The 57,671-nt window shown below is 72.3% G+C and carries 48 protein-coding genes and 1 pseudogene (1 of these 49 only partly in view); 14 read left to right on the plus strand and 35 right to left on the minus strand.

Translation table 11 applies throughout. The features are described from left to right. Positions 1 to 749: 749 nt before the first annotated feature. The 6 genes and pseudogenes from IH00_RS0117165 to IH00_RS0117190 form a co-directional block, all read left to right on the plus strand. Complete coding sequence (locus tag IH00_RS0117165; RefSeq protein ID WP_234334870.1) at positions 750 to 1,970, plus strand: ABC transporter substrate-binding protein; 1,221 nt, start codon at positions 750 to 752, stop codon at positions 1,968 to 1,970. Positions 1,971 to 2,040: 70 nt separating this feature from the next. Further along, positions 2,041 to 3,000 (plus strand): carbohydrate ABC transporter permease, encoded by a 960-nt coding sequence (locus tag IH00_RS0117170; RefSeq protein WP_031074479.1) that lies wholly within the window; start codon positions 2,041 to 2,043, stop codon positions 2,998 to 3,000. Further along, positions 3,000 to 3,833, plus strand: a complete 834-nt coding sequence (locus IH00_RS0117175) for a carbohydrate ABC transporter permease (protein WP_031074482.1) — start codon at positions 3,000 to 3,002, stop codon at positions 3,831 to 3,833. The genes IH00_RS0117170 and IH00_RS0117175 overlap by 1 nt, the downstream gene beginning before the upstream one ends. Positions 3,834 to 3,923: 90 nt before the next feature. Next, positions 3,924 to 5,111: an ABC transporter ATP-binding protein gene (locus IH00_RS0117180; protein WP_031074484.1), complete on the plus strand. Its 1,188-nt coding sequence runs from the start codon at positions 3,924 to 3,926 to the stop codon at positions 5,109 to 5,111. A gap of 207 nt (positions 5,112 to 5,318) precedes the next feature. Beyond that, positions 5,319 to 6,827, plus strand: a complete 1,509-nt coding sequence (locus IH00_RS0117185; protein ID WP_031074486.1) for a DUF4246 domain-containing protein — start codon at positions 5,319 to 5,321, stop codon at positions 6,825 to 6,827. After that, positions 6,824 to 7,009: pseudogene (locus IH00_RS0117190) on the plus strand (VOC family protein); the annotation flags it as partial. The gene IH00_RS0117185 and the pseudogene IH00_RS0117190, both read left to right, overlap by 4 nt. Positions 7,010 to 7,070: 61 nt before the next feature. Here the strand turns inward: IH00_RS0117190 and IH00_RS0117195 are convergent. From IH00_RS0117195 to IH00_RS0117225, 7 genes are all read right to left on the minus strand, one after another. Then, on the minus strand, positions 7,071 to 9,311 hold the full coding sequence (locus tag IH00_RS0117195; protein WP_031074490.1) for an MMPL family transporter: 2,241 nt from the start codon (positions 9,309 to 9,311) through the stop codon (positions 7,071 to 7,073). Between the two features lie 500 nt (positions 9,312 to 9,811). Then, positions 9,812 to 10,027, minus strand: a complete 216-nt coding sequence (locus IH00_RS0117200) for a ferredoxin (protein WP_031074492.1) — start codon at positions 10,025 to 10,027, stop codon at positions 9,812 to 9,814. A 4-nt stretch (positions 10,028 to 10,031) separates the two neighbouring features. After that, a complete protein-coding gene (locus IH00_RS0117205) occupies positions 10,032 to 11,264 on the minus strand; it encodes a cytochrome P450 (protein ID WP_031074494.1) in 1,233 nt (410 codons plus the stop codon). A 64-nt stretch (positions 11,265 to 11,328) separates the two neighbouring features. Next, complete coding sequence (locus IH00_RS0117210) at positions 11,329 to 12,120, minus strand: ABC transporter permease (protein ID WP_031074496.1); 792 nt, start codon at positions 12,118 to 12,120, stop codon at positions 11,329 to 11,331. Continuing rightward, entirely contained in the window at positions 12,117 to 13,106 is a 990-nt protein-coding gene (locus IH00_RS0117215; protein ID WP_031074498.1) for an ATP-binding cassette domain-containing protein, read from the minus strand. Before IH00_RS0117215 ends, IH00_RS0117210 begins: the two co-directional genes overlap by 4 nt. 27 nt (positions 13,107 to 13,133) lie before the next feature. Further along, a complete protein-coding gene (locus tag IH00_RS0117220; protein WP_031074500.1) occupies positions 13,134 to 13,970 on the minus strand; it encodes a DUF4097 family beta strand repeat-containing protein in 837 nt (278 codons plus the stop codon). A 140-nt stretch (positions 13,971 to 14,110) separates the two neighbouring features. Beyond that, positions 14,111 to 14,641 carry a toxin-antitoxin system HicB family antitoxin gene (locus tag IH00_RS0117225; protein ID WP_031074501.1) on the minus strand — a complete coding sequence of 177 codons (531 nt, stop codon included), beginning with the start codon at positions 14,639 to 14,641 and terminating at the stop codon, positions 14,111 to 14,113. A 582-nt stretch (positions 14,642 to 15,223) separates the two neighbouring features. Here IH00_RS0117225 and IH00_RS0117230 point away from each other — a divergent pair. Next, positions 15,224 to 16,426 (plus strand): alpha/beta hydrolase family protein, encoded by a 1,203-nt coding sequence (locus IH00_RS0117230; protein WP_031074503.1) that lies wholly within the window; start codon positions 15,224 to 15,226, stop codon positions 16,424 to 16,426. Positions 16,427 to 16,519: 93 nt separating this feature from the next. On the opposite strand, the gene IH00_RS0117235 is transcribed toward IH00_RS0117230, so the two are convergent. From IH00_RS0117235 to IH00_RS0117340, 22 genes are all read right to left on the minus strand, one after another. Beyond that, the gene (locus tag IH00_RS0117235; RefSeq protein ID WP_031074504.1) at positions 16,520 to 18,676 is read right to left on the minus strand and encodes a radical SAM protein; all 2,157 of its coding nucleotides are present in this window, start codon (positions 18,674 to 18,676) and stop codon (positions 16,520 to 16,522) included. A gap of 49 nt (positions 18,677 to 18,725) precedes the next feature. After that, positions 18,726 to 19,694, minus strand: a complete 969-nt coding sequence (locus tag IH00_RS0117240; RefSeq protein ID WP_234334871.1) for an aldo/keto reductase — start codon at positions 19,692 to 19,694, stop codon at positions 18,726 to 18,728. A 5-nt stretch (positions 19,695 to 19,699) separates the two neighbouring features. Next, the gene (locus IH00_RS0117245) at positions 19,700 to 21,193 is read right to left on the minus strand and encodes a GMC family oxidoreductase (RefSeq protein ID WP_031074508.1); all 1,494 of its coding nucleotides are present in this window, start codon (positions 21,191 to 21,193) and stop codon (positions 19,700 to 19,702) included. Next, the gene (locus IH00_RS0117250) at positions 21,190 to 22,107 is read right to left on the minus strand and encodes an adenosine kinase (protein ID WP_031074510.1); all 918 of its coding nucleotides are present in this window, start codon (positions 22,105 to 22,107) and stop codon (positions 21,190 to 21,192) included. Before IH00_RS0117250 ends, IH00_RS0117245 begins: the two co-directional genes overlap by 4 nt. 67 nt (positions 22,108 to 22,174) lie before the next feature. After that, positions 22,175 to 23,050 (minus strand): HAD family hydrolase, encoded by an 876-nt coding sequence (locus IH00_RS0117255; RefSeq protein WP_052411433.1) that lies wholly within the window; start codon positions 23,048 to 23,050, stop codon positions 22,175 to 22,177. Continuing rightward, on the minus strand, positions 23,047 to 23,604 hold the full coding sequence (locus tag IH00_RS0117260) for an NUDIX domain-containing protein (RefSeq protein WP_234334872.1): 558 nt from the start codon (positions 23,602 to 23,604) through the stop codon (positions 23,047 to 23,049). Before IH00_RS0117260 ends, IH00_RS0117255 begins: the two co-directional genes overlap by 4 nt. Then, positions 23,601 to 24,500, minus strand: a complete 900-nt coding sequence (locus IH00_RS0117265; protein ID WP_052411434.1) for a sugar nucleotide-binding protein — start codon at positions 24,498 to 24,500, stop codon at positions 23,601 to 23,603. Before IH00_RS0117265 ends, IH00_RS0117260 begins: the two co-directional genes overlap by 4 nt. Further along, on the minus strand, positions 24,497 to 25,525 hold the full coding sequence (locus IH00_RS0117270; protein ID WP_031074517.1) for an ROK family protein: 1,029 nt from the start codon (positions 25,523 to 25,525) through the stop codon (positions 24,497 to 24,499). The genes IH00_RS0117265 and IH00_RS0117270 overlap by 4 nt, the downstream gene beginning before the upstream one ends. After that, positions 25,518 to 26,633: a sugar phosphate nucleotidyltransferase gene (locus tag IH00_RS0117275; protein WP_052411435.1), complete on the minus strand. Its 1,116-nt coding sequence runs from the start codon at positions 26,631 to 26,633 to the stop codon at positions 25,518 to 25,520. The genes IH00_RS0117270 and IH00_RS0117275 overlap by 8 nt, the downstream gene beginning before the upstream one ends. Next, entirely contained in the window at positions 26,626 to 28,761 is a 2,136-nt protein-coding gene (locus tag IH00_RS0117280) for a glycosyltransferase (RefSeq protein ID WP_031074523.1), read from the minus strand. Before IH00_RS0117280 ends, IH00_RS0117275 begins: the two co-directional genes overlap by 8 nt. An 11-nt stretch (positions 28,762 to 28,772) precedes the next feature. After that, positions 28,773 to 30,233 carry a phosphotransferase gene (locus IH00_RS0117285; RefSeq protein WP_031074525.1) on the minus strand — a complete coding sequence of 487 codons (1,461 nt, stop codon included), beginning with the start codon at positions 30,231 to 30,233 and terminating at the stop codon, positions 28,773 to 28,775. A 4-nt stretch (positions 30,234 to 30,237) separates the two neighbouring features. After that, positions 30,238 to 31,044 (minus strand): ABC transporter permease, encoded by an 807-nt coding sequence (locus IH00_RS0117290; RefSeq protein ID WP_031074526.1) that lies wholly within the window; start codon positions 31,042 to 31,044, stop codon positions 30,238 to 30,240. After that, complete coding sequence (locus tag IH00_RS0117295) at positions 31,041 to 31,865, minus strand: ABC transporter permease (protein ID WP_031074528.1); 825 nt, start codon at positions 31,863 to 31,865, stop codon at positions 31,041 to 31,043. The genes IH00_RS0117290 and IH00_RS0117295 overlap by 4 nt, the downstream gene beginning before the upstream one ends. Beyond that, positions 31,862 to 32,953, minus strand: coding sequence for an ATP-binding cassette domain-containing protein (locus IH00_RS37395; protein WP_063835392.1), 1,092 nt, complete (start codon positions 32,951 to 32,953; stop codon positions 31,862 to 31,864). Before IH00_RS37395 ends, IH00_RS0117295 begins: the two co-directional genes overlap by 4 nt. Continuing rightward, complete coding sequence (locus IH00_RS0117305; RefSeq protein WP_052411436.1) at positions 32,950 to 34,287, minus strand: aspartate aminotransferase family protein; 1,338 nt, start codon at positions 34,285 to 34,287, stop codon at positions 32,950 to 32,952. Before IH00_RS0117305 ends, IH00_RS37395 begins: the two co-directional genes overlap by 4 nt. Beyond that, complete coding sequence (locus tag IH00_RS0117310) at positions 34,284 to 34,673, minus strand: cupin domain-containing protein (RefSeq protein WP_052411437.1); 390 nt, start codon at positions 34,671 to 34,673, stop codon at positions 34,284 to 34,286. Before IH00_RS0117310 ends, IH00_RS0117305 begins: the two co-directional genes overlap by 4 nt. After that, entirely contained in the window at positions 34,670 to 35,914 is a 1,245-nt protein-coding gene (locus tag IH00_RS0117315; protein WP_078887797.1) for a sedoheptulose 7-phosphate cyclase, read from the minus strand. Before IH00_RS0117315 ends, IH00_RS0117310 begins: the two co-directional genes overlap by 4 nt. An 848-nt stretch (positions 35,915 to 36,762) precedes the next feature. Beyond that, a complete protein-coding gene (locus IH00_RS0117320) occupies positions 36,763 to 37,884 on the minus strand; it encodes a DegT/DnrJ/EryC1/StrS family aminotransferase (RefSeq protein WP_031074535.1) in 1,122 nt (373 codons plus the stop codon). Positions 37,885 to 37,891: 7 nt separating this feature from the next. Continuing rightward, positions 37,892 to 38,938, minus strand: a complete 1,047-nt coding sequence (locus IH00_RS0117325) for an NAD-dependent epimerase/dehydratase family protein (RefSeq protein ID WP_078887798.1) — start codon at positions 38,936 to 38,938, stop codon at positions 37,892 to 37,894. Beyond that, positions 38,932 to 40,179, minus strand: coding sequence for a cytochrome P450 (locus tag IH00_RS0117330; RefSeq protein WP_078887799.1), 1,248 nt, complete (start codon positions 40,177 to 40,179; stop codon positions 38,932 to 38,934). Before IH00_RS0117330 ends, IH00_RS0117325 begins: the two co-directional genes overlap by 7 nt. 55 nt (positions 40,180 to 40,234) lie before the next feature. Then, positions 40,235 to 40,852, minus strand: coding sequence for a dTDP-4-dehydrorhamnose 3,5-epimerase family protein (locus IH00_RS0117335; protein WP_031074541.1), 618 nt, complete (start codon positions 40,850 to 40,852; stop codon positions 40,235 to 40,237). A 13-nt stretch (positions 40,853 to 40,865) separates the two neighbouring features. Next, positions 40,866 to 41,636: a TylF/MycF family methyltransferase gene (locus IH00_RS0117340; RefSeq protein ID WP_031074544.1), complete on the minus strand. Its 771-nt coding sequence runs from the start codon at positions 41,634 to 41,636 to the stop codon at positions 40,866 to 40,868. Positions 41,637 to 41,914: 278 nt separating this feature from the next. Here IH00_RS0117340 and IH00_RS0117345 point away from each other — a divergent pair, with 278 nt between their 5' ends. Genes IH00_RS0117345 through IH00_RS0117365 form a run of 5 tightly spaced genes read left to right on the plus strand, consistent with a single transcriptional unit; the run spans position 41,915 to position 46,958 of the window. After that, the gene (locus IH00_RS0117345) at positions 41,915 to 43,129 is read left to right on the plus strand and encodes a cytochrome P450 (protein ID WP_031074547.1); all 1,215 of its coding nucleotides are present in this window, start codon (positions 41,915 to 41,917) and stop codon (positions 43,127 to 43,129) included. 39 nt (positions 43,130 to 43,168) lie between these two features. Beyond that, positions 43,169 to 43,396 (plus strand): ferredoxin, encoded by a 228-nt coding sequence (locus IH00_RS0117350; RefSeq protein WP_031074549.1) that lies wholly within the window; start codon positions 43,169 to 43,171, stop codon positions 43,394 to 43,396. Next, on the plus strand, positions 43,393 to 44,388 hold the full coding sequence (locus IH00_RS0117355) for an NAD-dependent epimerase/dehydratase family protein (RefSeq protein WP_031074551.1): 996 nt from the start codon (positions 43,393 to 43,395) through the stop codon (positions 44,386 to 44,388). The genes IH00_RS0117350 and IH00_RS0117355 overlap by 4 nt, the downstream gene beginning before the upstream one ends. 55 nt (positions 44,389 to 44,443) lie before the next feature. Next, positions 44,444 to 45,631 (plus strand): hypothetical protein, encoded by a 1,188-nt coding sequence (locus IH00_RS0117360; RefSeq protein ID WP_052411439.1) that lies wholly within the window; start codon positions 44,444 to 44,446, stop codon positions 45,629 to 45,631. Positions 45,632 to 45,689: 58 nt separating this feature from the next. After that, the gene (locus IH00_RS0117365) at positions 45,690 to 46,958 is read left to right on the plus strand and encodes a glycosyltransferase (RefSeq protein ID WP_031074555.1); all 1,269 of its coding nucleotides are present in this window, start codon (positions 45,690 to 45,692) and stop codon (positions 46,956 to 46,958) included. Positions 46,959 to 47,106: 148 nt separating this feature from the next. Here IH00_RS0117365 and IH00_RS0117370 read toward each other — a convergent pair whose 3' ends face one another. Both IH00_RS0117370 and IH00_RS37400 read right to left on the minus strand, forming a co-directional pair. After that, positions 47,107 to 47,958 (minus strand): putative RNA methyltransferase, encoded by an 852-nt coding sequence (locus IH00_RS0117370; RefSeq protein WP_031074557.1) that lies wholly within the window; start codon positions 47,956 to 47,958, stop codon positions 47,107 to 47,109. A 182-nt stretch (positions 47,959 to 48,140) separates the two neighbouring features. Next, entirely contained in the window at positions 48,141 to 48,644 is a 504-nt protein-coding gene (locus tag IH00_RS37400; RefSeq protein WP_107064473.1) for a MarR family transcriptional regulator, read from the minus strand. 64 nt (positions 48,645 to 48,708) lie between these two features. Here IH00_RS37400 and IH00_RS0117380 point away from each other — a divergent pair, with 64 nt between their 5' ends. Then, the gene (locus tag IH00_RS0117380) at positions 48,709 to 49,599 is read left to right on the plus strand and encodes an alpha/beta fold hydrolase (RefSeq protein WP_052411454.1); all 891 of its coding nucleotides are present in this window, start codon (positions 48,709 to 48,711) and stop codon (positions 49,597 to 49,599) included. 84 nt (positions 49,600 to 49,683) lie between these two features. Here the strand turns inward: IH00_RS0117380 and IH00_RS0117385 are convergent, their stop codons facing one another. The 4 genes from IH00_RS0117385 to IH00_RS0117400 all read right to left on the minus strand — a co-directional run bounded on the left by IH00_RS0117385 (position 49,684) and on the right by IH00_RS0117400 (position 55,534). Beyond that, positions 49,684 to 51,963: an NDP-hexose 2,3-dehydratase family protein gene (locus IH00_RS0117385; RefSeq protein ID WP_324615786.1), complete on the minus strand. Its 2,280-nt coding sequence runs from the start codon at positions 51,961 to 51,963 to the stop codon at positions 49,684 to 49,686. Between the two features lie 215 nt (positions 51,964 to 52,178). Then, positions 52,179 to 53,177 carry a dTDP-glucose 4,6-dehydratase gene (rfbB, locus tag IH00_RS0117390; protein WP_031074565.1) on the minus strand — a complete coding sequence of 333 codons (999 nt, stop codon included), beginning with the start codon at positions 53,175 to 53,177 and terminating at the stop codon, positions 52,179 to 52,181. 178 nt (positions 53,178 to 53,355) lie between these two features. Further along, positions 53,356 to 54,243 (minus strand): glucose-1-phosphate thymidylyltransferase RfbA, encoded by an 888-nt coding sequence (rfbA, locus tag IH00_RS0117395; RefSeq protein WP_031074567.1) that lies wholly within the window; start codon positions 54,241 to 54,243, stop codon positions 53,356 to 53,358. 46 nt (positions 54,244 to 54,289) lie between these two features. Then, positions 54,290 to 55,534: a cytochrome P450 gene (locus IH00_RS0117400; protein WP_031074571.1), complete on the minus strand. Its 1,245-nt coding sequence runs from the start codon at positions 55,532 to 55,534 to the stop codon at positions 54,290 to 54,292. A gap of 660 nt (positions 55,535 to 56,194) precedes the next feature. On the opposite strand from IH00_RS0117400, the gene IH00_RS0117405 reads away from it, so the two are divergent. Beyond that, the coding region annotated (locus IH00_RS0117405; RefSeq protein WP_039947034.1) for a beta-ketoacyl [acyl carrier protein] synthase domain-containing protein crosses the window boundary (this coding region is incomplete at its 3' end): on the plus strand, positions 56,195 to 57,671 show 1,477 of its 1,481 nt. The annotated region continues 4 nt past the right edge of the window.

The raw sequence follows: 57,671 nt of genomic DNA on the forward strand, positions 1-57,671 counted from the left end.
GTCAAGGGGTCGCAGGTTCAAATCCTGTCGTCCCGACTTGCGGAGTAGCAGGTCGGAGGTCATTTCCGGTTGGCCGGAAGTGGCCTCTTGGTCGTTCCGGGGAACCAGATGGGGACCGAGCACCATGGGGCGGTCAGGTAACGCACCTTGACTCGGGCAAGGTGCGTTACCGGGGCGATGGTCAAACGTTCCGGCCTGCGCAAACGATGCCCTTGATACCGCGTCCCGGCCGACAGCGCACAACTGGCTGCGGCGATCGGGGTCGGCGGACTCCTCCATCTGTTCCACCGGCGGCGCGGGCCGTGCCGCCGCCGGGCACCCCGAGCGACATCCCGCGACCCACCACCGCACGCACGGGGTCCTCCAGAAGGGTGCCGCAAACACCCTGGTCGCGCTGAAGGCGATGCCGACGCCTTGCGACAACTCCTGGGGTGGGTCGAAGAGATCGCGCATCCGGCCGCAGAACAGTAGGAAGCAGCCGAATTCATCCGTCCCCCTTCCGTGCCCGCAGGTTCGCCGAGTCGGTCCCTGCGGGCAGGTGGGCGATTCGATGTCATATGTGCTTGATGTTGCTTTATGTGGTCTTTAGTGTTTGCCGGGAGGGAAACGCTGCGAGGTCCGAGTCCCGTGCCACCGTCCGGAAGCGAGGTGTGGAGCGCGTGCACGCGAGGTGCGGCTGCCGGCCGGTTTCGGATCGGAAGGGACGTCCCGGAGGGACGCGAGGGCTGCGGGCGTTCGCCGTACTGCTGTTGCTGACGTCGGTGCTCGCCGCCTGTGGCAGTGACGAGGGCTCCGGCAGGCCCACCCTCAACTGGTACAACTTCCCCGACGACTCCGGTGCGCTCCAGAAGGCGGCCGACCGGTGCAGCCAGGCGTCGGGCGGCCGCTACAGGATCAGCTACAACAAGCTCCCGCGTGCCGCGGACGGCCAGCGCCAGCAGCTTGTCCGCAGACTCGCCGCCGAGGACGACTCGCTCGACATCCTGGGCCTGGACGTCACCTGGGCGGCGGAGTTCGCCGAGGCACGCTGGATCCGGGAATGGACGGGGGCGGCGAAGCGGCAGGCCGTCGAGGGCACCCTGCGCGTACCGCTGCAGACCTCGACCTGGAAAGGCAAGCTGTACGCCGTCCCGTACAACACCAACACCCAGCTCCTGTGGTACCGCAAGGACCTGGTGCCCACCCCACCCAGGACCTGGGCCGAGATGCTGGACATGGCCGGCGCCCTCGCCCGTCAGGACAAACCGCACTTCGTGGAGATCCAGGGTGCCCAGTACGAGGGCCTGACCGTCTGGTTCAACACGCTGATCAACAGTGCGGGCGGCTCCATCCTCAACGCGAGCGCGACCGGGCCTTCCCTCGGGCCTCCCGCTGTTCGGGCCGCTGCGATCATGCGTGATCTGGCGGAATCCCCGGCTGCGGACCCCTCCCTGCCCAACCAGATGGAGGACCAGAACCGCCTCGCCATGGAGTCGGGGGTGGCGGCGTTCGAGCTCAACTACCCGTTCGTCTATCCCTCGATGAAGGCGAACAACCCCGAGCTTTTCAAGAACTTCCGCTGGGCGCCGTACCCCCGGGTCGACGTGAACCGCCCCGCACGGCCCACCATCGGCGGCATCGACCTGGCTGTGAGCGCCTACTCGCGCCACCCCGACCTGGCCTTCGAGGCGGCGCTGTGCCTGCGCAACCGGGAGAACCAGCTCATCGCCGCGCTCGAGGGCGGTCTGCCGCCCACCCTGCGCGCCCTGTACGACGAGCCCGCGTTCATGAAGGAGTACCCCTTCTCCGGGGAGGTGCTGGCCGCCCTGGAATCGGCGAGCGTGCGCCCGCTCACTCCGGCCTACCAGAACGTGTCGATCGCGGTCTCCCACACGCTGTCTCCGCCGTCCGGGATCGAACCGGAGAGCTCCGTCGACACCATCAGGGACCAGATCGACGATGCCCTGCGATCCGAGGGTGTGATCCCGTGAACCACCTCCTCCCGCACCACTCCGTCAGCCGGCGCCGCAGCGCGCGGGCCTCGTCCTCGGACGGCTCGAGATGAGCACGCGGGCGCAACCGGCCGGAACCCCGCCGCCCCCCGAGGCGGAGACGGAGCAGACGGGGCCGGACCGGGCGGCACTCTCGGCGGGAGCCAGGCAGGAGCGGCGGCTCGGCTGGCTGCTCTGCGCGCCTGCGGTCGTCGTCATGATCGCCGTGACCGCCTACCCCATCGGGTACGCCGTCTATCTGTCCCTCCAGCGGTACGACCTGCGCTTTCCCGGACAGGCGGAGTTCGTGGGCCTGAGCAACTACGGGGCGGTGCTGTCCTCCCCGTTCTGGTGGGACGCCTTCTGGGTCACGCTGTTCATCACCGCCGTGTCCGTGACGATCGAACTGGTCCTCGGAATGGGGCTCGCCCTGGTCATGCACCGCACGATCTTCTGGCGCGGCGTCGTCCGCACGTCGGTCCTCATTCCGTATGGGATCGTCACCGTGGTCGCCGCCTTCTCCTGGCAGTACGCCTGGACCCCGGAGCTCGGATACCTCGCCGAGTTGTTGCCCAGCGGGGAGGCCCCGCTGACCGAGCAGTGGCCCGCCCTCTGGCTGATCATCCTCGCCGAGGTGTGGAAGACGACGCCGTTCATGGCCCTGCTGCTGCTCGCGGGCCTCGCGCTGGTCCCCGAGGAGACCCTGAAGGCGGCCATGGTGGACGGTGCCACCGCCTGGCAGCGCTTCACCAAGATCATGGTTCCGCTGATGAAGCCGGCCATCCTGGTGGCGCTGCTCTTCCGCACACTGGATGCGTTCCGGATCTTCGACAACATCTACGTCCTGACCGCGGGCGCCCAGGGGACCGGCTCTCTGTCGATCCTCGGGTACGACAACCTGTTCACCGCGCTGAACCTGGGCATCGGGTCGGCGATCTCGGTCCTGATCTTCATCTGTGTCGGGATCATCGCCTTCACCTTCGTCAAGCTGTTCGGCACCGCCGCACCCGGCGCGGAGGTGAAGCGCTGATGGCCGCGGTGGGAAGGACGCACGCCGCCCGATGGGGTGTCATGAACGTCGTGGTGGTGCTGTACGCCCTGTTCCCTGTGTGGTGGATCGCCGCGCTGTCGTTCAAGGACCCCACCACCCTGACGGACGGCAACTACATCCCCACGGACTGGACCTGGGAGAACTACCGGGGCATCTTCGAGACCGCCGAGTTCACCCGTGCGCTGATCAACTCGATCGGTATCGCCCTGATCGCCACGGTGATCGCGGTGGCGCTGGGCACCATGGCCGCCTATGCGGTGGCCAGGCTGCGCTTCCCCGGCAAGCGGGTGCTGATCGGCATGTCGCTGTTGATCGCCATGTTCCCGCCGATCTCCCTGGTGTCACCGCTGTTCGACATCGAGCGGATCCTCGGGATCTTCGACACCTGGGTCGGGCTGATCATCCCGTACATGACCTTCTCGCTGCCGCTGGCGATCTACACCCTGTCGGCGTTCTTCCGGGAGATCCCCTGGGATCTGGAGAAGGCAGCCAAGGTCGACGGGGCGACGCCCGCGCAGGCCTTCCGGATGGTCATCGTGCCGCTGGCCGCGCCGGGCGTGTTCACCACGGCCATTCTCGTGTTCATCTTCTGCTGGAACGACTTCCTGTTCGCGATCTCGCTGACTTCCACCGAGTCCGCGCGCACGGTGCCCGCCGCGATCGCGTTCTTCACCGGGAGCTCCCAGTTCCAGCAGCCCACAGGGTCGATCGCCGCCGCTGCTGTGGTCATCACCATCCCGATCATCGTGTTCGTCCTGTTCTTCCAGAGGCGGATCGTCGCCGGACTGACCTCCGGGGCAGTCAAGGGGTGAACGGGCCGACCGCGGCGGACAGGCCACCGGTCCGAGACACCGACCGCAGTACCCGGACCCGGAAGGCATGAAGGCAAGGAGGCACCATCCATGGCCGAGATCATCCTTGAGGGAGTCACCAAGCGCTTTCCCGACGGGGCCCTCGCCGTGAAGGACGTGGACCTCGAGATCGCCGACGGCGAGTTCGTGATCCTGGTCGGTCCGTCGGGATGCGGCAAGTCCACCACCCTGAACATGATCGCCGGACTTGAGGACATCACCGAGGGCACCCTGCGCATCGGAGGGCGAGTCGTCAATGACCTGGCTCCCAAGGAACGCGACGTCGCCATGGTGTTCCAGAGCTATGCCCTGTACCCGCACATGAACGTCCGGGAGAACATGGGCTTCCCGCTGCGCCTGGCCAAGATGGACAAGGACACGATCAACGCCAAGGTGACGGAAGCCGCCCGGATCCTTGACCTGACCGAGCACCTGGACCGCAGGCCCGCCAACCTCTCGGGCGGTCAGCGCCAGCGGGTGGCCATGGGGCGGGCGATCGTCCGTGACCCCAAGGCGTTCCTGATGGACGAGCCGCTGTCCAACCTGGACGCCAAACTCCGGGTACAGATGCGCACTCAGATCTCCCGGCTGCAGCGGCGTCTCGGCACGACCACCGTGTACGTCACCCACGACCAGACCGAGGCGATGACGCTCGGCGACCGGGTCGTGGTCATGAGACAGGGCCTGGTCCAGCAGATCGGCACACCTGCCGAGCTGTACGACCTGCCGCGCAACATCTTCGTCGCGGGCTTCATCGGCTCCCCGGCGATGAACTTCCTGAACGCCACTTCGGCGGGCGGTGCCCTGCGCTCGTCCCTGGGCGACCTGCCCCTCGACGATCGTACGAGGCAGGCGCTGGAACGGCAGAACGCTCCCCGCGAGGTCATCGTCGGGCTGCGACCGGAGGCATTCGAGGACGTGGCCCTGTCGCACGGCCGGGACCGGACGGGCCCGGTCTTCACCGCCACCGTGGAGGTACTGGAGTCGCTGGGATCCGATGTGTATGTCTACTTCACCGCGGAGGGCGGGCCCGCGACGACCACCGAACTGGAGGAGCTCGCCAAGGACTCCGGCCTGCGAGACACCGGCGCCGACACCCATCACATCGTGGCCCGCCTGGACGCCGCCACGCGTGCCCGCGAGGGCGAACCGGTGGAGCTGCGGGTCGACATGGCCAAGGCGCACGTTTTCGACCCGGCGACCGGAGCGAACCTCACGCATCCGGCGAGGGCCGAGTGACGATGCGCCGCCCAGGACACGATCCGCGTCCATGTACCGGCGACTCAGGAGACGGCTGGTCCGTGTCGCCGGTTGCGGCGGGCGGTCGGCGGCCCGTGCGGCAGATTCGTCCCCACCTGTGCCGAGGGAAGTCGCGGGCCGGCTGCGGTGTCAGTGCGCTGAGCTATCCTTCCCGCCACCGCACACCGACTGTAGGGACCACGAGAATTGTCCGGCCTGTCTGCCTTCCCCCTGCCCTTCCAAGCCTCCCGTTCCCTGTCGTTCGCGACACCCCGAACGCTGCGGGAACGGCAGATGATGCAGTGCAGCGCGCACATCCGGGCGAAGCCGGGGTGGTTCGACAAGATGCACGATGCGGACATCGTCGCCAGGTGGAAGCAGGAAGCGGTCGCCCAGGGCCTCACCGAAGCGCAGGTCCGGTACGTGCTTGCCGAACTCGAGCACTACGCGGCGCTGCGGGACGGACGAACCGGCATCGAGGTGTCCGCCGTCGACGGGGTGTGGCAGTCGGACACACTGATCGACGACAAGCTCGCATCCCGCCTGCGCGAGGCGGTGCGGGTTCTGGAAGAGGTCCCCGAAGCGGACCGGGACTGGCACCCCGGATCCGGCGGGCAGGTACTGGACCTGGTCCACCCCTCACTGTTCTGCCTGGTGAGAGGCGTGAGCGGCGCGCCCGAGCGGGCTTGGCAGAACCCGACGGACCGCTACTCGACGTACGAGTTCTCGGAGAAGTTCCAGTGGCTGCCCACGGACGTCGACGTCAGTGACGACGGCGATGTCGCCTTCCGTTCGTACGTGAACAACGTCCACCCCGAGACCCATCACGAACTGGCCGCCGTCCTCCCGGACTTGTTCGCGCGCATGCGCCCGCTGCTGGAGAACGTGCTCACCGATCTGCGCCATCCGCGTCCCCTGCGGATCGAGGCGGATCCCTACGGGTGGTACGACTCGGAACCGGAGTTTCCGGACAAGTCCTCGTACAGTGATGCTGCGGCCTACGCGGAAGCCCTGCGTGCATGGGAGGAGGCCCAGGACGACTGGTGGGAGAACCGCCGCCCGGTCGTCCCGGACGCCCCGGACTTCACCCCGCCCGAGGTGCCCGACGCATCCTCCCGGGTGGACCTGCGCGGCCGTCGTCTTCAGGTCATCGTCAAGCTCGCCACGGTTCACCTGACCCCGGACAAGCCCGAGTACCCAGGCGGTTCCTGGCATGTCGAGGGGATGCTGAACGAGCGGATCGTCTCGACCGGCATCTACTACTGGGACAGCGAGAACATCACCGAGAGCCGGCTGAGCTTCCGGGCGGCGCTCGACGACCCGCACTACGAACAGAACGACGACAACGGTCTGCGTGAGGTCTACGGCCTGGAGGACGAAGACGCACTGAACCAGATGCTGGGGTCGGCGTCGACGCCGGCGGGTCGCTGCCTGGCGTTCCCGAACATCCTGCAGCACCGGGTCGGCTCATTCCGCCTCGTGGACCCCACCCGCCCGGGACACCGCAAGATTCTTGCCTTCTTCCTGGTGGACCCGTCGGAGAAGATCGTCTCGACGTCCGATGTGCCACCGCAGCAACCATGGTCCGCCACCTCCACCATGACGCTCGAACAGGCCAAGGACTACCGCGAACAACTCATGCGGGAACGCAAGTTCTTCGTGGACGAACACAACGAGCAGCTCTATGAGCGGGAGTTCTCCCTCTGCGAGCACTGAACCTCGACGTGCGGGTCGGCACCGGACTCGTGGGTGAGGAGCGCTTGGCCGTCCTGGAGGCCGAGTGCGCACGGCCGGTCGCGCTCGGCGCGGTACGCGTGCGACTCATGCCCGCCGACGACGAGAACGAGTCCTGCATCGCGATGCAGGACGTCGAGGGCAACGAGTTCCGTCTCGACTGAGCATCCTCCGACACAGGGGCCGTTCCGGAGCGATCCGGAACGGCCCCTGATCATCAACAGGTCAGCCCACGAAGTGCTTCTCCCGTGACGTGAGCCCCGGCGACGTTCCGTGAGGCTTCGCAAGGGTGTCGCCCTCCACGTCGATGGCCGGCAGGAGCCGGTCGAGCCAGCCGGGCAGCCACCAGGCGGACCTGCCGAGGAGGGCGAACAGGGCCGGCACGATGGCCATACGGACGATGAAGGCGTCGAAGAGGACGGCGGCGGCGAGGCCGAAGCCGATCATCTTGACGAAGTCGTTGTCCTCCATGACGAAGCCGGAGAAGACGCTGGCCATGATGATCGCGGCGGCGCCGACGACCCGGCCGCCGTACCGGAACCCGGCGACGACCGCCTCGCCGGGGCGGGCGCCGTGGGCGTACGCCTCTCGCATCCGGGAGACCAGGAAGACCTCGTAGTCCATCGCGAGGCCGAAGACCACACCGATCATGAAGATCGGCAGGGTGCTCATGACCGGGCCGGGATGGTCGACGCCGAGGAGACCGGCCAGCCAGCCCCACTGGAAGACGGCCACGACCGCCCCGAGGGCCGCGGTCACCGAAAGGAGGAAGCCCAGGGCGGCCTTGAGGGGGACGAGCACCGACCGGAAGACCAGCATGAGCAGGAGGAAGGCCAGGCCGACGACCAGACCGAGGTAGGGGAGCAGAGCGTCGTCGAGCGTCCGGGAGAAGTCGATGAACATCGCGGTCTGGCCGGCGACCATGATCTCCGTGGCACCCGTCCGGGACTCGAGACCGTCCGCCAGGTCGCGCAGCGAGCGCACCAGGTCCTCGGTCCTGCTGTCGGTGGGTCCGGTGTCGGGGACGACGCCGACGAGGGCGGTGTCACCGGCCGGGTTGGCGGTCACGGGGGAGACGGCCGCGACTCCCGGGACCTGTTCCAGAGCCGTCCGCACCTGCTCCGCCGCCGTCCGCGCGCCCTTCGCCTCGACGGTGATCGTCAGCGGCCCGTTGAAGCCGGGACCGAAGGAGTCCGACAGCATGTCGTACGCCTTGCGCTGGGTGGTGTGCGGGGCCATGGTCCCCTCGCCGGGCAGGCCCAGTTCGAGGCTCGCGGCGGGCAGGGCGAGGGCCCCGAGGCCCAGCACGCCGAGCACCAGGACGGCGACGGGCCGGCGCAGCACGAGTCCGGCCCAGCGGGCCCCGAGGCCGGGCTTCCCGCGCGCCGCGCGCTCGTCGGCCTTGCGCTGCTGACGCTGCGACAGCGGCTTGCCGGTGTACCGCTTGCGGTCCCGGCGGGCGAGGACCCTCACGGGGGCGAAGCCCAGCAGCGCGGGCACGAAGGTGATCGCGACGAGCACGGCGACGGCGACGGTGCCGGCGGCGGCGAGGCCCATCTTGGTGAGCATCGGGACGTTCACCACCGCGAGCCCGGCCAGGGCGATGATCACGGTGAGCCCGGCGAAGACCACGGCCGAGCCCGCGGTGCCCACGGCGCGGGCGGCGGCGTCCGCGCGTTCGCGCCCCTCGGCCATCTCGGAGCGGTAGCGGGAGACGATGAACAGCGCGTAGTCGATCCCGACGGCGAGGCCGATCATCATCGCGAGCGTCGAGGTCGTGGACGACAGGCCGAGGGTGCTGCCGAGTGCGGTGACGGCGCTGATGCCGATGCCGACGCCGATCAAGGCCGTCAGCAGGGACATGCCGGCGGCGACCAGCGAGCCGAAGGTGAGCAGCAGAACGACGGCGGAGACGAGGATGCCGAGCTTCTCTCCCGTACCGTTCATCCCCTGGTCGATCGCGACGGCGTCACCGCCCGCCTCGATGACGAGACCCGTGTCCCGGGCCCGCTCCATGGCCCGGTTCAGACCGTCGTGCGCCGCCGCGGTGAGTTCGGTGGCCTTCGCCTCGTACGTGACGTAGGCGTACGCGGTCGTACGGTCGCCGCTGACGGTGTCCGCCGTGAACGGGTCGGCCACAGCCGCCACTTGCGGCGCCGTGGACAGGGCGGCGACGAGCGCCGCGACCTGCGCCTTGCGGCCGGGGGAGGTGATCTGCTCGGTGCCGGGGGCGCGGATGACGACGCGGGCGGTGGCGCCGTCCGCGCGGGCGTCGGGGAACTTCTCCTGGAGGAGGTCGAACGCCTTCTGCGACTCCGTACCCGGCATGGAGAACGTGTCGGCGGGAGGGGCCGGGGCCGTGGAGGCCGCGAAGCCCGCACCGACGAGGGCCAGGAGCCACAGGAGGACGACCAGGCCCCGCCGTCGGAAGGCGAAGCGGCCGAGGCCGGAAAGGAAGGTTGCCACAGTGGTGGAGTCCTGTCGGGTAGGAGTGGACGTTGTCGGGTGTGGGGTGCGCGGGCAGCGCCCTCGTCCCGGCGGCGCGCAGGAGGTGCCGCCGGTGCGGGTGTCCTGAGAGGGGGTGTCCGTCGGGCTCCTGAACGCCGGGGCAGCAGGGCGGACCCGGCGTCGGGGGAGCCGCGAGGGCGGCGGTGCGCAGGAGGTGCCGCGAGGGGAGCCGCATCCGCCGAGGGTGGCTACCGCCCCGGTGGCGGGGAGGTGATGTCTCCCCGGATGCGGCTCGACGGCGGGGGAGGTGCCCGGGTGACCGAGTGCGCCTTGGGGGTACCCCCGGACGGCCTGCCGGCGGGCGGCGGGGACCCGGGCAACGGGGTCCCGGGCGCCGAGTCGAGCGGCGACGGGGCGACGCGCCCGGCGCGTGCGGTCCCCTGCGACCGGGCCCCGCGGATGCGGTCCGAGGCCGGACGGCGCCTGCGTCGCGTTGATGTGGCGACGAGGCGGCGTGGCTACGAGGCGGCCGGCCGGCCCTGTTCCGTGACGGTGACGGCCGAGGCGGGGCACGCGCCGGCGGCCATGCGGACCGAGGGGTGCTGGTCCTGCGGCGGACTGGCGTCCAGCAGGAGGACCAGACCCTCCCTCTCGTCCTGGTCGAAGACCGCGGGAGCGGTCAGGGCGCACATGCCCGCGCCGAGGCAGCGGTCGCGGTGGACGCGGATGTCCATGGGATCAGACCTCGTCCCAGGTGACCGGCAGCCGGTGCACGCCGTAGATGTTCATGTCGGTGCGCAACGGGACGTCGCCGGCCGGGATGTCGAGGCGCAGCGTGGGGAACCGCCTCAGCAGCGCGGGCAGCGCCACCGTGAGCTCCACGCGGGCCAGTTGCTGGCCCAGGCACTGGTGGATGCCGTGTCCGAAGCCCAGGTGTCCCGCGGCCTTGCGGCGCAGGTCGAGGACGTCGGGGTCGGGGAACCTCTCCGGGTCCCGGTTGGCGGCCTCGAGCGAGAGGGTGACGCTCTCGCCGGCCGCGATCGTCCTGCCGTCCAGCTCGACGTCCTCCAGCGCCGTCTTCACGGTGGTGTGGGCGACCGTCAGGTACCGCAGGAGCTCTTCGACGGCCTGCGGCGCGAGGTCGGGCTCCGAGCGCAGGGCCGCGGCCTGGGCCGGGTTGCCGAGCAGGGCGAAGGTCCCGTGGGCGATCATGTTGGCGGTCGTGTCGAGCCCGGCGGCGAGCAGGAAGCCGCCGATCCCGACGAGTTCCTCGTCGGTGAGGTCGGAGTCCTGAGCCAGGTCGCCGAGGAGGTCGTCGGAGGGTGCGGAGCGCTTGGCGGCGACCAGCTCGGCCATGTACTCCTGGAGGCCGACGAACGCGGCGTACCGTTCCTCCGGTGTCGGGTCCATGGCCATGAGCGTGTGGGCGTGGTGCTGGAAGCGTTCCCGGTCGGCGTAGGGCACGCCGAGGAGCTCGCAGATCATCAGCGCCGGGATCGGCCGGGCGAACGCCTCGACCAGGTCGGTGCCCGGCCCACGGCGCTCCATCACGTCCAGGCGCTCGGCCGTGATCTCCTCTAACCGCTCGGTGAGCCGGCGCATCCGGCGGACGGTGAATTTGCCGGCCAGGAGCCGCCGGAAGCGGGTGTGCTCGGGAGCGTCCATGCCGGTCATGTCCCCGACGGGCGCGGGCGGCAGGGGGCCTTCGGGCCCCCCGGGGAAGGGGTAGTGCATCAGCTCGTACCGCGAGCTGAACCGCGAGTCGCCCAGGATCGAGCGGACCGCGGAGTATCCGGTGGCGAGCCAGCCGACGTGCCCGTCGGGGTAGGCCATCCGGGTCAGCGATCCCTTGTCGCGCAACTCCGCGAGTCCGGCGGGCGGGTCGAAGGGGCAGCCGGCGGTGCGCTGCGTGGGGATGGTGACGGGCTCGGTGTCGTCGGGCCGGGCCGACGGTCCGTGTGCGTGCTGCATGGTGTCCTCCGTGGGAAGCGATGTGCGGTGGTCGGTGACGTGCGGTGGCCGGGTGGGGCGGTGCTCAGCGCTTGGCGGTACGGCCGAAGGCGGACCGGGCCCAGAGGTAGCCGACGAGGGTCAGGCCGGCGCACCAGGCGAGGGCGAGGTATCCGCTGCTGCCGATGCCGGTGCCCATGAGCAGGCCGCGCAAGGTCTCGATGACCGGGGTGAAGGGCTGGTACTCGGCGAACCAGCGCAGCCCTGTCGGCATGGAGTCGGTCGGGACGATGGCGCTGCCGAGGAAAGGCAGGAAGGTCAGGGGCAGCGGTGTGTTGCTCGCCGACTCCGGTGTCCTGGCCACCAGGCCCATACCTGCCGCCAGCCAGGTCAGCGCGAGGATGAGCAGGGTCAGCAGTCCGGTCGCGGCGATCCATTCGACCAGGGAGGCGTCGGGGCGGAAGCCGATGGCGAGGGCGACGCCGATCACCAGGGCGACGCCCACCAGGGTCTGCAGCAGGCTGCCGACGACGTGCCCGGTCAGGAACGCGGCGCGGGAGATGGACATCGTGCGGAAGCGGTTGACGATGCCCTCCGTCATGTCGACGCAGACGCCGACCGCCGTCGCCACCGCCCCGGAGGTCGCGGCCATCAGGATGATGCCGGGCGCGACGTAGTCGATGTACTCGCCGCCACCGGCGGGGGCTCCGGAGATTCCGGCACCGAGTGCGCCCCCGAAGGCGTAGTTGAACAGCAGGAGCAACATCACCGGCATGAGGACGACGGAGAACGTCATCGCGGGATAGCGCAGCGCGTGCTTGAGGTTGCGCCGCAGCATCGTCATGGAGTCCCTGACGGCGTAGGTGAGGGTGCTCATCGGGCCATCTCCGTCGTGGTGCCGGGCGTGCCGTGACCGGTGAGGGTCAGGAAGACGTCGTCGAGGTCGGGGGTGTGCACGGTCAGCGACTCGGCGCGCACCGCCGCTCCGTCCAGGACGTCGAGTACGGCCCGCAGGGTCGGGATGCTGCCGTCGCTGGGGATGCGGAGCGTGAGCTCCTCGGGGTCGCGTGCGGCAGCGCCGAAGTGGCGGGCGGCGGTGTCGAGGTCGGCGGCTTCCGAGAAGCGCAGCCGGATGTGGCCGCCGGGGATGAGGCGCTTGAGCTCGTCCGCGGTTCCCTCGGCGACCAGCCTGCCCTTGTCGAGGACGGCGATGCGGTCGGCGAGCTGGTCGGCCTCCTCCAGGTACTGCGTGGTCAGGAAGATGGTGACGCCGTGGCCGGCGACGAGCCCGCGGATGATCTCCCACATGGTGCGGCGGCTGCGGGGATCGAGGCCGGTGGTCGGCTCGTCGAGGAAGATGATCCTCGGGTCGCCGACCAGGGTCATCGCCAGGTCGAGCTTGCGGCGCATGCCGCCGGAGAAGGCGGAGACCGGCTTGCGGGCGGCCTCGGAGAGTTCGAAGCGCCGCAGGAGCTCGGCCGCGCGGCGGCGGCCCTCGCGCCGTGGCAGGTGCTGGAGGTCCGCCATGAGGAGCAGGTTCTCCTCGGCGGTGAGGAGGTTGTCGACGGCCGCGAACTGGCCGGTGACTCCGATCGCGGCGCGTACGCCGTCGGGCCGGTCGGCGAGGTCGTGGCCGGCGACCCGGGCCTGTCCGGCGTCGGGCGCGATGAGCGTCGACAGGATCTCGACGGTGGCGGTCTTGCCGGCGCCGTTGGGCCCGAGGAGGGCGAAGACCGTGCCCTCGGGGATGTGCAGGTCGATGCCGTCGAGGACGACCTTGTCGCCGTACGACTTGCGCAGGCCGAGCGCGGAGATGGCGGGCGGCGCCGTGGCGCGGGCTTCGGCGGTGGGTGTCGTGGTCATGGGGTTCCGCTTTTCCTTCCGGGGAGGTCAGGCGCGGCGGACGACGATGTCGCCGACACTCGTGCGGGCGTGGATCTCGACGGTCTCGTCGGAGGCGTCGGGCCCTTCGGCGGCGCCGAGCGCGTTGCGGAACGTGCCGAACTTGGAGTTGACGTCCAGCCAGGCCGCGGTGGACTCGCGGATGCCGACCTCCACGTCACCGACGGCGGTGCGGAGGTCGATCACGCCCCGCGCCACCTGCTGCACGGTGATCGCGCCGTTGGCGGACTTGGCCTCGACCGAGGCGTGCGCGATACCGACCGTGATGCGGCCATTGGCGGCGCTGACCTTCAGGACACCGGTGATCTCGTCGATCGCCGTCTCGCCGTTCCCGTTCTTGACGGTCGCCGTTCCCGTGATCTCGCCGAGGTCGACCCGGCCCGCCCCGTAGATCTCGGCATCGCCCACGGCCCGGTCGACGCGGATGTCGCCGTGGCCGGTCCGCAGGTTCACCGCGGAGGTCTCGTCGAGCCGGATGTCGCCGAGCGAGGTCTTGATGCGGCACTCGCCGAGCGGCCCCTCGCCGGTGTAGTCGCCCATGGGGGAGTTGCCCCGGACGCGCGATCCGGCGGGGAGATCGACGGTCACGTCGATCGAGCCGTGCTTGCCGAACAGGCCGCGCTTCTTGGGCCCCTTGAGGGTGAGGGTGCCATTGGCGTACGTCACCTTGGTCTGCTGTGCGGCCCGTACGTCGGCGTCGTCGGCGGCGTTGCTCGGCAGCACATCCACGACGGTGTCCTGGCGCTTGCTCGCGCTGAGCCGCACGTTGCCGACCTCGAACTCGAGGACCGCGGTGATGGGTGCGGGGGTTTCGTAAGAAGGCATGGGTGTCCCGTCCTCTTGACTCTGAAGGGTGTTTCCGCAGGTGGGGCGGTCGTGCGTGGGCGTGGGAGCGAAGGACTCCGGCCGGGTCGGGTCCGCGAAGTCCGTCCGCCCGGCGGGCGGACGACACCGATTCGCAGGCTCTAGCGGACCCAGCCCTGGTAACCCTGGCCGGTGCGCGGGGTACGAGCGGCGGGCCGGGCGGGTCCGCCACCCGGCTCCAGGGCGGTGGCCACGGCCCGGACGAGCCAGGCGTTGACGGACAGACCCTCTCGGGCGGCCGCCTCCTCGACCCGGGCCTTCAGGGGCGCCGGAAGCCGGAAGTTGATCCGGGCCGTTCCGCCTTCGTCGCTGTCCGCCAGGGATGGCGCCACGGGTGGCGCCACAGGTGCCGCCATGGCGGGGGCCTCCTCGGTGGGGGCCTCGCCGACCGGTGGTGCCGTCACCACGAACTCGGGGTCGAGGCCCCGCAGACGGACGTCCACCGAGCCCGGCGCCAGCTCGCGCGTGATCTCGTCCGAGGCGGCGGAGAGGGCGTTCAGGAGCGTCAACCGGGCTGCGGACTCCAGTGGTGCGGTGAGCCGCTCGGCGAGGGCGCGCGCCTCGTCCCCGCCGGCGCTCGCGGCGACCGCGAGCTCGTGGCGGAGATGATCGACGTAGGGGGTCAGGTCCATACGAACATAGTGGCACCATGATGGCGCCATGGCAAGTGATTGTGGCGCCATGTGGCACCAAGTGGCATCAGGCGGGTGCCATGATGGCGCGTCGGAGCCGGAGACCGCGTCCTGCCGGGGGACGAGTTCCGCCACGGCCCGCCCTGCCGAACGAGTTCCGCCACGGCCCGCCCTGCTCGCCACGGGTCGGCGGCCGCCCTGGGGCCACGGGCTCCGCGGCGCAACCTGTTCGGGGGCGGGCAGCGCCGTCCCACCGGTGACGTGCCGCGCCAGGTCCGCCGGAAGGCGGGCGCTGCCGCAGACGTGCTCGCGCAGCGCCAGGCGGAGCACGGGGGCCTCCTCCAGCAGCGCCGTTCCGCCGGCCCCGGCCGCCGTTCCGCCGGACCCACCCACCGACCGCGACCGGTGCCGGGCCGCGCACCGGCCGACGGGCCCTGACCCACGCCCGGGTGAGGGTCACTCAGGGTGCGCTGTACACCTCCTGCGGGTCCGGCTGCGCGGTGAAGATCGACCTCTGGTCGTAGACGACCGAGACCCAGGGCCGACGCCGACGGAACCCGCGGCCGCCTAGCGTCCTGAGGCATGAAGACGTTACGAACACTGCGTCCGGCGGCCGTCGCCGCCCTCGCCCTGGCCCTCGCCGCGCCCGTATCGGCCGCGCACGCCCAGTCGACCGCCGACCGGGCGGCCCCGCTCGTCGCCTCCGTCCAGGAGGCCGCCGCCGGCGTCGTGCTGCCGAGCCCCGGGGGCCCCTCGCCCGTCGGCCGGTCCACGCTCCACCTCGTCGACCGGGCACGCCAGGACCTGTGGGTGCCCGAGCGGCCGCGCGAGCTGATGGTCGACATGTACTACCCGGCCCGCGACGCCGGGCGCACGCCCGCCCCGTACGCCGACCCGCGCGAGGCGCGGCGGCTGGTCGAGGCCGCGGGCGGCCAGGACGCCGCGGCCGGCGAGAAGCTGGGCGCCACCCGCACGCACGGCTTCGCCGGGGCACGGCCCGACCGCGGCCGCCATCCGCTGGTCCTGCTGTCACCCGGCTTCGGGGCCCCGCGGTTCACCCTGACGACCCTCGCGGAGGAACTGGCCAGCAGGGGGTACGTCGTCGCCCTGGTCGACCACGCCAACGAGTCCTCCGGCACGGTCTTCCCCGGCGGCCGCCTGCTGACCTGTGTGGCGTGCGAGAAGGCGGAGACGCTGGAGGACATGCGCAAGGCCACCGTCAACCGCGGGCAGGACCTGTCGTTCGTCATCGACCGGCTGACCGGCCCGCGGCCGGCGTGGAAGCACGCAGCGCTCATCGACCGCAAGAGGATCGGCGCGGCCGGCCACTCCCTGGGCGGCGCCGCCGCGGCCTCGGCCATGGCCCGGGACGGCCGCGTCCTGGCCGGCATCAACATGGACGGCACGTTCGGCGACCCCGTGCCCGAAGGCGGTCTCGGCAAGCGGCCGTTCATGATGCTCGGCACCGATGACCCCGTCCACCAGCCCGGAGGCGGGGACCCGACCTGGGACGTGGCGTGGCGGAACCTCGACGGCTGGAAGCGCTGGCTGGGGGTGACGGGCGCCCACCACTTCAGCTTCTCGGACGTACCCGTCCTCCTGGACCAGCTGAACATGCCGTACCCCGGCAGCCAGCCGACGCTGCCCGCCGGGCGGTCGGTCGATGTGACGCGGGCGTACGCGACCGCCTTCTTCGACCTCCACCTCCGCAACCGGCCCCAGCCGCTCCTGGACGGACCGTCGCCGCAGAACCCGGAGGTGCGTTTCATCCAGCCCGCACGGTGAGCCGCCGCCGGGCGCGGGCACCGCGCCCGGCGCTCGGACCGCGCCCGGCGCTCGGACCGCGCCCGGCACGCGCGCCGTGCGCGGTCCCTCGCGTCAGCCCGCGGCCACCGTCCCGCGCCGGGCCCGCAGCGGGGCGCCCCGCTCGCGCAGCGTCCACGGGTCCGCCAGCTCATGGAGGAGCAGCCGGTCGGCCAGGGCGGTGCGCTCCTCGGGAGCGAGCGCGGCGACGGCGGTGACGAGCCGCTCCGCGGTGGCCGTCCCGTCCACCGGACCGTCGTGCGCCAGGAGGCGCGCCGTCCCGGCGTCCAGGGGGGCGTGCTCTGCGGCACGGTCCGGCCGCGGCCCGCCCGCGCGGCGCAGCGGTTCAGCGGCCTCGTCGGGGAGCAGGTCCGCGTACGCGGGCAGGTCGGCTTCGTCGGCGGCGAGCAGCAGGTGCTTGGCGATCAGCGCGGTCTCGGGGAACGGAGTGCGGACGGCCAGCGCCGACAGCGCCGCGGGCGCGAGACCGGCCACGCAGCCCGCGTGCAGCAGGACCTCCCGGACGCGCCGCGCCCGGGAGGTGCCGGGCAGCAGGGCGGCGGTGCGCTCGATGAACCGGGTGAGGACCGCGTCGGCCTCCTCCGTGGCGGTGCCCTCCGCACCGCGGAACCAGCGGGCGAGGTAGCCGTACCACCACGCCAGCTGGACGGCGTACAGCTCCGCGACCGTGTGCTCGTACGCGCCGGCCGGGAGCAGCCCCTCCTCGTCGAGGTCCCGGAGGGCGGGGACGAGGTCGCGGTAGACGAGGCGTATCCAGGTGTGGGGGGAGCGCTGGATGCCCCAGCAGTCGCCACGCGCGTGGTCGGCCAGCAGCTCGGCGGGCGCGATGGTCCCGGCGGCGAAGTCGGTGACGAAACCGGTGACGGGGGGCGTGCCGGCCCCGGACTCCGCCGTGGCGCCGGAGCGGGCGGCCTCGAAGCGGTACAGGTGCTCGTCCGCGCGCGGCGGTCCGGGTACGGGCAGCTTGTCGTCGATCAGCCGCTCCAGCTCGGCGTAGCGGCGGTGGAGTGCGTCGAGGGGCAGGTCGAGCCCGGGGTGCAGGGGGTTGGCGAACCGGTTCTTGAACTTGGCGATCTCCTCGGACAGGGCCTGGTAGAGGAAGATCTTGTCGAACCGGTAGCTGAAGGACAGGCCGATGTAGGGGAAGACGGTGCAGTCCCGGCACTCCGAACGGTGCCCGACCTCCTCGTCGCGCACCCGGAGGAACTCCTCGTCCCGGACCAGCTCGCCCAGCGGACGGTCCCACTCCAGTGAGTTGTCGAAGGCGTGGTAGCACGGCAGGACCAGGCGGCCGTCGGGGCCGACGGTCAGGATGCGCTTGTTGGCGAAGCAGTCCGTGGGCGCGGTCGGGTCCAGCGTCTCCATGTACTTGCGGAAGTGCAGGTTGACGAGCGCGTACGGCTGGTACAGCAGGCGCAGCAGCTCGTCGGCGATCCGCCCGCCCGTGGGCTCGGAGGCGGACATGCGCTCCGTGCGCCGCGGACCCGCGCCGGCGAGCGGCTTGCCGTTCTGCTCGATCAGCTTCAGCTTCCGGGCGGTCCGGTTGACGTCCCTGACCGTGTCCTGCTCGTCGAAGTACTCGAACATGCCGGAGAAGTAGACCGGCAGCCGGTTGTCGTGCGCGAAGCGCAGCAGGTCCGGCAGCTCGTCCAGGTTCTCGCGGGTGACGACGCAGATGAGTTTCAGGTTGCCGGACCCGGTGGCGGCGATGCGCCGGATGACGTCGAGCGCCCGGTCCAGGGTCGGCACGCCCCGGATGGCCCGGTAGCGGTCGGGCCGCAGGGTGTCGAGGGAGACGTTCATGGTGTCGACGTACGGCACGATCGACTCGATGTGCTGGGCGAAGCGGATCCCGTTGGTGGTGATCTCCACCGTCATGCCGAGGGACTTGGCGTGCTGGACGATGCCGTCGATGTGCGGGTGCAGCACGGGCTCACCGCCGGTGAAGTCGACGTAGCGCACGCCGAGGGCGTGCAGCTCGTCCAGGATCTCCCGGCCGCGCTCCAGGCTCAGTTCCTCGTAGCCCTTGAACTTGTCGTCCTGCCAGACGTTGCAGTAGCCGCAGAGCGAGTTGCAGCGGAAGGTGATGTAGAAGCGGGCCGCCTGGAGCAGGCCGGTGTCCGCGGCGGTGTTCACCGTGGTGGTCACGGCGGTGGTGTCGGGAGTGGCGGGTACGGCCGCGGGTGCGGCTGCGTCGGTGGGCGGTGTCACTGTGGTCTCCGTGGGGTGGGCCGGCGCGGGCGGTGGGTGAGGGGCGGGGTCAGGGCAGGGGCTTTCCGCGGGCGGCGATCCACAGCGCGTACCACTCCTCGTGGGACAGGCCGGGCTCCCCGGCGGCCGCGTCACGGCAGGCGCGGATGCGTTCGGGCCGGCTGGTGCCGACGACCGGGCGGATGCCGGCCGGGTGCCGCTGGAGCCACCACAGCAGGACGGTCTCCGGCGTCGTGCCCTTCGCCGCGGCGAGTTCGCCGATCAGGTCGGCCGCCGGGGACGGCTCGGCGCCGGTGAAGCGGCCACGGGCCAGGGCGCCCCACGCCTGGAGCTCGATGCCGTGGGCGGTGCAGTACTCCAGCGTCCCGGACGGGAAGCCGTTGGCGGCCGCGGCGCCGGTGTTCACCAGGACGCCGTCCTCGACCCAGTCGCGCCGCTCCAGGCTCATCTCGAGCTGGTTGGCGACCAGCGGCACGTCGAGGTGCGCCTGGAGACGGTCGATCTGCGCGGCGCTCATGTTCGACACGCCGAACTGCCTTACCAGGCCCTGGGAGTGGAGCTCACCGAGCGCCCCGGCGATCTCGTCGGGGCGGGCGAGCGGATCGGGGCGGTGCAGGAGGAGCGTGTCGATGACGTCCGTGCGCAGCCGGGTCAGGCTCTCCTGAACGCGGCGGACGATGCTGCCGGCGCGCAGGTCGTACAGCCCCGGGCGGCCGCCCGCGGGCAGCCGGATGCCGCACTTGGTCTGGAGAACGATCCGTTCGCGCAGGCCGGGCGCCCGGGACAGCACCTCTCCGAAGACGGCTTCGGACTTGCCGTGCCGGTAGATGTCCGCGTGGTCGAAGGCGGTGATGCCCGCGTCGAGCGCGGCCTCGACGGCGGCCTGGGCGTGGTCGATGTCGGCGGCGGTGTACGGCGTGTCGTCCCAGGTGCCCCCCAGGCCCATGCATCCGTACAGCAGCCGGCCGTGCGGCGGCCGCTCCGCTCCGTGGGCTCCGCCCGGTGTGGTGTCGTGCATGCGGTTCAGTCCTTCACTGCGTCGGCGAGCATCTCCGCGGCGGCGAGCACCGGGAGCTGGGTGTTCGATGCGGGGACGGTCGGCAGCAGGGAGGCGTCCACGACACGCAGGTTCGCCAGGCCGCGGACCCTGCCCTCGCCGTCGGTCACGGCGAACGGGTCCTCCGGCCTCCCCATGGCACAGGTGCCGACGGGGTGCCAGTACGTGCCGAGCCGGGCCCGCAGCTCCGCGTCGGACGACTCCCGCGACGGGCTGCCCGGTACCGGACCCGCCAGACGCCGCAGCGGGGCCGCCGCCGCGAGCCGTTCCACGATCTCCAGGCCCGAGCGCAGGGCGGCGGCGTCCCGGCCGCCCGGGTCGGAGAGGAACCCCGGGTCGATGTCCGGGGCCTCGGCCGGATCGGCGGAGCGCAGCCGCACCCGGCCTCGGGACACGGGCTTCATCAGGAAGGCGGAGATGCCCGCCTCGTACGTGCCCGGCGGCAGCGAGCCGAACAGCGGATCCCCCGCGGACGGCAGGATGTGCAGGTTCCACGACCCCTCGGGGCACCCCACACCCGCCGCCCGGATCAGCATGCGGCTCACGTACAGGTCGCCCTCCCGCTCCTTCGCCGCCAGTGCCGGGTTCAGCGCATCGGTCGGCGCCAGCGGGACGAACAGCCCCGGCTGGTCGGTGAGGTTGGCGCCGACGCCGGGCAGGTCGGCCTCCGGACGGATGCCCAGGGCGCGCAGCTCGTCCGCCGGGCCGAGGCCGCTGCGCAGCAGGAGCGCGGCCGAGCCGAAGGTGCCGCAGGCCACGACGAAGGTGCCGGCCGTCAGGGTGTTCCGCCGCCCGTCGGTGACGACCTCGGCGGCGGTGACCCGGCCGCCGCGCACGATCAGCCGCTCCGCGGCCGTGCCGCCGAGGACGGTGAGGTTGGGGCGGGAGCGCGCCTCCCCGAGGTAGGCGAAGGCGGCGTTCCAGCGGGTGCCGTCCAGGGCGTTGAGCAGCGGCGTGCCGTACCCGGGGCCGCCGGGTGCGCCCATGTCCACCCGGGGGAAGCCCAGTTCGCGGGCGGCTTCCAGCGCGGCGCCGCTCCACGCGGACAGTTCGTGCTCCGGGACGGGCTGCAGCCGCATCTGTTCGACGGCGCGCCGCCGGTACGGCTCCAGCGCCGCGGCGGACCAGCGCTCCCCGCCCGCGCGGACCCACTCGTCGTGGTCGGCCGTGCTGCCCCAGGTGTTCCAGCAGCCGTTGACGCAGGAGGAGCCGCCGAGGACGCGGGCGCGGAAGCGGTGGACGGCGGTACGGCGCTCCCACAGGTGGTCGCGGGGCAGGGCGTGGGCGTCGAGGAGCGTGGGCGGCCACTCCCGCCACCGCGGCCCGTGGTCCGGCCCCGCCTCGACCAGGCACACGGAACGGCCCGGGTCCTCGCTCAGGCGGGCGGCCAGTACGCACCCGGCCACTCCGCCGCCGAGGACGACGACGTCGTGACCGGTGGAGCGGGCGGAGGCGCTCATGCGCCGTCTCCCGCCGGCACGCCGGCCCGGTCCAGCAGGTCGGCGAGGCCGATCGCGTCGGTCCGGGTGGACGGGACGGTGCAGGCGTGCGCCCCGGCCACCGCCCCGTACCGGCCGCAGCGCTCCAGCGGTTCGCCGCCGAGCCAGCCGTAGAGGAAGCCGGCGGCGAACGCGTCACCGGCTCCGTTGGAGTCGACCACCGGTGCCGGCGGGGCGACCGCCGGGATGTGCGTCAGCTCGCCGTCGGCCAGCAGGTACGCGCCCTCGCTGCCGGCGGTGGCCACCACGGCACGGGCCTTGCCGCGCTCGACGATGGCGCGCATGGTCCGCTCCGGGTCCGCCAGCGCCGTGGTGGACACGAAGACGAGGTCCGCCTCGTGGGCGAACGGCTCGTGGTAGGGGTTGACGCCGTCCCAGTTGTGCAGGTCCGTCGAGATGGTCGCACCGGCTTCCCGCAGCGCGGGGAGCGCGTGGGCGCACGGGTGGGTGATGACGACATGGGCGTGCCGGCTCGCGCGGGCCAGGTCGCGCACCACGTCCCCGGGCAGCCGGTCGGAGGCGCCCGCCCGGGTGTCGTCGTACAGCGACAGGCGCCGCCCGTCGGGCCCGACGAGGTTCACCGCACGCTTGGTGCCCCCGGGCTGGCGTACCTCGGTGAACGGGATGCCCCGGTCCCGGTGCAGGGCGCGCACGAGGTCGCCCTCGGGGTCGTCGCCGATCATGTCGAGGTGGTGGGTGCGCAGACCCAGGGCGTGCGTGCCCAGGGCGACGAAATCACCGCTCTGTCCGGCCCGGGTCACGATCCCGGGACGGATCATGTAGCTGTCGGCGAACGGGAGGGGCAGCTCGGGGACGTGGACGACGGTGTCCACGCCGGCGCCGCCCAGGACGAGGACGTCGATGTCGGTGTTCATGGGGCTTCCTTGGCTGTGTCGGCCGGGAGGTCCGGCGTGGTCCGGTCCGGTGCGGTACGGCGAACCGTCACGCGCTGCGGGCGGTCGGGGGGCGGGACGGGGAGTCGGGAAGAGGCGGGAAGAGACGTTCGAGGACGGTCGCGACGCCGTCGTCGTCGTTGCCCGGCGCGGTCTCGTCCGCGTGCTGCCGCAGCCGGGGGTGGGCGTTGCCCATGGCGACGCCGTGGCCGGCCCACCGCAGCATGGGTATGTCGTTGGGCATGTCGCCGAAGGCGATGGTGTCGGCCGCGGTGAAGCCCAGCAGCCGGGCCGCGGCGGCCAGTCCGCTGCCCTTGTCCACCCCGGCGGGCAGCAGCTCCACCATGCCCTCGCCGGAGTGCGTGACGGCGATCCGGTCCGCGCAGACGCGGCCCGCCAGCGCCGCCAGGGCGTCGTCGCCGAGCCGTCGGCTGCGGATGAGCACCTTCTCCACGGGGTGCGCCCACAGCGCGCCGGGGTCGTCCACGAGCCGCCAGCCGTGCCGTACGCGCTCACCGAACCCGGGGGTGACCAGGAACTCCCCGGCGAGGCCCGCGGTCACCACGCCGAGCGCCAGCGGCCCCGCCTCCTCCGCGATGCGGCTCACCAGGGCGCGGACGGTGGGGCGGTCCAGGGTCGCCGTGGCCAGCAGGCGGTCCGCACCGACGTCGTACAGCTGGGCGCCCTGGCCGCACACCGCCACCCCCCGGTACCCCAGCGGCTCCAGCAGGCTGCGGCAGCCCGCGGCGGGGCGGCCGGTGACCACCAGGTGGCGGGCGCCGAGCGCCGTGGCCCGGGCGAGGGCGGCACGCGTCCGGGCGGAGACGCTGAGGTCGCCGCGGAGCAGCGTGCCGTCGAGGTCGGTGGCGACGACGGAGAAGGACGGCCCGCGGGCGGGGCCGGGTGCCGGGCGCGGTGCGCTCATCCGCCGCCCTCCCGCCGCCGCTCGTCGTGGAGGAGCAGCAGCGTGTGCGCGGCCAGGGACGCGGCGTCGGTGACGCGGCCCGAGCGCACCAGTTCGCGCCACTCGCCGGGATCGGCCCAGCGCCGCCGCATGTCGGCCTCGGAGGGCTCCGGTTCGGGCTCGCCCTCGGTGAGCTCCTCGGCGAGGAAGACGTCGCAGCCCTGGCTCGCGTACCCGTAGGCGACGTGCACCCGCCCGAGGAGGGTCATGCGGGCGGCCCGCAGACCGGTCTCCTCGCGCAGCTCGGCGCGGGCCAGCTCGAGCGCGGTGCCGCCGCCCGGGTGCTCCCGGGGCCACGAGCCCTGCGGGAACTCCCAGTACCGGCCGCCCACCGGGTAGCGGTACTGCTCCACCAGGCGCACGCGCCCCTCCTGACGGGGGATCACCAGGGCGAAGTCGGGCTTGTCCACGACGCCGTAGCGGTCCCGGCTGCCGTCGGGGCGGCGGATGTCGTCCTCGCGGACGCTCATCCACGGGTTGCGGTAGACCTCGCGGGAGCGGATGGTGCGGATCACGCGGCTCTCCCTCCGGGGTGGTCGAGCAGGGTACGTACCCCTTCGGTGACGCCCCGCACCCGCAGGCCGCGCCCGGCGAGGAAGCCGTCGAGGAGACGGCTGGTCAGACAGCTGTGCGCGGGCCTGCTCGCATAGCGTCCTTGCGCCTTCGGCACCCGCACGACCAGGGAACGCGGCACGCCCAGCCCATCGGCCACGGCCTCGGCCCACGCGGCCCGCGACACCAGCTCGGGCCCACCGAGATGGAGCAGCGCAGGCGCGGCGGGGGCGAGGACGGCCGCCGTCACGTCGGCGACGTCCGTCACCAGCACCGGGGTCGTCCACTGGTCGTCGGGGGCTTCCACGGGCTCACCGCGGCGCAGCCGGTGGGCGCAGGCGGCGAAGAAGTTGAGCCACTTCGCGCCGTGCTCCGGTTCCCAGCCGTAGACCAGGCTGACCCGCAGCACCGTGGCGTCCGCCGCCCCGCGCACCACGTCCTCCGCGGCGAGCTTCGCCCGGCCGTAGGCGTTGGCGGGCGCGGTGGGGGCCGACTCGTCGTTGACGGGGGAGTGGCCGGGGAAGACGTTGTCCGTCGAGACGAGGACCGTGCGTACACCGGGCGCGGCGGCCGTGAGGTTCCGTGCCGCCGCGGTGTGCAGCGCCGCGGCCCGGTCCGGGTGGGCCTCGCACCAGGTCGCGTCCGACGGGCCGTGCACCAGGACCAGGCGGTCGGGGCGGACCTCCTCCACGACCCGCCGGCAGGCGGCGGCGTCGGCCGCGTCCAGCGGGACCCAGGACGCCGGGGCACCGCCGGGCGGGCGGCGGGAGGCGAGCACCGGCCGGTCCCCCTCGGCGGCGAGCCGGGCGGCGACGGCGCGTCCCACGAAACCGCTGCCGACGATCAGCGTGCGCGTCATACGGTCGTCACCACCCGCCGCGCCGCGCCGCGCGCGGCGAGCAGCCGCCCGGCCCCGATCAGCCCGTGGTCGTCGTCCGGCGCGCCGAGGACCACCATCCGGCGGATCTCGTCGGGCGTCAGGCCGAAGCAGCCGAGCCGCTGCAGCTCCTCGGTGAGGAGTTCGGCGTAGCGGGGCCCGATCGCGAGGGCGAACCCGCCCATCAGGACGTAGCGGCGCACGCCGATCGAGGTGAACACCGACGTGACGGCGGAGGCAAGATGGGTGAGCCCGCCGCGCAGGACCGCGGTGGCGAACGGGTCGTGCGCGCGGATCGCGGCGGCCAGGGCCGGATTGTCGAGGTGCGCCGGATCGGGGGCGAGGTCCGCGAGGGCGGAGCGGGCGTACCCGCCGGGGTCCGCGGCGGCGGCGCGGCGCGCGGCGGCCAGGACACCCCGGCCCGAGGCGATGCCGCCCAGATGGCCCCGCCCGCCGCAGTCGCACGGCGCCGCCTGCGGTGAGGGGTCGCACCTCCAGTGGCCCAGCTCGCCCCCGTGACCCTCGGCGTCGAGGAGCACCTCGCCCGCCCGGTACACCTTGCTGCCGATCCCGGAGCTGACCGTGATCAGGCAGAAGGGCGGCTCGTCGGGGCCCTGCACATGGCGCCAGACCGCTGCCGTGAGGTCGTTGACCACGACGACCGGCACGCTCAGCCGCTCTTCGAGGAGGTGGCGCAGCGGCAGGGGCGCGCCGCGGCCGCCCCAGATCGTCGGGGCGGTGACGACCCGCCCGTCGGCCGTCACGGGCCCGGCGAACGCGACGGCGAGGGCGCGGCTGCCGTGGCGCGCGACGGCCTCCGCGGCGAGCCGGCCGAGCTGGTCGGCCACCTGCCGCTGCAGCACGGGCACCGGCGCCCCCGGGTGGCGGGCGATGCCCTCCGTGGGTGTGCGGCGCACATCGGCGAGGGTGCCCGCACCGGCGTCGTAGCGGCCGGTCCGCAGGGTGGTGCCGCCGACGTCGGCGACGGTGAAGGCTGGTTCAGACACGGGTTCCTCTGCTTCCTGCGGTGGCGTGCGGCTGGGGAGGCTGCTCCACGGACCCGTCCTCCAGGACGATCGCCCCGTCGATGTCGGCCCCGGCGGGGACGGCGGCGCCCGGCAGCAGGACGCTGCGGCGTACCCGCGCCCCGGCCCCCACGCGTACGCCCGGGAAGGCGACGGTGTGCTCGATCAGGCCGCCGTTGACCAGGTCGGCCGGTACCAGGGAGCGTGCGATGCCCGGGGCGCGGTCGACCAGGTGGCGCTCCGTGCCCGGGCGGATGGTGCGCGGGAGGTCCGCGAGCGTGAGCGGCGCGCCGGGTGCGAGGAGCGCCATGTGCGCCCGGTGGTAGCGGTCGACCGTGCCGATGTCCTCCCAGTGCCCCGCGACTTCGTACCCGAGGATGCGCTCGCCGCCCGCCAGCATGGCGGGGATGACGTCCCGGCTGATGTCGTGCTGCCAGCCGGTTCCGTCGAGCTCCTCCAGGTAGTGGTGGAGCCGGGCCGCGTCGAAGACGCAGAAGGCGGCGAAGACCAGGTCGCTGGTCGGTTCCGCCGGCTTCTCCACGAAGGCGGTGAGCCGGCCGGCGGCGTCGAACTCCACCATTCCGAACAGGTGGACCCAGCGGCGCTCGATGCGCTGGTAGGCGAGGGTCAGTGCCGCGCCGCCGCGGCGGTGGGCCTCGATCAGCGGACGGTGGTCGAAGCGGTACACGTGATCCGCGTGCAGCAGCAGGATCTCCGTGGTGCCGGGGGTGAACAGGTACGGGGCCTTGCGGATCAGCGCGTCGGCCGTGCCGCGCTCGGGTCGCCCGGGACCGTCCGGCGGACGGTAGCCGGTGCCTTCCCGGTACCCCCGGTCGTACGGCCCGAAGTGCACCCGGAAGCCGGGCCGCCACCAGGTGCGGTACAGGTCGTCCATCAGCTGCCGCTCCTCGTGCTGGGACAGCAGCAGCACCTCGCCCAGCCCGGACGCCTCGGCGTTGGCGAGCGAGAAGTCGATCAGCCGGCAGGTGCCGCCGAAGGGCACCAGCGGCTTGAGCCTGCCCTGTCCGAGCCGGCCCATCCTGCGTCCCTCGCCGCCCGCGAGCAGGGCCGCGCGCACCGGCTCAGCCATGGCGCACCCCGTCCCACGCGCAGCGGCCCGAGGCGAGGGTCACCAGCAGGTGGACCTCCGGGTCGCCCTGCGTCCCGTCCCGCCCGGGCAGTGGCAGGGGCCCGGTGAACTCGCCGGGCGCGGAGCGCTCCAGGAGGCGGACGGTCACGCCACGGCGCCCGCGCCCCGGCGGGGCGAGCTCCACCAGCTCCACGCGCTCCGCGTGGGGCAGCCGGTACACGATCCTGCCGTCCTCGACGGTGCACCGCCCCTCCAGCCGGTCGCGCAGCTCCCGGTCGTCGCCGGCGACCGCGGCGCACCGGGCGAAGTCGGCGCGCTCCCAGGCGGCGTCGAACAGGGCGCGGACAGCTGCCGCGTCGACGGGGCGGCAGCGCCGGTAGGCGTCGAGGTCGCCCAGGCGGGCGGCGGCCCCGGCGACGGCGTCGCGGTGGGTCTCGTACGCCTCCGGGGGCAGCAGGTCGAACCAGCCGTGCCGCAGCAGCAGTTCGACGCTCGGCGCGGGCCGCTGGCCCTCCCACAGCGCGGTGAACGCCTCCGTGTGCTGTCGCGCGACGTTCTCCCAGGTGAACCGGCGTGCCGTGGCGATGGCGTTGGACCGCAGCCGGTGGTGGTCACCGGGGCGGTCGCGGAGCAGGGCCACCGCTTCACGGATGCGCCGGGCGAGGGCGTCCACGAGCAGGGTGTCGTCCTCGGCGAACGAGCGGTTCACGGCGAAGCCCGTGGCGGCCGCGGCGCCGGGGCCGTCCAGCGGGTCGCCGGTGTGGCCGAAGTGGGCCATGCCGAGCTGCGCGGTCGCGATCGGCACCGCACCCATCGCCATGGCCTCCCCCTGGGCTATCAGGAAGGTGTCCATCTCGAACTTCGACGGGAAGAGGCAGAAGTCCGACGCGGCGGCGTACGCGACGATCCGTTCCTCCTCGACGCGCTCGCACTCCAGGTGGATGCGGCCCTTGTGACGGGTGACGACGTCGGTGACGTACGGGTCGTCGATGCCTCCGTCGGTCAGGCAGCGCAGCACGAAATTGGCCGCCAGGCCCTCGCTCAGGACCCGGTCGACGGCACGGAACAGCTCGGTCTGCCCCTTGTGGTGCACGGCGTAGCGTGCGTTGTGGAAGAACGTCGGCAGGGCGGGGTCGAGGCCCAGGGACGAGAGCACACCGGCCCGGTCCGCGGCGGGCGGCCGGCCGCCGGTCCACCGGTCCCCTATGGCGCAGCCGCCCACGAACGCCTTGTGCGCGTTGCGGCGCACCGCGTCGCGCACCGGATGGCCGGCGAACAGCCGCTCGAACGGCGTGTCCGCGAAGCCGGTGCAGAACTCCAGGTGCCCGGGGGACAGGAAGTCGATCAGGTCGGCGTGGTCCGCCACCAGGTCGTAGACGCGCACGTGACCCGGCCCGTACTCGTAGTGCAGGTGGGTGCGCTGCTGGTACGCGCTCATGACGGCCTCGGCCCCGGTGGGCGGCCGTTCCGGGTCCTCGTCCTCCGGCGGCAGCGCGACGGGCGCGCCCAGCAGGTCCAGGAGTCTCTCGACCTTGGGCCGGTGGACCTTCTTGGTGATCGGCATGTTGCTCTGCACCGTCGACACGACGAGCATGTCCGGGTCGTCGCGGAAGGCGGCCGGCATCAGGTAGTGGTAGTACGGCTCGTGGGCGTGCAGCAGCGCCCTGCCGTCGCTCAGCCGGTCGCGCACGAAGCGGATCGTGTCCACCTGGTAGGCGAGCGGCTTGAAGAACACCAGGTCCCGGCCCTTGCTGTCGTAGGGCGGGTAGAACCGGTCGGGCAGCTCGTCGAGCAGCTCGTTGGAGAGGAAGTACAGGTCCACACCGTCGAGGCGCACCCGGTGCGCGGTGGTGGTCAGCGGGACGCGCACCTCGGCGGGGAAGCGCTCGCCCCAGGTGCCCGGGTCGAGGACGAGGGGCAGCTCGTAGGAGTCCCGGTAGTCCAGCGTCTCCACCTCGTAGTCGCGGCGCAGGTCGTCGAGGCGGCCGTGGGCCGGGGTGACGACGGAGACGCGGTGGCCCTGGCGGGCGAACTCCGTGGAGAGGTTCCACAGGTAGACGGAGATGCCGCCCTGGAGGAAGCGGTGGTCGAAGCCTCCGCATTCGAAGTAGGTCTCGATGATGTGCACGGTGTCGTCCTTCACCGGGAGGCCGGGACGCCGCTGGCCTCCACGGCGTGCCGCAGGTTGATCGCCGCGTGGTAGGCGCGGTCGTGGGCGTACGCGTACTCCAGTTCGTGGATCAGGCGGCGCAGCCGGATCAGGCGCCAGGCCGGGTGGAGCGAGGAGCCGGGACCGGGGTCGGCGAGCAGGTCGCCCGCCCGGGTCGCCCACAGCCCGGCGGCCGCGCGCAACCGGTCCAGCTCCGCCAGCCGGCGGGCCGTCCAGCCGGGCGTGTCGGGCGCCACGCCCGCGGCCTGCAGCAGGGCCGTGCGGCAGGTGTCCTCGGGGTCCATGCCGACCGTCTGCGCGGCGTGGTCGGTGAACTCGTCCGCGGCGAAGATCTCCAGACCGCGTCTCAGGGCCGCCAGGTCCTGCCAGGGCGAGGAGACCGTCGACGGGTCCCCCGGGTCCGGGCTGGGCGTGGACAGGTCGATCACGCACATCTCCCAGGTGCCGTCGGCCCGTTCCCGCCGCAGCAGGTGGGACAGGTGCAGGTCGCCGTGGCAGGGGCCGCTCGGCCAGGGCCGGGCAGGCAGCGACCGCACGGCGGACAGCGCACGTTCGAGACCGGTGACGGCGGCCCGCCGCACCGCGGCCGGGTAGCGGGTGTCGTCGAGGATCTGCGGGCGCAGCGCCGCCAGCCGCCGGGCCGCCTCGGCCGTCTGCGCCTCGGCGTCCCCCTCCGGGTGTCCGCCGAGCCGCTCGGCCAGGTCCCGGTGGAAGCCGTGGAGGAACCGCCCCGCCCCCCGCAGGGGCGCGGTGAGGTCGCGCAGCGAGGCGGCCACCGCGCCGTCGGGTCCGCCACCCGCCACCAGCAGCGGCCACACGGCACGTATGCCGGTGCGCAGCGGGACGTTGAGCCCCTCGCCGGCGGCGTAGCGGTACACGACACCGAGCGGCTCGCGACGGCCGGTGGCCGTGTCCACGTACGTGTAGTCGCCCGCCGGCTGCTGCGTACGGCCGGTGGCGGCCATGAGGCGGAGCAGCTCCGGTTCACGGGTGCCGCTGTCGATGCGGCGGTACGTCTTGTGGACGTGCGCCCCGCCGCCGAGGTCGAGGAGGGAGAGCGTGTTGGAGCACCAGCCGGGGTCGAAGGGCACCTGGCCTCGGTACGCGGGCGGCGCGCCGCGGAACCGGACGGTGTTGCCCCGCGCGGTGGGCAGGTCCAGGCCGTCGCGCAGGGCCGCGACGACGAGCCGGTCGAACGCGGCGTCGCAGGTGGCGCTGCGGACCGGTCCGGCACCGGCGACGGGTACGAACCAGCGGGTGGTGGCCTCCGCGGTGACGGACGCGACGATCAGTAGCCGCACGTCGCCGAGCACGGCCGCGTCGTGGAGTTCGAAGCGGCCGGTGCGCCGCGGCGTCTCCTCCATCCAGGGCGCCTCGCGGAGCAGGTCCACGACCGCGGGAGGAGGGGCGCCGAGCAGCAGGGTGTCCAAGGGGTCAGCTCCCGGTCATCTCGTATCGGTCCACGCCCCGGTTCCAGACGACCAGGGCGAGTGCCGCCAGGCAGGCCGCCACGACGAAGAGCCAGGGCAGCAGGTCGGTGTGCCCGAACAGCAGGAAGGCGGCGGGGACATAGGCGGTGAAGGCGTAGGGCAGCACCCAGGTCAGGACCCACCGCAGCGAGGGGTGGTACAGGTCCAGCGGGTAGCCGGAGAACTCGCCGAGCTGGTGGCTCGCGTACAACGCGGGAAAGCTGTCGGTGAGCCAGAAGGCGAGGGCGGCGAACAGGGTCTTGACCGAGGCGAGGATCAGGGTCGCGCAGAGCACCAGGACCGGCGCGAGCAGCAGCGTCCCGGCCCCCACGGCGAGGTCGAGGTGCGCGGCGGCCCAGCAGACCAGCGCCAGCCCCGTGAGCAGCTCCCCGAACCCGTCGGGGTAGAGGAAGCGTTCCGAGAGCAGCGCGAACAAGGGGTGGACGGGCCGGATGAGGTAGCGGTAGAACTCGCCGTTGCGCACCAGCTTGCGGGCGAGGATCCACAACTGGTCCGTGAACATCCGGTCGAGGCCGCGCGGCAGCAGGGAGAAGCCGAGCAGGAACAGCACCTGGTGGTAGGTCCAGCCCGCGATGACGGGCACGTGCCGGAACACCATTCCGATCACCGCGACCTGGCAGGTGACCCGCAGCAGCAGCCCGCCCGCCCCGAGGAGGAAGTCCATGCGGTACGCGGTCAGCCGGTGGAGACTGACACCGCTGAGCAGCCAGGTGAGGCGCAGGTAGCGGGCCGCGGTGGTGAGGGGGCTCATCCGCCGAGCACCTCCAGCCGGCGCACGGCCCGGCGCCAGGCGAGCGCGCACAGCCCGGTGAGGAGCACCGCCCAGCCGAGCTGGACCGCGAGGATGCCCGCGGCACCGGGCACGCCGTCGTACCGGCCGAGCAGCAGGCGCAGCGGCCCGTCGACCATGCCCTGGAACGGCAGGGCGTGGGCGACGGCGGCCAGCGGCCCGGGCATCAGCGAGAGCGGCACGACCTGCCCGGCGAAGAAGGCGACGACGCTGTCCTTGACGATCCGCACGCCCCACACGTTCGTGGTGACGAACCCCGCGAGCCCCACGAGCAGGTTGATGCCGAACCCGATGACGAGCGAGAGCGCGGCGGACACCGCGAACAGCAGCGCCCGTGGCCACGTCGGGGCGGTGAGCGGCAGCAGCAGCGCGTACAGCACCACCAGGGGCACGGCGACGAGGACGGCGTTGCACAGCGACACCGGCAGGCCCGCGGCGAACCGCGCGAGCGGGTAGCTCACCGGGCGCAGCAGCGACACGGCGATGTCCCCGCGCTGCACCTCCCCGGCGACCTCCTCGTCCACACGGCTGGCGTGGAGGAGCCCCAGCACCTGCGCCAGCAGGACGTACGTCGTCAGCTGCGCGGACGTGTAACCGCCGAGCGGGCCGCCGTCGCCGCCCTCGTACACGGCGCGCCAGAGGAAGACCTGCACACCGACGGCGGTCGCCGCGGTGAGGGCGTTGATGGCGAACGACGAGCGGTACTGGAGCAGCCCCTGCAGGCTCGCGACGCCGAACGGCGCGTAGCGGCGCAGGGACGCCAGGGGCGCCGGGCCGGTCATACGGCGGCCCCGCGCTGCCCGGACGCCCCGGACGCCCCGGCCGGTCGGGCCGGTCCGGCCGGGACCGTGGGCCCGGGCGGCGCGGTCCGCCCGGCGCTCCCGGTGTAGATCCGGCGCAGCACCAGCTCCAGGTCCGGCTCGGGTGCGACGCAGTCGGTCACGTCGAAGTGGTCGAGCAGGAAGCCCATCACCTGACGGGCCGACCAGCGGCCGGCCGGGTATTCGACCACGACCCGCCCGCCGTCGGCCGGTGTGGCCGTGACGCCGTCCAGATGCCGCTCGATGAGCCTCTTCGTCTCCTCCGGCCCGGTCTCCCGGTCCTGGTGCTCGAAGACGACGGCACGGGTGTCGGCGGTGCGCAACAGCTCGTGCACGGTGCTCTGATGGACCACCTCGCCGCGGTCGACGACGAGGACCTGGTCGCAGATGGCGGTGATGTCACCCATGTCGTGGCTGGTCAGCAGCACGGTGGTGCCGCGTTCGGCGCTGACGTGGTTGACGAGCGTGCGCACCGCCTGCTTGAGCACCAGGTCCAGGCCGACGGTCGGCTCGTCCAGGAAGAGCACCTTCGGGTCGTGCACGATGGCGGCGGCGACCTCGGCGCGCATGCGCTGGCCGAGGCTCAACTGGCGTACGGGGGTGTTGCCGAGGGCGTCCAGGTCCAGCAACTCCCGGAACAGCTCCATGTTCCGCCCGAAGACGGGTGCGGGGATGCCGTGGATGTGGCGCAGGATGCGGAAGGAGTCCAGCACCGGCAGGTCCCACCACAGCTGGCTGCGCTGGCCGAAGACGACCCCGATGTTCGCGGCGTTGCGGCGGCGCTGCTCGTACGGCTCCAGACCGGCCACCGTGCACCGCCCGGACGTCGGGCGCATGATCCCGGTGAGCATCTTGATCGTGGTGGACTTGCCGGCTCCGTTGGCGCCGATGTAGGCGGCCCGGGTGCCCGCCGGGATCTCGAAGGAGACGCCGGACACGGCACGCACGGTCCGGTACTCGCGGCTGAAGAGCGAGCCGAGGCTGCCGAGCAGGCCGGGCCGGGGCCGGTGGACCCGGAACTCCTTCACGAGGTTCTCCGCGACGATCACCGCTCGCCCTCCGTGACGCGCTCCAGGGCCCGCCCCAGCAGGGCGATGCCTTCCTCCAGGAGCGCGCGGCCGATGGTGAACGGCGGCGCGAGCCGGATGACGTTGCCGCCGAGGGCGGTCCGCAGACCCAGGTCGAGCGCGGCGCGGTACACCTCGCGCGCGATGTCCGGGGCCGGCTCGCGCGAGGCGCGGTCGCGCACGAACTCCAGCCCGTACAGCAGGCCGATGCCGCGCACCTCGCCCAGCACGTCGTACCGGGCGTACAGATCCGCCAGGCCCTCGGCCAGCACCCCGCCGAGGACGTCCACCTGCTCGATCAGGGCGTCGCGGCGCACCACTTCGAGCGTGGCGCGGGCGGCGGCGATGCCCAGGGGGTTGCCGGCGTACGTGGACGCCGTCGACCCGGCCCGGGCCGCGTCGGGGTGCCGCAGGACGGGGGCGCGCCCGGCCAGCACGGCGAACGGGAACCCCGAGGCCATGCCCTTCGACAGCGCCACCAGGTCGGGCTCGATGCCGAACCGTTCCGAGGCCAGGAACGCCCCGGTGCGCCCGCCGCCGGTGAGCACCTCGTCGGCGACGAGCAGCACGCCGTGCTCCCGGCAGCTGTCGGCGATCTGCTCCCAGTAACCCGGCGGCGGAACGATCACCCCGGCCGCACCGAGGACGGGTTCGAAGACGAGCGCGGAGACGTTGGGCTTCTCCGCGATGTGGCGTCGCACCAGGGTCGCGCAGCGCACGCCGCAGGAGGGGTAGGACAGTTCGAGGGGGCAGCGGTAGCAGTAGGGCGAGTAGCCGAGGATGCTGTTGCCCGCGAGCGCCTGGTTCCCGATGTCCCAGTGGACCAGCATGCGCGCGCCCTGGGTCTTGCCGTGGAAGCCGTACCGCAGGGCGCCTGTCCGGTTGCGCCCCGGCTCGGCGACCGCCTGGACCACCCGCAGCGCGGCCTCCACGACCTCGGCGCCGGTGGAGAAGAAGGCGTACGTGTCCAGTTGCTCCGGCAGCAGCTCGGCGAGCAGGTCGCACAGGGCCGCGCGGTCCGCGGTGGCGAAGTCGTGGACGTTCCACAGCCGCGCGGCCTGGTCGGTCAGGGCCGCGACGACCTCGGGGTGGCAGTGGCCGAGCGACTGGGTGAGGGTGCCGGCCGCCAGGTCGATGTACTGGTGGCCGTCCAGGTCGGTGAGGACGGCGCCGCGGCCCTCGGTGAAGACCCGCCGGCCCAGGGCCGACTCCTCCGACGCGCCCGGGGCCAGCCGGGCGGCCTCCCTCTCCAGCAGCCGGCGCTGGAGGGGGCGCTCCTGCCGGGGGAGCCGCTCCCGCTCCAGGGGGCCGGTCATCGCTCGCCGCCGAGCGGCCCGACCTCGAGGACCAGCAGCTTCAGATCGTCGTCCGAGTCGTTGACGAGGCCGTGCGCGCCGTGGGGGCGGTTGGGGACGACGTCGCCCGCGCGGACCGTGAACTCCTCGCCGTCCAGCGTCATCCGGCCCCGGCCCGAGAGGATGACGTAGGTCTCCTGGTCGTCGGCGTGGCGGTGCACGCCGATGGAGGTGCGCGGCGGCAGTACGACCAGGTCGACGAAGGCGATCCCGGCGGGCGCGTCCTCGCGCCGGTAGACCCGGTGGGCGAGGATCGTCCCCTCTCCGCCGTGGTCGCCCGTCACCTCCTGGAGCAGGCCGTCGTAGAGGTTGGCGAGGGCGGGACGGGAGGGCTCGGCGGTGCTCATAGGGCTGCGGCTCCCGGGCTTCGGCGGGCGGTGGCGGACGGGGCGGGGAGGCTGGCCGCGCGGCGGGCGAGCGCCCGCAGGGCCTCGTCGAGCGCGCCCGACGGGATGTCGTCCAGGTCGTCCAGGAAGGACGCCGTGCCGATACCGCGCGGCACCACGAGGTGGAGGCGGCGCCCGCGCCGCTCCCAGGCCGCGTGCAGGGCGCCGTGCATCAGTTCCGGGGTGCAGGTCCGCGGGTCGTGGACGGGCAGGCCGAGCGCCGAGAGGAGGTGGATGATCCGTTCGCAGCCGGCGGCGTCGATCAGCCCCAGCACCCGGGCGAGCTCGCTGGACAGTGCCATGTCGACGGCGACCGACTCGCCGTGCGCGACGCGGTAGCCGCTGGCCGTCTCGATCGCCGGTCCGAAGGTGTGGCCGAAGTCGACGAGCCGGGCGAGGTCGTGCTCGCGGAGGTTGGGGCAGAGCTCCTCCATCATGAGCCGCATCGAGGTCCGCAGGACGTAGTCCTCCACGCCCCGGGGGGCGGCGTCCGCCAGCCAGGCGGGGACCGGGCGGGGCGTGAGGAAGACGTCGGGGCACTCCTCCAGGGCGCGGAAGAGCGACGGATCCTTGATGACGGCCATCTTGGCCACCTCGCCCAGGCCGCAGCGCACGTCGCGGGGCGCCAGCGTCCGGAGGAACGCGGGGTCGTTCAGCGACGCGTGCGCGGGATGGTAGGCGCCGAGCATGTTCTTGGTGCCGAGGGCGTTGACGCCGGTCTTGACGCCGACGCCGACGTCCACCTGGCCGACGAGCGTGGTGTTGACCTTGATGTAGCGCACGCCGCGGCTGTAGATGGCCGCCGCGAAACCCACCAGGTCGCAGGTGACGCCGCCGCCGACGGCGAGCAGCACGCCGCGCCGGTCGAGGCCCTCCTGCTTGGCCCGGGCGCAGATCTCCTCGACGGTCGCCATCGTCTTGTGGTGCTCGCCGCCGGGCAGGACGGTGACGCTCCAACTGCCGGGCGCGAGCGCCGAGGAGAGGTACTGCCGCAGGCGCTGCCCGTAGAGCCGCTCCACGGAGGGCCCGAGGAAGGCGACGACCCGGCGTCCCTCGCAGTATCCGGCCAGGAGCGGATTCTCCGGGTCCAGCAGGCCGCGTGTGATGTCGACGCGGTACGACGTGCCCTCGGGTGCGTGCAGCGAGAAGCCGCCGTCGTCGCATCGCACCCCGGGCTCGACAACGGCTGCTTGCACCGTCACGACACTCCTCGAGTCCATCGGCAGAACTGCCGAACGTCCGTCAATTGCGGTCAGCGGCAAGGACTTTAATGACCATGACTGACGCTTCGCAATGACTTGCAGAGAGCTTCTGCAAGAATTTTCAACGCCTGGCACGCGTCGGCCGGACGCGTACCGCGGCGGGCCGCGGCGGCGCGCAGCCGGTTGCGGCGGCGGGCGGGGGAGCGCCGTACGAGGGCGCGATGACGGGCGAGCGGGAGCGTCGTACGAGGGCGCGGGCGGTGCCCGGACGCGCCGGCGGCGGAGGCCGGACGGCCAGGCGGGTGCGCGACGGGAGACGCGGCGCGAGCAGTCGGGCCTGCCGCACGGGAGGCGGCGGCGGTGCACGTGGCGCCGGCCCGGCGTGACCGGCCGTGCGGATCGGCTCGGCGCAGCGGCGCGTCGGCTGTTCCGGGCCGGGTGGCAGCGTGCTGGGGGAGCGGCGCGTGAGGGCGGCTCCGGGCCGGGTGGTACCGGGCCGGGGGAGCCGCGTGAAGACGGCTTCGGGGCAGGTGAGCGGCGCTTCAGGGCGGGTTCGAGCCGCGTGGTACCGAGCCGCGTGGTACCGGGCTGGGGGAGCGGCGCGTGAGGGCGGCTCCGGGCCGGGTGGCAGCGTGCCGCGGCAGCGGCGCGTCAGGGCGCATCGGGAAAAGGGGCGATCGAGAAGGACGCGGCGCGTCGCTGCGCCGCGCCGGGGGCCTCACCGGCAGGGCGCCGTCCGGTCCTGCGGAGCCCGGCACCGCGCGGAGCGGGCGCGTCCGGGACGGAAGCCGGCCGTCCGGGGAGCGCGGTGCGTCCCCCGGAACGCCTTCGGAGCGCGCGGCGTCGCCTCAGAACGCGGCCAGCACCTCGTGCAGGGCCGCGATCACCTTGTCCTGCACGTCGGGTGCGAGCCCCGGGTACATCGGCAGCGAGAAGATCTCGTCGGCCAGCCGCTCCGTCACCGGCAGCGAACCCTTGGCGTACCCCAGGTGCGCGAAGCCCGTCATGGTGTGCACGGGCCACGGGTAACTGATGTTCAGGGAGATCCCGTACGACTTCAGCGCCTCGATGATGTCGTCCCGGCGCGGATGGCGGACGACGTACACGTAATACACGTGCTCGTTGCCCTCGGTGACGGAGGGCAGCACCAGCCCGCCGGGCCCCGTCAGGTCCGCGAGCCCCTCGGCGTAACGCCGGGCGACCGCACGCCGGCCCTCGATGTAGCGGTCGAGGCGGGTGAGCTTGCGGCGCAGGATCTCCGCCTGCACCTCGTCCAGCCGGCTGTTGTGGCCGGGTGTCCGCACGACGTAGTACACGTCCTCCATGCCGTAGTAGCGCAGCCGGCGCAGCGCACGGTCGACGTCCGCGTCGTCGGTCAGGACGGCCCCGCCGTCGCCGTACGCACCGAGGACCTTCGTGGGGTAGAACGAGAAGGCGGCGGCGTCGCCCAGCGTGCCGGCCAACTCGCCGCGGTGGCGGGCACCGTGCGCCTGGGCGCAGTCCTCCAGCACCACCAGGCCGTGCTCCTCGGCCAGGGCGCGCAGGGGCGCCATCTCGACGCACTGCCCGTACAGGTGCACCGGCAGAAGGGCCTTGGTGCGCGGGGTGATGGCGTCCGCGACCTGGTCGGTGTCCATGAGGTGGTCATCGGCGCGGACGTCCACGAAGACGGGCGTGGCACCGGTGCCGTCGATGGCCACCACCGTCGGCGCGGCCGTGTTGGAGACGGTGACGACCTCGTCCCCCGGGCCTACCCCCAGCGCCTGCAGCCCCAGCTTGACGGCGTTGGTGCCGTTGTCGACACCGGCGCAGTGGCGCAGGCCGTGGTAGTCCGCGAACTCCTTCTCGAACCCGTCCACGCTGGGGCCGAGGACCAACTGCCCGGAGGCGAAGACGGTCTCGACGGCGTCGAGGAGGTCCGCGCGTTCGTTCTGGTATTCCGCCAGGTAGTCCCAGACGTAGGTAGTCACGGAGAGCTCAACCTCCAGAGTGTTTCGATGGGGTGGTGGGAAACCGGTGCGCGCGGATCAGGTCGTGCCAGCAGTCGCGGACCGACTCCTGCAGCGAACGGCGCGGCTCCCAGCCCAGCAGGGCGCGCGCCGCGCCGGTGTCGACCCGCAGCCAGTCCTCCCGCTGACCGGACGCCCGGCCCGGAGCCGGGCGCTCCACCACCCGCGCCGGAATGCCGCTCGCCTCGATGAACAGGTCGACCAGATCGCGGACGGCGACCGCCTCGCCCCGCCCGATGCCGACGGCGACCGGGACGGCCGGGGCGCAGGCGGCGGCCACGACGGCGTCGGCCACGTCCCGCACATCGACGTAGTCCCGGTGCGCCCGCAGCCGGGACAGTTCCACGACGGCCTCCGCACCCGTCCCGGCGGCCGCCACCAGCCGCTCGGCCACCTGGCCCAGCAGGCTGATCCGCGGTGTGCCGGGGCCCGACACATTGGACACCCGCAGCACCACGCCGTCGACCCACCCTCCGGAGGTGCCCCGCAGCACCGCCTCGCTGGCGGCGAGCTTGCTCCTGCCGTACGCCGTGTCCGGGCGCGGCACGGTGCCGGCGCCCACCGAACCGCCGGGCGTCACCGGGCCGTACTCCAGCACCGAGCCGAGGTGCACCAGCCGCGGCCGCGCGGACATCAGCGCCAGCGCGTCCAGCAGCCGCAGCGTGGGCACCGCGGTGGCGGACCACATCTGCTCGTCGGTACGGCCCCAGATGCTCCCGACGGAGTTGACGATCGTGTCCGGCCGCTCCGCGTCCAGCGCCGCGGCCAGTACCGCGGGATCCGTACCGGCCAGGTCCAGCGTGACGCAGCGGTACGGCATCGGCTCCTCGGGCGGACGGCGGCCCACCACCACGACGTCACCGCCCCGCGCGGCGAACGCCGCGCACACATGGCGGCCGACGTACCCGGCGCCGCCGAGGACGAGGACGCTGCCGCGCGGGGACGTCTCCGGCCTCGCGCCGGACCCCTGTGCGCCGGGACGGGGCCCGTGCTTCGGACTCGGGTCGTTCACCATGTGACAGGCAGTCGCTCCGGCACCCGCAGCAGCAGTCCCGGCTGCCACCGTACGTCCGCCGCGGGAACGGCCAGGCGCAGCCCGGGCAGCCGCCGGGTGAGGACCTCCAGCACCACCTGGATCTCCAGCCGGGCCAGCGGGGCGCCCATGCAGTAGTGGATGCCGTGGCCGAAGCCCAGGTGCGGATTGCGCTCGCGGGTGAAATCGAGACGCTCGGGGTCGGGGAAGACCTCCGGGTCCAGATTGGCGGCGGCCACGGAGGTGAACACGGCCTCCCCGGCGCGGATCAGCGTGCCGCCGACCATGACGTCCTCCAGCGCGATCCGCGCGTAGCCGTCCACCGTGGTCAGCGGGGTGAAGCGGAGCAGCTCCTCCACCGCCCCGCGGATCAGCCCCGGGTCCTCGACCAGCGACGCGTACAGCCGTCGGTCGCGCAGCAGCAGGTAGGCGAAGTTCCCGATCTGCGTCGCCGTCGTCTCGTACCCGCCGACCAGCAGCCCGGCGCCCAGCATGTACAGCTCGTTCTCGGACAGGCGGTCGTCGTCGTCACGCGCCTGGACCATCGCCCCCAGCAGGTCGTCGGTCGGCGACTCGCGCCGCTCCGCGACCAACTGCGCCAGGTAGCCGACGAATTCCTCACCCGCCCGCCTGACCTCCTCGGGCGGCAGCGCGGTCGACAGCAGCGCGTCGGAGAACCGCTGGAAGACGTGCCGGTCCTCGTAGTCCACCCCGAGCAGCTCGCAGATCACGCCGATCGACACCGGCAGCGCGATCGCCTCCAGCAGATCGGCGGACGGGCCCGCGGCGGTCATCCCGTCCACGAGCCGGTGCGTGAGGGCGGTGACCGAAGGGCGCATCCCCTCCACCCTGCGGTGCGTGAACGCCCCGCCCGCCAGCCGGCGCAACCGCGTGTGCTCGGGCGGATCCATCGCGACCAGCCCGCCCGGCTCCAGCAGCTGCTCGGTGGGGCGGGGGACGTCCTTGCCCGCACCCGCCGCCATGCTGAACCGCGCGTCGCCGAGCACCAGTCTGGCGTCGGCGTGCCGGGTCACCATCCACGCCTCGCCGCCGTACGGCATACGGATCCGCGCCACCGGTTCGCGCTCGCGCAGGTACCCGTACAGGGGGTCCATTCCCAGCCCCGTGGCGGTGCTGAACGGATACGGCCGCACGGCCGCGCCGGCCTCGGCCGGGGCAGCGGCCCCGGGGGCCGCCTCGGAGATGGAACTGTCGGACGTCATGAGCCTTTCCTGCCGTCAGCGGTACGGATCCTGCGCGCGTGCCCCGGCACCGCCCTCATCCCGGCCCGGGTGCGACGCCCGCACCGCACAGCCGCGCGTGGTGGTCCCGGTAGGCGCGGTAGGAGGGGAGGAGGCCGAGCCGCTCCGCCTCGGCGAGGGTGGGAGCGCCGGCGTCCTGCGCGGAGAGCACCGGTTCGATCCCCTCCGGCCAGGCGATCGCCAGGCCGGGGTCCAGCGGACTGATCGCGTGGTCGAGCTGCGGGGCGTACCCGCTCGAACACAGGTAGATGAGCGTGGTGCGGTCGGTCAGCGCGAAGAACGCCCTGCCCAGGCCCGCCGCCACGTACACGGCGGTGCGGTTGTGCTCGTCGACGGGCACCGCCTCCCACTGCCCGAACGTGGGCGAGCCCGTCCGGATGTCGACGACCACCTCGATCCCCGCGCCCTGGACGCACGCGCTGTACTTCGCCTGGCCCGGCGGCAGTTGCGTGAAGTGGACCCCGCGCAGCGCACCGCGCCGGTTCACCGCGACGTTCGCCTGCACCAGCGGCAGCGTGTACCCGGTGGCACGCCGGAACCGCTCGCTCTGGAACCACTCGTGGAACTCGCCGCGCCGGTCGGGGTGCACCTCGGGTTCCACCACCCAGGCACCCTCGATGCCGAGCGGGCGCAAAGCGCCCTTCTCCTCAGCCACCGTTGCGCCAGTAGGCACCCTGCCGGTCCACCTGGTGGATCTCGTCGTCGATGCCCATGCGGTCGCGGAAATCGTGCACGGCCTGCCGGCAGGCCGGGATGCAGTAGTCGTCGACGATGACGTACCCGCCCGGCGACAGCTTCCCGTACAGGTGGGTCAGGACGTCCATGGTGGCGCCGTACGAATCGCCGTCCAGACGCATGACGGCGAGCCGCTCGACCGGCGCCGCCGGCATGGTGTCCTTGAACCAGCCCGGCAGGAACCTGACCTGGTCGTCCAGCAGGCCGTAGCGGGCGAAGTTCTCCTGCACCGTCTCCAGGCCGGTGGGCAGGCTCACCGCCTCGTTGTACTGGTGGAGGTCCATCTCGACGTCCATGGGGTGGTCGTCGGCCTCCGTCTTGGGGAACCCCTGGAAGGAGTCGGCGACCCAGACGGTACGGTCCGTCACACCGTGGGCCTTCAGCACCCCGCGCGCGAAGATGCACGCACCGCCGCGCCACACACCCGTCTCGATGATGTCACCCGGCACACCGTCCCGCAGCACGTCCTCGATGCACTGGTGCAGGTTGTCCAGCCGCTTCATGCCGATCATGGTGTGCGCGACCACCGGGTAGTCCTCACCGCTCTCGCGGGCCTCCCGGTCGAAACGGGGATCCGTGATGAGGCCCGCCGCGTGCGTCGGGTCCTCGTAGATCATGTTGGTGACGACCTTCTTCAGCAGACCGAGGTACAGATCTCGGCCGACCGCGGTGGCGACTGTCAAAGGGATCCTCCAGCGAGGCGGGAGCACCGGTGCCTGACGGGTGCCCATGAGGGCTTCGACGCTAGGGACAGTGGACGGTGGAACGCCACTCACCCGCGGATCCGTATGTCAGGTCGGCCATCGGCCCTGACCAGGCTAAGGCCCCGGGCCGGCGCCGTGCCGACCTGACGAAGATCGATGGACCGTTCTTGCCGGTCGTCGCGGCACCGTGCTTCGTTGAGCGGGACGCGGCGGGCTGTGCGCGCCGTACCGGTTGCCGAAGACGTAAGGGGAATCCGTTGCCCACAGCACGTGCCGCCGGCGCCGAGGCGCAAGCGGAGGTCTCCTGGCCGATGGCCCGCACCTGCCCCTTCCAGCCCCCCGGCCGGTACGCCGAGCTGCGCACCACCACCCCCGTCGCCCCCGCTCGCGTCTGGGACGGCTCACGGACCTGGCTCATCACCAAGCAGGAGCACATGCGGTCCCTGCTCGCCGATCCCAGGGTCCGGATCGACCCCGCGCGGCTGCCCCGGCTCTCCCCGGCCGACGGCGAGGCCGAGGCGACCCGCTCCCTGCTGACCCTCGACGCCCCCGACCACGGGACCCTGCGCCGCGTGTTCATCCCCGAGTTCACCGTTCGGCGGGTCCGCGCGATGCGGCCCGGCATCGAACGGATCGTGGACGGGGTGCTGGACCGCTTCGACACCCTGGAACGCCCCGCGGACCTGGTGGCCGAACTCGCCCTGCCCATGTCCACCCTGGTCATCTGCGAGCTCCTCGGAGTGCCCTACGAGGACCACGCCTTCTTCCAGAGCCGCAGCGAGCGCGCCACCAGGCTCATGGGGGACGACGAGTCGGTGACCGCGCTGCTCGAACTGCGCGACTACCTCGACCGGCTGATCGCCACCAAGGCCGAGGCCCCCACACCCGACGGCGGCGTCATCGGCACCCTCGCCGCCCAGGGCCTGCGCACCGGCGAGCTGACCCACGCGGACGTCCTCGACAACGCCGTGCTGCTGCTCGCCGCCGGACACGAGACGAGCGCCGCGATGACCGCGCTCAGCGTACTGACCCTCCTCCAGCACCCCGACGCGTGGCGGGAACTCGCCGAGGACCCCGCTCTGCTGCCCAACGCCGTCGAGGAACTGCTGCGCTACCTCACCGTCGCCGACGGACTGCGCCGCTCCGCCGCCGCCGACATCGAGCTCGACGGCCACGCCATCCGGGCCGGTGACGGCCTGATCTTCCTCCTGGCCTCCGGCAACCGCGACGAGGACGTCTTCCCCTCCCCGGACGCCTTCGACATCCACCGCCCGGCCCGGCAGCACGTCGCCTTCGGATACGGACCCCACCAGTGCCTCGGCCAGAACCTGGCCCGCCTCGAGCTGGAGGTCACCCTCGCCGCGGTGCTCCGCCGCCTGCCCGGGCTGCGCCTCGCCACGGACGTCGACGCGCTCCGCGTCAAGGAGGATTCCGCCATCTTCGGGCTCCACGAGCTGCCGGTCACCTGGTGACGGAGCCACGGAAGCCACAGCGAACGAAGGACGCATGACATGCGTGTACGCATCGCCAGGGACCTGTGCGTCGGCGCGGGCCAGTGCGAACGCTCCGCCCCGGAGGTCTTCGCCCAGGACGACAGCGGCCTGAGCCGCGCCCTCACCCAGGCGCCCCCCACCGCGCAGTGGTCCGCCGTCCACGAGGCCGCCGGCCTCTGCCCGGTCGGCGCGGTCCTGGTCGCCGCGGACCGGGCCGCTCCGGACGACCCGAGGGAGACGCCATGACGAGCGGCCACTGGGCCGGCCGGACCGTGATGGTCACCGGCGCGCTGGGGTTCATCGGCTCCCACTTCGTCGAGCGGCTCGCCGCCGAGGGCGCCACCGTGATCGGCCTCCACCGCACCGACCGGCCCCTGATCCGGCAGGAACTCACCGCCCTGGCCGGCGACCGGCTCCGCCTCGCCCGCGTCGACCTCGGCGACGAGCACGAGACGCGCGCCGCCTTCCGCTACCTGGCCCCGCACTTCGACGCCGTCCTCCACTGCGCCGCCCTGGACGGCAACGCCCAGTACAAACGGGAGCACTCGGCCGAGATCCTCGACGCCAACGTGCGCACAACGGCCCACCTCCTCAACTGCGCGCGCGAGTTCGAGGTGGACGACGTCCTCCTGCTGAGCTCCTCCGAGGTCTACTGCGTACCGCGGTCCGCCCCGGCGTCCGAGGACGAGGACGTCCGCCGCAGCCCCCAGTACACCGAGAACGGCTACGTACTGTCCAAGATCTTCGGCGAGATCCTCGCCGACCACCACCAGCGGCAGTTCGCCACCCGGGTCTTCCGCATCCGGCCGGGCAACGTGTACGGCCCCCGGGACAGCGCGGCCGGCGCCCACAACCGGGTCATCCCCAGCATGGTCGCCCGCGCCGCGTCCGGCGAGGAGATCGAGATCTGGGGCGACGGCAGCCGGACCCGCTCCTTCATCCACGTGTCGGACCTGGTGCGCTGCGCGCTCCGGGTGGTCGAGACCGGAAAGTACGACGTGGTGAACGTCGGCTCCGCGGAAGAGGTGTCGATCCTGGAACTGGCCCGTCTGGTGGCCGCGGCCCTGGACGTGCCTCCGCGTGTGAGGACCGACCCCGGACGACCCGCGGGCGCTGCGGTCCGCGGGCTGGACCTCACCCGGATGCGCGAAGTGATCGACTTCGAGCCCCGCTCCCTGCGCGAGGGGCTGCGGGACACCGTGCGCTGGTACCGCGAGCACGCACGCCCACAGCAGTAGACCGCCGATTCCGCCACCGATTCCCCTCACCGAACCACGACCTGGAAGGCTCTCCGTGGCCGAGAACACCGACCTCTCCCTCGTGCAGGACATCATCCGGGCAGCAGGGGGACACGCCGCCTCCCTGCGGGAACTGACGGAGCACCACAAGGGCGAGGACATCGCCAGGGTGCTCATCGACGAGATCTGCTCGCGCTGCCCGGCCCCCGTCAACGAGGAACCGGTGCTCGTCGAGTTCGTCGTGCGCACGGCCGGCGAGCCGCTGTCCCACTGGCTCCGCGCCGTCGAGGGCGCACCCGTCCGCGCCGTCCCCCGCGGCGAGGACTTCGTGGCCATGCGGATCGAGTACGAACTGGCCGACCTGGTCCGCGAGCTGTTCGGCCCCTCCCGCGAGCACCCCTCCGGCGTCCGCGGGACCACGCTGTTCCCCTACGCCGGCTCCGACGCCGCCGACAAGATCGGCCCCTACTTCCTGGCCGCCCAGCAGGCGACCGCCACCGTACTGGCCGGCTGCACCTCGGCCAAGCCCGACCTGAACGAGCTGACCTCCCGCTACCTCACCCCGAAATGGGGTTCGCTGCACTGGTTCACCCCCCACTACGACCGCCACTTCCGCCCCTACCGCAACGAAGAGGTACGGGTCCTGGAGATCGGCATCGGCGGCTACAAGCACCCCGAGTGGGGCGGTGGTTCCCTGCGCATGTGGAAGCACTACTTCCACCGCGGGCTGATCCACGGCCTCGACATCGTCGACAAGTCGCACGCCGACGAGCAGCGCATCACCACCGTCATCGGCGACCAGAACGACCCCGACTGCCTCGCGGAGATCGCCGGGAAGTACGGCCCCTTCGACATCGTCATCGACGACGGAAGCCACATCAACGAGCACGTCCGCACCTCGTTCCACGCCCTGTTCCCGCACGTGCGCAATGGGGGCCTGTACGTCATCGAGGACCTGTGGACCGCCTACTGGCCCGGCTTCGGCGGCAACGAGGACCCCGAGCAGAGCGGCGCAACCAGCCTCGGCCTGCTGAAGTCCCTCATCGACAGCCTCCAGCACGAGGAACTGCCGCCCGCGCAGGGCCGCACCGCCGGCTACGCGGACCGCCACGTGACGGGCCTGCACGTCTACCACAACCTCGCCTTCATCGAGAAGGGCACCAACGCCGAGGGCGGCATCCCGCCCTGGATCCCCCGCGACTTCGACTCCCTGGTGGCCGCCTCCTCCGGAGGTGCCGCATGACCCCGCGTGCGACGGACCAGCGGCACCGCCGCACCGGCGCCGCGCCCCGGAGGGCCGCATGCGCATAGCACTGCTCACCATGGGCTCGCGCGGCGACGTGCAGCCCTTCGTCGCCCTGGGCAGCGGCCTGCGCGACCGCGGGCACCACGTCGTCCTCGGCGCGCCCGAGGCCCTGCGCCCCCTGGTCGTCCGGGCGGGCCTGGAGCACCGCACCACCCCCGGCGACCCGGACGGCTTCTTCACGATGCCGGAGGTGGTGGAAGCACTGCGCCGCGGACCGTCGATGAGGAACCTGATCAAGGCACTCCCCAAGGCGCCCGAGGGCTACGACCAGCAGGTGCTCGACGAGATCGAGACCGCGGCGGAGGGCGTGGACCTCGTCCTGCACTCGCCGCTGACCGTGGCGGCCGCGTTCGGCACCGCCCGGACGCCGTGGCTCTCCGCCTGCTGGTGGCCCAACACGGAGACCACCGCCTTTCCCGCGATCGAGTCCGGCCAGCGCCTGATGGGCCCGCTCACCCCGTACTACAACCACTTCACCCATGTGCGGGCGGCCACCGAGGACTGGCGGTGGCGCGGCCCCGAGATCGACGAGTACCGCGCGCGGCGCGGCCTGCCGCCCTTCGGCGCCGACTCGCCCCTGCGCCGTCTCGGCCGGGACCAGCCCCACCTGTACCCGTTCAGCCCCAGCGTCCTGCCGAAGCCCGCCGACTGGCCCGCGCACTGCCACGTCACCGGCTACTGGTTCTGGGACGAGCCGGGCTGGGAGCCGCCCGCCGGGCTGGAGGACTTCCTGGCCGACGGTGCGCCACCGGTCGCCCTCACCCTCGGCAGCACCTGGCCGGTCCACCGCCAGGAGGCCACCCTGGAGTACGCGATCGCCGCGGCGCGCGGCGCCCGCCGCCGGCTCGTCGTGGTCGGCGGCCCCGACGGGGCGCTGCCCGACGATGTCTTCCGGCTCGCCGGCGCGGACTACTCCTGGCTGTTCCCCCGTACCGCCGCCGTGATCCACCACGGCGGGTTCGGCACCACGGCCGAGGTGCTGCGCGCCGGAGTGCCCCATGTCGTCGTGCCGGTGTTCGCGGACCATCCCTTCTGGGCGGCCCGGCTGCACCGGGCGGGACTCGCCGGCCCGCCGGTACCCATGCGCCGGATGAACCGTCAGGAGCTCGTGGCGAGCGTACGGGAGGCGGCGGCCGACCCGGCCGTGGCCGCACGGGCGCGGCGGCTCGGGGACGCCGTGGCGGCCGAGCGCGGGGTCGACACGGCGTGCGACGTCATCGAGGAGTGGGCGACCACCCAGGGGATCGCGACGGCCACCGTCTGAGGCCCCCGGTACGCCGCCCCGCCCCCGGCGAATCCACTCCTGCCGGGGCCGGGGCCGGGGCCGGTGACGCCGGGGTCGGCGAAGTCGGCGATGTCAGTGGTGTGGGCTGTGCCGGCCGCTCTGGCGGGCCGTGACCCAGGCGGGCGGGTCACGCCAGCGGACGGTACGCGGTCAGCGTGACGGACAGCGTCACCTCGCAGGGCTCCGGCAGCTGCGCGATCCGCTCCTCCAGCCGGTCGCCGTCCTGGTGCCAGGCATTGGGGCCCATCCCCACCAGCTGCGGCAGGGCCTTGTGGTCCAGCGCCATGGTGCTCCGCACCCGCTCCCGGGCGACCTCCGTGAAGTGCGCGGCGAACCGGTCCGCCAGGCGCTCGTCCTTCTGCTCGTCCACCCGCAGCAGCCCGAGGGAGTCCACCAGCTCGCGCAGATGACCGGGCTGCGGCGTCACCACGAGGAGCACGCCCTCCGGGCGCAGGATCCGCCGCAGTTCGGCCGGGTTGCGCGGCGCGAAGACGTTGAGGACCACCGACGCGGCCCCGTCGCCGAACGGCAGCCTGTCCCAGGCGTCGGCCACGACGGCACTGATACGGGAGTGCGCCCGCGCGGCCCGGCGGGCGGCGAACTTCGAGATGTCGAGCAGGATGCCCTCGCGGCCCGCGAACTCCGACACCACGCGCGCGTGGTAGTAGCCGGTGCCGCCGCCGATGTCGACGACACAGCCGGGATCCCCGTCCACAGGAGCCGGCGCCGTCCCCCGGGCCAGCGCGGCCAGCGACTCGGCGATCGGCGCGTAGTGGCCGGCGGCGAGGAAGTCCGCGCGCGCCGCGACCATGCCGGCGGTGTCCGCGCTGAACTTGACCGCCCCGCGCAGCAGGTTCACGTACCCCTGCTTCGCCACGTCGAAGCTGTGCCCCGAGCCGCACCGCAGGGTGGTGCCGTCCATCGTCATCGTGCCGGAACAGTGAGGACAACGAAGGTACCGCACCGCCTCTTTCCGCATGGTGTCCCCTGGTGCCGCCGTGGTCGTGACAAGAGCCCAGCTTAGAGGTCACGCAGAAAGGCGGCAGCCGGGCTCCGCTTGCAGACGGGACAGGCACAGGTTCCGTGATCGGGAAGGTGCAACTTTCTGTGATCACGGCACCTGTGCCTGTGCCTGTGCCTCTGCCTCTGCCTGTGCTGCCATCACGGTGAACCGAACCGCTGCGGGAACGGCTGTGGTGTCGGCGGCTTGCCGGCGGTGGCTGCGGGCGTCGAAGCGTCGTGGGCGGGAGCGGCTGCTCGAAGGGCAGCGGTCAAGTAGCGGTGCACGATGTCCAGTTCACTCGGCGTGAAGTCCTCGGCCGCATCGACGAGGTTGGTGATGAGCGGGCCGAAGAAGGACCAGCCCAGCTCCACGGCCTTCTGCTCCACCGCCAGCATGACGCGCCGCCGGTCGTCCTTGTCGCGCTTGCGGCGGACGAGCTCCAGGCGCTCCAGCCGGTCGAGCAGTGCAGTGGTGCCCGCCGAGTTGAGCCGCAGCGCCGCACCGAGCCGTCCCGGCGTGACGCCGGTGCCCGCCCGGTCGGCGTCGAGCAGGTGGATGAGGGCCCGCAGATCGGTGGGGTGCAGGCCGTTTCGCGCAGCAAACTCGGCGCCGCGTAGATCGAATTCCACGGTCACTGCGCGCAGCAGATGGACCAGCCGCATCGCAGGGTTGTTGTCATCACTCACTGGGCTAGTATCTCGCTGAGCGAGAGAATTGGTCAACGAGATGATTCCCGGAGGGGTCGCAGTGTCCTCATCCCACGAGTTCTTCGCCGCCTACGACGCACTGCTCGCCCGCTGGCCCACTGGTACCACCGAGATCGACGTCCCCACCCCGTACGGCATCACCCGCGTCCACGCCTACGGCCCAGCTGAGGCCACCCCCCTCCTCCTTCTGCACGGCGGCGGTTCCACCGGCGCGGTCTGGTTCGCCAATGCCCCGGCACTCGGCACACACCACCGGGTGCTGGCCGTCGACATCCTCGGCGACGCCGGACACAGCATCCTCAGCGGGCGCCCGCTGCGCACAACCACCGACTTGATGGCATGGTTGGACGCGCTGCTCGACGGCCTCACCGTGTCCCGCGCGCACCTGCTGGGTCATTCCTACGGCGGCTGGATGGCCCTGACCTACGCCCTGCACGCCGCACGGCGGGTCGATCGGCTGGTACTGCTCGACCCGACCCAGTGCTTCGCCAACTTCCGCCCGGGTTTCCTGCTGCGCTCGCTGCCGATACTGCTCCGTCCCACGCAAGCCCGTGCACGCGCATATCTGGACCGTGAGACGGCGGGCACGGACACCGACCTGGGCTGGAAGCGGCTCTATGCCTTGGCGGTCTCGGACTTCGCAGACCGGAAACCGGTCGTCGGCCGCCGCCCGGACCCAACGACGCTGAGTGTCCCGCTCCTGGTCCTTCTCGCCGGCCGCAGCGACGCCCACGATGCCGCGAAAGTCGCAGTCCGCGCCCGTAAGGCCGTCCCGGACGCCCGGATCGAGATCCTCCCCGAGCTCACCCATTTCGCAATGCCCACCGCCCTGCCCGCGCAGACGAACCGCCGGATCACCGCCTTCCTGGCAGACAACCATGAGAAACAAGCCGCCCTGGGCGCGGGTTGAGGAGGATCAAGCGGAGCTGCGCGGGAGAGCCCCCGCGCAATGCGGCGCGGGCGACGTTCCCGGCCCGTGCGGCGTGCGGACGGGTCAGTACAGCGTGTGGGCACATGCCACCAGGGTGCGCAGCTCGATGTTGAGGTAATTGCCGTGAGCCAGCAGGCCGGTCAGCTGAGCGAGCGACAGCCAGGCGAAGTCGTCCGGTGCGTCCTCGGGGAAGTCCGGCGGGACCTCCACGATCACGTAGCGGTTCTGTGCGTGGAAGAAGCGCCCGCCCTCCTCGGACTGGACGGCGTCGTAGCGGACGTCCTCCGCCGGAGCGGACAGCACCTGCTCCAGGTACGGCGGGCGGGGCAGCCCCTCCGGTCCGGTGTGCTCCTCCGGCCGGCACTGGACCGTGGGGGCCAGCTCGGCGACGTTCAGGTGCCCGACGTCCACCCGTGCCTGCACGAGCGCGTGCAGCACGCCGCCGACGGGCTTGACGAGCAGCGCCATCAGCCCCGGCACCTGCGGCTCGATGAGCGGCTGCGTCCAGGAGGTGACCTCCCGGCTGCTCGCACCGACCTCGGCGGCCATGACGCGGAAGTGCCGACCGCTCTCGTGGGCGATCTCGTACGGCGTGCGGTACCAGCCGTCCACCGCCACCGCATCGAGCGGCACCCGGTTCTGCACCAGCTCCCGCAGGGCGCGCACACCGGTGAACCAGGTCAGGATCTCGGCCGTGCCGTGCCGTGCCTCGCCCGGCGCACCGAAGAAGGAGCGCAGCACGGGGGACGGCGCGGACGTGTCGGCCTCCGCGGTGGGCAGGCAGGCGAGGATGGACCGGGCGTCCATGTTGACCACGTTGTCCAGCAGCAGCAGCCGGCGGATCTGCCCCAGCGTCAGCCAGCGGAAGTCCTCACCGATGTCGAGGTCGTCGTCCGCCGCCAGCTCGACGATCATGTTGCGGTTGCGCTTGGCCAGGAACCAGTCGGCCTGTTCCGACTGGATCGAGTCGACCAGGACACGCGCTCGTCCCGGCCCCATGAACAGGTCCAGATACCGGATGTCGCGCCCCCGGTGCACCCCGGTGAAGTTGCTGCGGGTGGCCTGCACGGTCGGTGACACCTGCAGGACGTTGACGTTCCCGGGCTCCATCTTGGCCTGCATCAGGAAGTGCAGCACCCCGTCGATCTCCCGCGCCACGATCCCGAGCAACCCCACTTCCGGCTGCACGATGATCGGCTGCGTCCACCCCCGCTCGGGCAGCCGGTCCGTACGGACATGCAGCCCCTCCACGGAGAAGAAGCGGCCCGACGCGTGGTGCAGATTGCCCGTACCGGGGTGGAAACTCCAGCCGCGCAGCTCCTCGAACGGGATGCGCGACACGTCGAAGCGTCCCGCCCCCAGGCGTTCGGCCAGCCAGTCGGCGATGTCGTCGAACGGCGTGACCGGGCTGTCCGGGGTTCGCGCCGAGGACAGCACCCGCCGCGCCGTGTCCACCGGGTCGCCGGGCCGGGCCGCGTCCGCACGGCGCCCGGCGGCAGGAGGGGCCGGGGCGGGACGTGGCGGGGTGCGCCCGGACGCCGGGTCAGCGGCCGTGCCGGCGAGGGCGCGGCCGATGGTCCGGCACACGTCGTCCATCCGGTCGTTCAGATAGAAGTGACCACCGGGGAAATCGTGCAGCGCGAAGGGGCCCGTGGTCAGTTCCCGCCAGGCCTTCGCCTCCTCCAGCGGGACGTTGGGGTCCCGGTCACCGGTGAGCACCGTGACGGGACACTCCAGCGCACGGCCGGGAACGTACTGGTACGTGCCCGCTGCGCGGTAGTCGTTGCGGATCGCCGGGAGAGCCAGCCGCAGCAGTTCCTCGTCCTGGAGGACTGCGTCGTCGGTGCCCTGAAGCTTGGCGATCTCCGCGATCAGCGCGTCGTCGTCGAGGAGGTGGGCGACGTCCCGCCGCCGCACCGTGGGCGCACGGCGGCCCGACACCAGCAGGTGGACCGGGGAGACCCGGCCGGTACCGTGCAGCCTGCGTGCGACCTCGTACGCCACCGTGGCACCCATGCTGTGCCCGAACAGCGCGAGCGGACGGTCGGCCCAGCGCAGGATCTCCGGCACCACCTGGTCCACCAGGCCCGATATGGAGGGGATGAAGGGCTCGTGGCGGCGGTCCTGGCGCCCCGGGTACTGCACCGCCAGCGCCTCCACCGTCCCGTCCAGTCCGCGGGCCAGGGAGACGAAGGAGGTCGCGGCCCCGCCGGCGTGCGGGAAGCACACCAGACGCAGTTCCGGATCCCGCACCGGGCGGTAACGGCGGATCCACAGGCCCTCGTCCGGGTGTCCGGCCGGCGACGGAGCTCCGGGAACGGGTGGTGTGGAACGGGTACTCACGGCGGATGCAGCTCCTCGCGGTCGGTGGACCGCTGTCAGGGACGGCGCGTCGGGTGCGGGCGTCGGAGGCGGGGCAGGGCGGGGAGAGGCGGGACGGGAAGGGGCGGGAGGTGGCCCGGGGGCCGCGACCTGGAGCCGGGGCCTGAGGGGCTTGTCCACGTACCTGGGTGCCGGGCAGCGGGCATGGGCCAGGGGAGCCCGGCCCCCGGGGGTGGTCAGTCCGGGCGCCGGGCCTCCTGCGCGACCTTCTTCAGCGGTTCCCACCACGAGCGGTTCTCCGCGTACCAGCGCACCGTGTCCGCCAGACCCGTCCCGAAGTCCGTACGCGGGGTGTAGCCCAGCTCGTCCGTGATCTTGCCGGTGTCCAGCGCGTACCGCAGGTCGTGTCCCGGCCGGTCGGCGACATGACGCACGGACGAGGCGTCGGCGCCGCACAACCCGAGCAGTCGCCGCGTCAGCTCCCGGTTGGTCAGCTCCGTACCGCCGCCGATGTGGTAGACCTCGCCCGGGCGGCCGCGGGTCGCCACCAGGCTGATCCCGTGGCAGTGGTCGTCCACGTGCAGCCAGTCCCGGCTGTTGCCGCCGTCGCTGTACAGCGGCACCGTCAGGCCGTCCATCAGGTTGGTGGCGAAGAGCGGGATGACCTTCTCGGGGTGCTGGTACGGGCCGTAATTGTTGGAGCACCGGGTGACGACGACCGGCAGTCCGTACGTCCGGTGGTAGGCCAGTGCCAGGAGGTCCGACGCCGCCTTCGATGCGGCGTAGGGGGAGTTCGGCGCCAGCGGCTGGTCCTCGCGCCACGATCCCGCGGCGATCGAGCCGTACACCTCGTCCGTGGAGACGTGGACGAACCGGCCGGCCCGCGCCTCCACCGCCGCCTGCAGAAGGGTCTGCGTCCCGCGTACGTTCGTCTCGACGAACGCCGACGCGTCGGCGATGGAGCGGTCCACGTGCGACTCCGCCGCGAAGTGGACGACGACGTCCGTCCCCCGCATGACCCGGCTCATCACCTCGGCGTCCCGGATGTCGGCGTGCACGAACTCCAGCGACGGATGATCCGCGACCGGGTCCAGGTTGGCGAGGTTGCCGGCGTAGGTCAGCTTGTCGACCACCACCGTCCGCGCCCCGGCCAGGTCGGGATACGCCCCGGTCAGCAGTTGTCTGACGAAGTGCGAGCCGATGAAGCCCGCACCTCCGGTGACCAGCAGGCGCATGGGAGCACAGACCTTTCTTCCACGGGCGGAGGCTGCGAGGAGGGGGAGGGTGGACGGTGCCGGCGATCGGGTTGCCGAGGGGCGGGCTGCCGGCGTACGGAGGGGTGGGCGCCCGGGCTGCCGGCGTACGGGTGGGGCGTGCGATTGGTGCGCGGATCGGCGGCGTGCGGGTGGGCGGTCATGCGGCCGGCCCGGGCATGAGCGTCTCCGCCACGTCCATCAAGTACCGGCCGTAACTGGAGCTCTCCAGTTCCCGGCCGAGCTCATGACACTGCTGCGGACTGATGTAACCCATCCGCAGCGCGATCTCCTCGATGCACGAGATCCGCACGCCCTGCCGCTGCTCCAGGAGCTGGACGTACTGACCCGCCTGGAGCAGCGAACCGTGCGTGCCCATGTCCAGCCACGCGAAGCCGCGCCCCAGTTCCGTCATGCGGGCGCGGCCCTGCTCCAGGTACACCTTGTTGACGTCGGTGATCTCCAGCTCACCCCGCGCGGACGGCGTCAGCCGCCGGGCGATGTCCACCACGCCGTTGTCGTAGAAGTACAAGCCTGTCACCGCCAGATGCGAACGGGGCTTCTCAGGCTTCTCCTCCAGGGACACCAGCCGGCCCTCCGCGTCGACCTCGCCGACGCCGTAGCGCCGGGGGTCCTTCACCGGGTAACCGAACAGCTCGCAGCCGTCCAGCCGTGCCGCGGTGGTGGCGAGCACGGAGGAGAACCCGGGCCCGTGGAAGACGTTGTCACCCAGGATGAGCGCCACCGGGTCGTCACCGATGTGCTCCTCCCCGATGAGGAAGGCCTCCGCGATGCCCCGGGGCTCCTCCTGCTCGGCGTAGTCGACACTGATCCCGATGCGGCTGCCGTCGCCGAGCAGCGAGCGGAACATCTCCAGGTGCGTCTTCGAGGTGATGATCTGGACGTCCCGGATCCCCGCCAGCATGAGCACGGAGAGCGGATAGTAGATCATGGGCTTGTCGTAGACCGGCAGCAGCTGCTTGGACAGCGCCCCGGTCAGGGGGCGCAGGCGCGTGCCGCTGCCGCCTGCCAGGATGATGCCCTTCATGGGCCGCCGGTCCGCAAGAGTCTTCGTCATGGAATGGCCGCCCGGGTCAGGAGCGCGTCACCTGAACGGGAAGGTGACGCGCGGTGAGCTGATCCGCGTCGTAGAACTCCACCCGGTCGTGGTCGATGCGGTAGTCGGTGAATTCGTCCAGGACGAGGTCCAGGAACACCTTGGCCTCCTGCCGGGCGAGGAAAGCCCCCAGGCAGTGGTGGATACCGTGCCCGAACGCCATGTGCTTATTTGCGCTCCGGTGGATGTCGAACCGGTCGGGGTCCGGGAAATGGCCGGCGTCCCGATTGGCCGAGGCACTCCAGGCGATCACCATCTGATGGGCCTTCATCGGGTGCCCGAGGATGTCCGTGTCCGCCGTCAGCAACCGGAAAATGTTGTTGAAGGGGCTGCGGTAGCGCAGGGTCTCCTCGATCGCCCCGGGAATGAGCGAACGGTCGGCCCGCAATTCGGCCAGGGCTTCGGGATGCTCGTCCAGGACCAGGAACAGATTCCCGAGGAGAGTGGCGCTCGAGATGTGGCCGGCGGTGAGCAGGAGCGCCACGATGTTGACGATCTGCTCGTCGGTCAGCCGTTGCCCGTCGGCCTCCGCCTCGACGAGCCCGCTCATCAGGTCGTCGGCCGGTTCGGCGCGCTTCTTCGCGATCTGCGCGTACAGGTAGTCCGACCACTCCTTGATGGCAGGACCCATGGTTTCCGCGAAATCGTCCGGCAGGTGGGGGTACTGCAGTCCCTCGTTGTTGAGGATGACGTCCACCCACTCACGGAACAGGTCGCGGTCCTCGGCGGGAATGCCCAGCAGCTCCGCGATGACGATCACCGGCAGCGGGTACGCGAGGTCGGCCACCACGTCCAGCCGGTCCCTGTCCCGCAGGTCCGCCAGCAGCCCGTGGCTGATGACCGAGATCCGCGACTCCAGCCGGGCGATGCGCCGCGGCGTGAACGCCTGCGAGACCAGTTTGCGCAGCGGCCCGTGCCGGGGCGGGTCGATGCCACCGAAGGTGCCCGGGCCCATGAGGAGGGCCAGCTCCTCGGGCACGGGGAACACCGGCGAGAAGTCCGACGAGAACAGCTGGGGGTTGGTGGAGACGGTGAGGTAGTCCTCGTAGCCGAAGACCTGCCACGCCTGACGGGACTCGTCCCAGAACACCGGTGCCTCCGCCCGGCACCGGGCGAACCACGCCAGCAGCTCCCGCGCATCGGCGTCCGTCGGCTGGGCGAGCGGATGGACGGACGGCTCCGGAGCCGTAGTGGCTGTGGTGTCCCTGGTCTGCGTCGTCATCTCGACTCTCTCGTGGGGGCTGGATCTCCCTGCCGGGCCGGAGGCCGCACGGTGACCGGTGGCAACCCGGGACACGCGCGGAGCTGAAGGGTGGGGGCGACCCAGCGGTCGACGTTCGGAATGCGGGAGAGCGGTCTGGCCGTGTCCATTGCAGTGCCTCTCCGGCAGGGGACCCGTCACGTGGCCGATACTCGTCCGGCACACGTTTGGGCATGTGTCCGGCACGTGTCGCCGATGCTTGTCCCGTGGTGTCGGAGCCTGCCCCGCGCTGTCCTGTGCCATCCGGCAAAGCAAAGCAAAAGCAACGTCACGCCATTTGCCATGTCGATAGGTCATGCGGTCATGCGGTCATTGCCGTGTAATGCCATGCAATGCCGAGAAAGCTAGACGGCGGCCTTCAGCGTCCGCAAGGCGGGACCTGACATAGTGCCCGGGGGGCTTTCCACCAGGAGAGATGGCGACGTTCCGGCGTCACGGGCGACCTGACACAGTTGCCCGAAAGATATCGAGCAGCCGTCACAACCGGAGGTTGGCTGGCGGAGTTGACGGTCAGCTCGGTGCCCCGCACTCCTCACTCTCCCGCTCCTTACCTCCCGCCCCTCCTTCGAGCGGACACCGGCACATCGCGGCACTCGCTATGGCTTTGGCTACGGAGACTTGATGAACGCGGAATTCGGTGTGAAGCGCAACGGCGACGACAACGGCGGCGAAGCGGGCGCGGGCGGCGGCGCGGGCTCCGGCTCCGAGCCGGGCCCGGTCCACCCGTCCGACGGTGACACCGCCGCCATCGCCGTCGTCGGCATGTCGTGCCGTCTGCCCGGCGCCGGCACGGTGGACGAGTTCTGGGAACTGCTCCGCGCCGGCCGCAACGAGGTCACCCGGCTCCCGGACGGCACATGGCGGGCCGCCCTGGCGGACCACGCCGGATTCGACGCCGACTTCTTCGACATGTCGCCCCATCAGGCCGCCGCCACCGACCCTCAGCACCGCCTCGTCCTCGAACTCGGCTGGGAGGCGCTGGAGAGCGCCGGCATCGCCCCCCGCCGGCTCGCCGGCAGCGCCACCGGTGTCTTCGTCGGCATCGCGTCCGACGACTACGCGACTCTCGTGCACCGTGCCGGCTCGGAATCCGGCGTGCACACCGCCACCGGCCTGCACCGCGCCCTCGCACCCAACCGTCTGTCCTATTTCCTTGGCCTGCGCGGCCCCAGCATCGCGGTCGACACGGCCCAGTCGTCGTCGCTCGTGGCCGTGCACCTCGCCTGCGAGAGCCTGCGCCGCGGGGAGAGCACACTCGCCGTCGTCGGGGGTGTGCACCTGGTCATGGCGGACGAGAGCACCACCGCCATGGAGAGGATCGGCGCCCTCTCGCCGGACGGGCAGTGCCACACTTTCGACGCCCGGGCCAACGGTTACGTCAGGGGCGAAGGCGGTGCCGCGCTCGTCCTCAAGCCGCTGAGCAGGGCCATCGAGGACGGCGACCGCGTCCACTGCGTCATAAGGGGCGGCGCGGTGAACAACGACGGCGGCGGCGACAGCCTGACCACACCGCACCGCCGGGCCCAGGAAGAGCTGCTCCGCGCGGCGTACACCCGCACCGGGACACGCCCGGAGGACGTCCGGTACGTCGAGCTGCACGGGACCGGCACCCGGGCGGGCGACCCGGTGGAGGCAGCCGCGCTGGGCGCCGTCCTGGGCACGGCCCGCGCGGAGGCCGGGGTCGCCCCGCTCGCGGTGGGATCGGTCAAGACGAACGTCGGACACCTGGAGGGCGCTGCCGGCATCGTCGGTCTGCTCAAGGCCGCGCTGTGCGTACGGGAGGGAATGCTGCCGCCCAGCCTCAACTACCGCACGCCCCACCCGGACATCCCCCTGGGGCAGTTGCACCTGGACGTGCAGACGGCCCTGGAGCCATGGACCGAGGAACCCGGCAGGCGCCGCGTCGCCGGTGTGTCGTCCTTCGGCATGGGCGGGACGAACGCGCATGTGGTGCTGGAGCAGGCTCCCTCACTGGAGGCGGAGCCGGAGCCGAAACAGCCTGGCGGCACCGTGCCCGTGGTGGTGTCGGGTGCTTCGGTGAAGGCCCTGGAGGCGGGGCTGGGGCGTCTTTCCGCGTTGGTCGGGTCCGATGACGGGC

The sequence above is a fragment of the Streptomyces sp. NRRL S-118 genome (assembly GCF_000716335.1).
Classification (GTDB): Bacteria; Actinomycetota; Actinomycetes; order Streptomycetales; family Streptomycetaceae; genus Streptomyces.

Excerpts from the sequence above, each read along its gene's own strand:
- IH00_RS0117170 (WP_031074479.1), top strand. The coding sequence starts at position 2,041 with ATGAGCACGCGGGCGCAACCGGCCGGAACCCCGCCGCCCCCCGAGGCG.
- IH00_RS0117175 (WP_031074482.1), top strand. The coding sequence starts at position 3,000 with ATGGCCGCGGTGGGAAGGACGCACGCCGCCCGATGGGGTGTCATGAAC.
- IH00_RS0117180 (WP_031074484.1), top strand. The coding sequence starts at position 3,924 with ATGGCCGAGATCATCCTTGAGGGAGTCACCAAGCGCTTTCCCGACGGG.
- IH00_RS0117200 (WP_031074492.1), bottom strand. The coding sequence starts at position 10,027 with ATGGACATCCGCGTCCACCGCGACCGCTGCCTCGGCGCGGGCATGTGC.
- IH00_RS0117205 (WP_031074494.1), bottom strand. The coding sequence starts at position 11,264 with ATGCAGCACGCACACGGACCGTCGGCCCGGCCCGACGACACCGAGCCC.
- IH00_RS0117210 (WP_031074496.1), bottom strand. The coding sequence starts at position 12,120 with ATGAGCACCCTCACCTACGCCGTCAGGGACTCCATGACGATGCTGCGG.
- IH00_RS0117215 (WP_031074498.1), bottom strand. The coding sequence starts at position 13,106 with ATGACCACGACACCCACCGCCGAAGCCCGCGCCACGGCGCCGCCCGCC.
- IH00_RS0117220 (WP_031074500.1), bottom strand. The coding sequence starts at position 13,970 with ATGCCTTCTTACGAAACCCCCGCACCCATCACCGCGGTCCTCGAGTTC.
- IH00_RS0117225 (WP_031074501.1), bottom strand. The coding sequence starts at position 14,641 with ATGGACCTGACCCCCTACGTCGATCATCTCCGCCACGAGCTCGCGGTC.
- IH00_RS0117230 (WP_031074503.1), top strand. The coding sequence starts at position 15,224 with ATGAAGACGTTACGAACACTGCGTCCGGCGGCCGTCGCCGCCCTCGCC.
- IH00_RS0117240 (WP_234334871.1), bottom strand. The coding sequence starts at position 19,694 with ATGCACGACACCACACCGGGCGGAGCCCACGGAGCGGAGCGGCCGCCG.
- IH00_RS0117245 (WP_031074508.1), bottom strand. The coding sequence starts at position 21,193 with ATGAGCGCCTCCGCCCGCTCCACCGGTCACGACGTCGTCGTCCTCGGC.
- IH00_RS0117250 (WP_031074510.1), bottom strand. The coding sequence starts at position 22,107 with ATGAACACCGACATCGACGTCCTCGTCCTGGGCGGCGCCGGCGTGGAC.
- IH00_RS0117255 (WP_052411433.1), bottom strand. The coding sequence starts at position 23,050 with ATGAGCGCACCGCGCCCGGCACCCGGCCCCGCCCGCGGGCCGTCCTTC.
- IH00_RS0117265 (WP_052411434.1), bottom strand. The coding sequence starts at position 24,500 with ATGACGCGCACGCTGATCGTCGGCAGCGGTTTCGTGGGACGCGCCGTC.
- IH00_RS0117275 (WP_052411435.1), bottom strand. The coding sequence starts at position 26,633 with ATGGCTGAGCCGGTGCGCGCGGCCCTGCTCGCGGGCGGCGAGGGACGC.
- IH00_RS0117290 (WP_031074526.1), bottom strand. The coding sequence starts at position 31,044 with ATGAGCCCCCTCACCACCGCGGCCCGCTACCTGCGCCTCACCTGGCTG.
- IH00_RS0117295 (WP_031074528.1), bottom strand. The coding sequence starts at position 31,865 with ATGACCGGCCCGGCGCCCCTGGCGTCCCTGCGCCGCTACGCGCCGTTC.
- IH00_RS0117305 (WP_052411436.1), bottom strand. The coding sequence starts at position 34,287 with ATGACCGGCCCCCTGGAGCGGGAGCGGCTCCCCCGGCAGGAGCGCCCC.
- IH00_RS0117310 (WP_052411437.1), bottom strand. The coding sequence starts at position 34,673 with ATGAGCACCGCCGAGCCCTCCCGTCCCGCCCTCGCCAACCTCTACGAC.
- IH00_RS0117325 (WP_078887798.1), bottom strand. The coding sequence starts at position 38,938 with ATGGTGAACGACCCGAGTCCGAAGCACGGGCCCCGTCCCGGCGCACAG.
- IH00_RS0117330 (WP_078887799.1), bottom strand. The coding sequence starts at position 40,179 with ATGACGTCCGACAGTTCCATCTCCGAGGCGGCCCCCGGGGCCGCTGCC.
- IH00_RS0117350 (WP_031074549.1), top strand. The coding sequence starts at position 43,169 with ATGCGTGTACGCATCGCCAGGGACCTGTGCGTCGGCGCGGGCCAGTGC.
- IH00_RS0117355 (WP_031074551.1), top strand. The coding sequence starts at position 43,393 with ATGACGAGCGGCCACTGGGCCGGCCGGACCGTGATGGTCACCGGCGCG.
- IH00_RS0117365 (WP_031074555.1), top strand. The coding sequence starts at position 45,690 with ATGCGCATAGCACTGCTCACCATGGGCTCGCGCGGCGACGTGCAGCCC.
- IH00_RS0117370 (WP_031074557.1), bottom strand. The coding sequence starts at position 47,958 with ATGCGGAAAGAGGCGGTGCGGTACCTTCGTTGTCCTCACTGTTCCGGC.
- IH00_RS37400 (WP_107064473.1), bottom strand. The coding sequence starts at position 48,644 with ATGCGGCTGGTCCATCTGCTGCGCGCAGTGACCGTGGAATTCGATCTA.
- IH00_RS0117380 (WP_052411454.1), top strand. The coding sequence starts at position 48,709 with ATGATTCCCGGAGGGGTCGCAGTGTCCTCATCCCACGAGTTCTTCGCC.
- rfbB (WP_031074565.1), bottom strand. The coding sequence starts at position 53,177 with ATGCGCCTGCTGGTCACCGGAGGTGCGGGCTTCATCGGCTCGCACTTC.
- rfbA (WP_031074567.1), bottom strand. The coding sequence starts at position 54,243 with ATGAAGGGCATCATCCTGGCAGGCGGCAGCGGCACGCGCCTGCGCCCC.
- IH00_RS0117400 (WP_031074571.1), bottom strand. The coding sequence starts at position 55,534 with ATGACGACGCAGACCAGGGACACCACAGCCACTACGGCTCCGGAGCCG.